The organism is Vibrio sp. CCB-PB317 (assembly GCF_022808245.1).
GTDB lineage: Bacteria > Pseudomonadota > Gammaproteobacteria > Enterobacterales > Vibrionaceae > Vibrio > Vibrio diabolicus.
The window spans coordinates 57,672-115,342 of the sequence record NZ_JALGNU010000004.1; the positions used below are offsets into that span (position 1 = coordinate 57,672).

Below are 57,671 nucleotides of genomic sequence, written 5' to 3' on the forward strand. Positions count from 1 at the left end.
ATGCCAATTCTGCTTTCTCTGCGATGAGTTTGTCTACCACGCTCGGATCGGCAAGCGTTGACGTGTCTCCGAGGTTGCTTGTATCGCCCGTTGCAATCTTACGCAGGATTCGACGCATTATCTTACCAGAGCGAGTCTTCGGTAAGGAGTCTGTCCAGTGCAGTACATCTGGTGTCGCGATTGGACCAATCTCTTTACGCACCCAATCTTTAACTTCTTTGTGCAGCTCAGCTGACGGGAATTCACCATCGTTCAATGTAATGTAAGCGTAGATAGCTTGGCCTTTGATGTCATGTGGAATACCAACAATCGCCGCTTCTGCAATCTTGTGGTGCGCCACTAGCGCTGATTCAATTTCAGCGGTACCCATACGGTGACCCGACACGTTTAGTACGTCATCAACACGGCCAGTGATCCAGTAGTAGCCGTCTTCGTCACGACGCGCACCATCACTGGTGAAGTACATACCCTTAAAGGTTGAGAAATAGGTCTGTTCAAAGCGCTCATGGTCGCCGTAAACCGTGCGCATCTGGCCTGGCCAAGAATCAAGGATAACCAAGTTACCTTCAGCAACGGTATCTTCAAGAATGTTGCCCATATTATCGACAAGAGCAGGCTGGACGCCGAAGAATGGGCGAGTCGCAGAGCCTGGTTTTAGATCGGTTGCCCCTGGTAGTGGCGCAATCAAGATGCCGCCAGTTTCCGTTTGCCACCAAGTATCGACGATAGGTGAGTTCTCGTTACCAATCGTTTTGTAGTACCACTCCCACGCCTCTGGGTTGATTGGTTCGCCCACTGAGCCCATGATGCGCAGGCTTGAACGAGATGTGCCTGCAACCGCTTCATCACCTTTTGCCATTAGCGCACGAATCGCGGTTGGGGCGGTGTATAGAATGTTGACTTGGTGTTTATCAACCACTTCACTCATTCGGCTTGTGCTTGGGTAGTTTGGTACACCTTCGAATAAGATGGTCTTCGCCCCATTTGCAAGTGGACCGTAGATTAGGTAAGTGTGACCGGTAATCCAACCCACGTCCGCGGTACACCAGAAGGTTTCGCCTGGTTGGTAATCGAACACATATTTAAAGGTCATCGCCGCGTAGACGAGGTAACCACCGGTCGTGTGTAGTACACCTTTAGGTTTGCCTGTTGAACCTGAAGTGTAAAGGATGAAGAGCGGATCTTCGGCTTTCATCTCTTCTGGTGGGCAAACGTCAGAAACGTTAGCTGTTGCTTCGTGCCACCAAACATCACGGTGTTCATGCCATTCGACATCACCACCTGTACGTTTAAGCACCAACACTTTATTGATGGTTTTTACGTCTGGGTTAGTTAGTGCTTCGTCCACGTTCTTTTTCAGTGGAACGGCACGCCCGCCGCGCACGCCTTCATCAGCGGTGATCACGACTTTTGCGTCAGAGTCGATGATACGGCCAGAGAGAGCTTCTGGTGAGAAACCGCCAAATACAACGGTATGAACCGCGCCGATGCGGGTACAAGCGAGCATAGCCACTGCGGCTTCTGGCACCATTGGCATGTATAAACACACCACGTCGCCTTTACGTACGCCTTGCTCTTTCAATGCGTTGGAGAACTTACACACTTCTTTGTGCAGTTCGTTGAAAGTGAGTGTTTTGTCGTCGGCTGGATCATCGCCTTCCCAGATGATTGCGACGTCATCCCCGTGTTCTGCGAGATGACGGTCAATACAGTTAGCCGAGACGTTCAGTGTGCCGTCTTCAAACCAACGAATGTCGACATGACCAGTATCGAAAGAGGTGCTTTTTACTTTGGTGAAAGGTTTGATCCAATCAACGATTTTGCCGTGTTCGTTCCAGAAGCCCTCTGGATCGGTTACCGACTGCTGATACATGGCTAAGTAAGTATCATTATCCGCGTGTGTATGTGTTTTAATATTTTCTTTTACCGGATAAACGTGGGCTTCGCTCATGGCTTCTCTCCTTGTGCCTTATTTCTCGGCCTTACACCAATCTAGATAAGATTTTGAATATGTTTTTGTAGGGCTGTTTTTTGGTTCTAAATAACTTGGTCGTGGTAATGACGACGTTGTGCTTATAACTGTCAGTCACTGCGCGTATTTCCACAATTAGACTTTAGGATGAGAGTGAGGGAAGCGCCGTGAAATCGCTGAAACAAAAGTATTTCTGGGAGCTAGGTCAACTGATTTTTATGTATACGGCGCGGTTAGGTTGGGCAAATCGCCTTTCGTTAAGCGAACAAAGACCAAAGCGGCAGAAATCGCATCTTGTAAAGCGTCGTGTTTATCTTGGATAGGAAGTTCGAGGTGTTTACAAATGGCATCCAGACTTAAGTCGAAATAGGCATTCGGCAAATGTCTTTCCAGCTTGTCGTGATAAATCTGACTGACCTCGATGAGCGGGTTAGGAAGTGGGAAGCCAAGTTGCCTCAGACAAGCAAGGTCTAAAATCTTTTTATCGTAACGAATGTGATAACCGACAAGTGGTCGGTTGCCGATGAAGTCGAGCAGCTCGAGCAGCGCCTCTTTTTCGCTAATCCCGTCGACTAAGTCTTGGTGGCGAATTCGATGAATTTTGACTGAGCCAGAATCGAGCGATTGCGGCGCGCGTAAGCGGACTTCAAATGGTTGACTAGTGATGATGCGGTTGTCGATGATCTTCGTGGCCGCAATGGTCACCAACTCGGCGTGATTTGGATCAAGGCTGGTGGTTTCGCAGTCGAGCGAAACGTATTCCGTTTTATCGGGCGTGCAAAAAAGCGACTGATAAGGAGAGCCTTTCAGTTTGTAGTGCCAGTATTTGCGTTGTAACCAGTTCATTGCCTACGCCTCTGTATGATTTATGAAAATCATGGTTAATCACGAATTTGATAGTGGAAGCCTAAAAATTGCTTAAATTTTTTCACTACATGTAAGCTGTGGCGAAGTAAATCACGCTCGGTTCTATCCAGTTGTTTAATATCAATGTTATTCAATGCTTCTTGCTTTTTGAGTTGTTGATTAAGGCGAACCTTAAAGAACAATTTCAGTGCTTCGTTGAGGTTATCTGCCGTTTCAGGCTCTAAGATGCGTTTTTTCCGAAGTGCTTCAATGCGCTCAAACGTGTTCTTCTCCTCAATGGCATATTCCAAAGACAAGGTGCGAATGCCGTGCACAATTGGGAAAATGCCGCCGCGTTTAATATCTAACCCGTCCTTAGCACTTTTTACGTTGCCAAACAGAGTTAGGGGCACAGAAAACTGCAAGGCAGGGCGAGTAAAATCAGACAGTATCAACATGCGATCTTTCATTGTGTCGCGAAGGTGGGTCGCGATTGGAGCCAGCAGTTCGCGATTTCCCGCAACAGCATGGGCGTCACTGAAAATGGCTAAGTCCATGATTTGTTGTGGTTCGGCTTTGGCTATCCAGCGGTCTAAGGTGTTTATCCACTCTTGCTGCGTTTTGACCCATTTCGGGTTGTTGACCATGACTTTACCCGGGCAAAGTGGATAACCGAGCTGTTGTAGAGTGTGCGTGAAGGATTGCATCACTTGTTCGCAATGAGGCCATTCCAAACCATCTTGAATAATTAGAGCATTGTCTTGGTCTGTCTTGAGAATTTGTTCTCCTCGACCTTCTGAGCCGAGTACGATTAAGCAGCAATGATCGTGCAAGGCTGGTGGAACCACTAACTCGAACGCTTTTTCGATAATTTGCTCGTTCACGGCGGAAATCAGCTCCATGATAAAGCGAGTGCGGATGCCGTTTCTCAATAAGCTCTCGACCAATTGACGTTGGCGGTTTGAGGCTAATGCGAGCTCTTCAACACTGCTTGCTCTGGCAATACTGAGCGTTAACACGTGAGAGTGGGTGGAGAACGCGCTGAGAATTTGGGTCATATCCAGCATGCCGACGGCTTGGTTGCCATCACATACCATGAGACGCTTCATTCGATTTCGGGTCATGGTGATCATGGCATTGAACAAAAAGTCACCATCATCAACGTGATAGACAGGAAAGGTGGCGATATCACCGACAGGGGTATTGAGTGCGCAGCCATTTAACATCACGGAGTGCAGCATGTTGGTGCGCGTCACGATGGCGTATGGATGAGCCGAAGGCCATTTTTCTAATCGCGGATCGTCATCATTGAGTTTGACAAGTGCTGCATCGATCCCATTTGCTTTTAGGGTGTGCGTCACCTCGTTAATCGGCGTATTTGGCTCAAGGATCATCGGTGGGTGATAAATGCTGCGGTCCACTTTGGTGAGGATAAACTCTGCCAAGTTTTGTTGTTGGTGAGCGGCTTCGATGAGCTCTTGTCGCTTTGATAAATTGTTATCGAAATAGGCCGCAAACTGACCATTCTCGTTGTAAAGCGCCAGAAAGACGTCTTTCGGTAGCAGATAGGAGAGCGTGTCTTCAAGTGCGATGTATTGATGACGTACGTTGTCTTCAAGTAACGAGCGCACATCAAACATATCGTCGTTGGCATAATGCGCGAACACTTCCTGCTGATCTTGGGAGCGCTCTTCTACCGCGCCTTTGATCAGAATATGCAAGTGAGGGTTCTTCTGTCCGCAAGATAAAATTACATCTCGAGCTCGATAGTAGGCAACGTCCAGAGACGAGCGCAGTCGTGTCTGTTGTGCTTCGGTTAAGCGGTCGAACGGTGGAGATTGCATGTTAAATTTGTCAGGCATGAGAACACCCAATGATGGAAGGAACACTCTCTAAGTCTGACAAATTTCCTACCGGAAGCCAGACGACTTTGGTCTAAATCACGATGATTTCGCTTTAAGATGGCCAATGTCGCAAAGTTAGTATTCCATCGAGGAAACGATAAGTTGCCTATTCTTCCCTTTTTATAATACGCATAGCGATCCATAATTCCCGGTTCGAACGTTGATGTTCCCGTTTTAGGATATTAGTAATGTTGAAACCTTCTCCGTATGGCTGGATTTCCCAGTACTTTCTCGGATTCTTCTTTGCGTATGGCGTATATCTGCCATTTTGGTCACTTTGGTTTAAGGAGCAAGGTGTCTCTTCGACCGACATCGGTTTGCTAGTTGGGTTAGGTCTTGCGACACGTTGTGTCGCCAATATCGTGATCACCCCACGAGTGCACAAAGTTGAACACCTTATGCCTGCTTTACGTTGGTTGAGTTTCGCTGCCCTCCTTTTTGTTGGATTTCACTTTTTTACAGGTGGCAGTTTTTGGTTAATGGCGTTAGCGACGGTGCTATTTAACCTCTGTTGTGGACCGATTGTTCCATTATCGGATGCGATGGCAAACTACTACGCTCGTCTGAAAATGCTCGACTACGGCCGTACGCGCTTATGGGGCTCGATCGCCTTTATCGCGGGTTCGACGGCCGTGGGTTATCTGGTGGCTGAATTTGGCTCTGATATGATCTTGTACACGGCGATGGCCGGGGTATTAGTTTCGTTGCTATTTTCAATGCGTATGACTAACCCGATGCCCGTTACGCTTGGTGGGCAAAGCGCGGAGCGTCCAAAACTGAGTGCTCTTTTGACTGACAAGCCGATACTTAAATTCTTAGTGTTGGTGTCATTAATTCAGGGCAGTCATGCGGCTTACTACGGTTTTAGCGCTATTCACTGGAAAGCCGCAGGTCATTCGGAAGATGTGATTGGCTATCTGTGGAGCTTGGGTGTTGCAGCCGAAGTGGCAGTGTTTGCGCTGAGCAAGCGTTTATTTGTCGGTTGGTCAATGCGCGCGTTATTTGTTGTTGCTGCCGTTGGTGTGATGATGCGTTGGGGCATTACGGCATCGACAACGTCGATTGTTGCTTTGGTGATTGTTCAATTATTGCATGGCGTGACATTCGCAACGGCACACATTGCTGCGATTCAATATATCCAAAACTCGGAAGAGAATAAGATAGTGGCGCTGCAAGCATTGTATAACGCGATTCCTCTAGGCGCATTCATCGCACTGATGACCGTGTTGAGCGGTTGGGGTTATGAGCACTGGGGACCACTTGTGTTCTGGGGCATGGCCGCGATGGGTTTATTGGCATTGTTCATCAAGCTCGAACCACAAGAGCCACATCATGTGGTCGATGTATCAGACAAGTCACTGGAAACACAGAATTAGACTTCTGTGACAAAGGTTAAAAACTAAGCTTTGTCTCCGTTGTGAAAGCAGTGTTAAATGAAACCTCTCCCTAATGGAGAGGTTTTTTTATTCTCTTGCTTTAAAACGGCAAGAAAGGCAAGAAAGGATATCGGATGCAAGGATGGCTGGTGGTTCCCGTTTCTTTGGCGTATTTGGGAGCCTTATTTATCATCGCGTGGTACGGCGACATTCAGAAAAGGTGGTTAGCACGCTGGCGGCCGTGGATTTATAGCCTTTCCATTGCGGTGTACTGTACATCGTGGACCTTCTACGGCACGGTCGGGCAGGCCAGCACTAACCCTTGGTCTTTCTTGCCCATCTATATTGCCCCCATTTTAGTGTTTACCATCGGATGGCGCGTTTTAGCTCGGCTTATTTTGATTGCTAAACGGGAACACATCACGTCGATTGCTGATTTTATCGGAGCTCGTTACGGCAAATCTCAAGGTTTGGCCGTAGTCGTTACACTCATTGCGGTTGCGGGAATTTTGCCGTACATCGCTTTGCAGTTGCGTGGTATCACCATGGGGCTAGAAATCATTGCCCCAGAACTGGCTACCGATTTTGGTTATCAAAACGATAGCGTGTCGTGGTTTGTCGTGGTCGCACTGGCAATTTTTACCATGCTATTTGGTACCCGGCACATTGATAACACGGAACACCATCGTGGGATGATGATGGCGATTGCCTTCGAATCGATTATCAAACTGTTGGCGTTTTTAGTAGTCGGTGTATTCATTGTTTGGTTGGCGATGAACACCGAGAATTTGAGCTTAGTTGACGTTGCCACACAGACGTATCAGTCACCAAACATCCCTACCATATTGATTCATACCGTACTCACGATGCTGGCGATTGTTTGTCTTCCACGACAATTCCATACGATGGTAGTGGAAAATGAACGCGCGCAAGATTTGCATGTTGCTCGTTGGTTGTTTCCCATTTATCTGATCTTGATGGGGATTTTTGTTTTACCTATTGCGTGGGTAGGGCAAGGTTTGTTGAGTGGTGCTTCGCCTGATACTTATGTGATCAGTGTGCCGATGTCGGTAGGGGCGAGTGAAATCGCTTTGCTTGCATTTTTAGGCGGCACTTCGGCGGCCAGTGGCATGGTTATCGTGTCGACGATTGCCTTAGCGATCATGGTATCGAACGACTTGGTTATGCCACTACTGTTGCGTCGCATGCGATTGACGCAGCGTAACCATCATCACTTCTCTGAATTATTACTGCGGATCCGCCGTGGTCTGATTTTAGTCCTACTAATTGGCGCTTGGGGTTTTTATCAAGCGTTAGATACCATTCACTCACTCTCAGCGATCGGCTTTCTCTCATTTGCGGCGATCACGCAATTCGCGCCTGCGCTGGTGGGCGGTATGTACTGGCGTCAAGGGAATAAGAAAGGTGTGTATGTTGGCTTGGCGGTAGGCTTTACCATTTGGCTGATTACGTTAATGAGCCAAACGGACATGCTTGCCGGGAATGCCAGTAACAACTTTTTGATTTGGTTGATCACCCCACCAGAGTTATTGGCTGGCTTTGACATTGCGATTTCAGATTGGGGGATGATCCTCAGCGTGGTCGCCAATGCAGTGTGTTTTGTCGTAGTTTCTATGACTACACGACCAAGCCTAAGTGAGCGCTTACAATCGGCGTCATTCGTTGGTACGCCACTGCCTGAAAGCGAAAACATGAGCCTATACCAGAGTCGTGTTACGGTTGCTGAACTAGAAATGCTAGCGTCTAGGTTTGTTGGGCGAACGCGAGTAAAAGCGGCTTTTCAAGCGTATTGGAGCCAGCAACGAGAAGAGCTAATGCCGAATCAGCAGGCGCCATCTTCTCTGATTCGACATACCGAACGTGTATTAGCCGGGGTATTCGGCGCTTCTTCTGCTAAGTTAGTACTCACTTCTGCGTTGCAGGGAAGAAACATGCAGCTTGAAGAGGTGGCGACTATCGTCGATGAAGCCTCTGAACTGTACGATTTTAGCCGAGGCCTACTTCAGGGGGCGATTGAACATATCGGCCAAGGTATTGCGGTGGTCGATAAGCAATTACGCTTGGTGGCTTGGAACCAACGCTACTTAGAACTCTTTGAATTTCCGCCAGGCTTGATCCAAGTTGGGCGACCGATTGCGGATGTGATTCGGCACAATGCAGAGCAAGGTTTATGTGGACCAGGCGATCCTGATGACCACGTCCGTCGTCGCGTTTATCACCTTGAGCAAGGGACTCGGCACACCTCTTCTCGGGTTCGTCCCGATGGTCGCGTGATTGAGGTACAAGGTAACCCAATGCCAGGTGGTGGCTTTGTGATGAGCTTTACCGACATCACTGTATTCCGTGATGCAGAGCAAGCGCTGAAAGACGCAAACGAGACATTGGAAGAAAGGGTGCGTCTGCGGACTCGGGAATTAGAACAACTCAATAAACAGCTAGTGGCAGCGACGCAACGCTCCGATTTGGAATCGAAGTCCAAATCACGGTTCTTGGCGGCAGTAAGCCATGACTTGATGCAGCCACTCAACGCTGCGCGCCTGTTCGCTTCTTCATTGTCGGAAGTAGCCAAAGACAGCGAAGCTAAAAAGCTGTCAGCACACATTGAGAGTGCTTTAGAGGCAGCCGAAGACCTGATAGGAGATTTGCTGGATATCTCGCGCTTGGAGTCGGGCAAGCTGGAAGTCAATATGCACGGTTTTGCGTTAAACGATGTGTTGTCGAATTTGAATGCGGAGTTCAGCGCATTAGCCAAGCAACAAGGTATAACATTCACCATGATTCCATCCTCACTCATGGTGAAATCGGATCCCAAACTGCTGCGCCGTGTGGTGCAAAACTTCCTGACCAATGCGTTTCGTTATAACCCGAATGGCAAAGTGGCGCTCGGTGTTCGCCGTGTCAAAGGGCGAGTGCGTATTGATGTGTGGGACAACGGTGTAGGTATTGAAGAAGAGAAGCAGCAAGAGATCTTTGAAGAGTTTAATCGCGGAACTCAAGTTCGTTCCGACCAAGGTCTCGGGCTTGGTTTGGCGATTTCCAAGGGAATTGCTCAAGTGCTCGGGCATGAAATTTCGATGCGTTCTTGGGTCGGGAAAGGCAGTGTCTTTTCTATCACGCTTGATAAAGCCGATCATGTGCAGCCGCACCCAGTTCAAGTCACGACAAGTAACCAATCTGAACTTGGTCATCTGAGAATCCTTTGTGTCGATAATGAGCCTGACATTCTAGTAGGTATGGAAAACTTACTGTCTCGATGGGGCTGCGATACGCGAGTTGCGACCGATTTGGTAGAAAGTCTACAAGCTCTCGAGGATGGTTGGATTCCGGACGTGATTTTTTCCGATTACCGACTTGATGATGGTCGTACTGGCTTGGAAGTGCTACAGCAATGTCGCTTGAGGCTAGGCAGCTGCTTTGAAGGTGTCATCATCAGCGCGGATCGCACCGATGATATGCTTGATGGCATCAAGGCAAATGGGTTCAGCTTTATTGCGAAGCCAGTTAAGCCGCTTAAATTGCGTTCGGTGCTCAACCGCGTCGCATAAATTTAGAGTGCTTTAGCGTTGCTATAAAAGAGACCTCCGAATGGAGGTCTCTGTGTTTGTAATCTTATTTTGGTTTGTAGGCTGAGTTTGCCGCTTATTCCGCGACGCCGCCTTGGGTTAGCTTCGCTGGATTAAGCAATCGTTCTAGCGTTGCTCTATCTAAATCGGTTTCTTCTTCTGCGACATCAATAATCGCACGCCCCTGCTTATAGGCTTTTTTCGCGACTTCTGCCGCTTTCAGGTAGCCAATGACCGGGTTGAGGGCCGTGACCAAAATTGGGTTTTTGGCGAGCGCTATATCCAAGTTATCTTGACGAACTTCAAATGTTGCAATGGCCTTATCGGCTAAAGCGGTTGCGCTGTTAGCGAGCAACTCGATGCTCTCCAATACGTTATGAGCAATGACAGGTAGCATGACGTTTAGTTGGAAGTTGCCTGCTTGGCCCGCGACGGTAATCGTGGTGTCATTACCAATGACTTGCGCTGATGCCATAGCTGCGGCTTCTGGGATCACAGGGTTTACTTTGCCAGGCATGATGGAAGAACCCGGTTGCAAGCCTTGTAATTCAATCTCACCTAAACCAGCCAATGGGCCTGAATTCATCCAGCGAAGATCGTTTGCGATCTTCATGATCGCAACTGCTGCTGTTTTGAGCTGTCCCGATAGGGCGACGATCGCATCTTGGCTGCTTAAATTGAAAAAGAAATTATCACTGGCTGTGAACTGAATACGAGTCGATTGTGTCAGGTTGCTAGCGAATAAGTCCGCAAAGCGTGGATCGGCATTGATCCCCGTTCCAACCGCCGTACCACCTTGGGCTAAGGCTTTTACCGCTGGCAGTGCTTGCTCAATCGCTTGCTTAGCATGGTCGATTTGGAACTGCCAACCGCCAAGCTCTTGAGCAAAGGTAATGGGCATCGCGTCCATTAAGTGAGTGCGCCCGGTTTTTACAACATCTTTCAGTGCTTGCTGCTTAGACTCTAGTGCTTGGCTGAGGTGTGACAAGGCCGGAAAGAGCTGTTTTTCAATGGCTAATGCTGCGCTAACTTGAATTGCGGTTGGCACCACATCGTTGCTGCTTTGTCCCATGTTGACGTGATCATTAGGACTGACGGTACCGCCTAGATGCTGTGAGGCCAGTGTTGCAATCACTTCATTCGCATTCATATTTGAGCTGGTGCCTGATCCGGTTTGAAATACATCAATTGGAAATTGCTCAATATGATTGCTCTCGATAATCGCCTGAGCTGCGTCAGCAATCGCATTAGCGATATCACCTTCAAGCAGCCCCAATTGTGCGTTGGTGAGTGCCGCAGCCTGCTTGATGTGTGCCAACGCTTGGATGAAGCCAGATGGCATCTTATGTTGACTGAATGAGAAGTTATCGACGGCACGCTGAGTTTGGGCTTGGTAGAGTGCATCTGCTGGGACTTTCACTTCGCCCATACTGTCAGTTTCTATGCGGAATTCGGTGCTCATGGTAGGGATCCTTTTGGTTAATCGAGTGAGATTTGAATCAGGCGTAATTGTTGTTGTAATGCGAGAAATTTCACGTCGCCTTGTTCAAACTGATAGTAATAGCGTTTGAGACAGAATAATGGCGTATGGATAGAATCGAGACAGACACGACGGAAGATGCGACTGCGAGTGGAGTCTTGAATTGCGTCTAGTAGATGGAAATAAACCTGACGCAAAAACAGCTCACACAACAATAGATTTTCTTCATCGGCATCGTGTTCATAGCAGGAAGACAACACCATTCCCCAATGAATATAGTCATGAATTACGTCTGGCTCAAAGCCGTGTGGTGCAGCGAGAAGGAATCTATCTTGTGCTTTAAAAAATGCGTTGAAGATGTCCCGTTTGTTGTCCATAACCACCTCTCATTTAATGTAATGATAATTATTATCAATCAAGTGGCGAGTTGGCAACCATTTTCAGAGTAAGAGGTTTGCAAAGAAAGCATTACAAAACAAAAAGCCGACGTAAAAGCGTCGGCAGGGAGGGAATTATTTAGTCCTGAGGTGACAATGAGGTATCGACGTTTTGGATATCGGTGTCTTTATCTGTGGCCATTACTCTGTAAATAAAGTTTCGTACTTCACAAACGCGGTTTGTGTTTCGCCGTAATAAAGTGTGCCTCCAGATTGAATGACGACTCTTAACCAACTTTCTGCGGATGCTGGTCTTGGTAAGGTAATGTACCAACTTTTTCCAGCCTGATCGGCGGGCTTCATATCAATCGGCTGAGCATTTTTCTCTTCGTCATTAACGATCGAAACTTTGACCCCTTCGAGTGGATAGGCGGCATTGAGTGACAATTCTAAGCCATTTTTCGTGAGCTGTTCTGAGCGAAACTTCACTTTAAAATCGCCATTTTCCATGTCACACAGTCCACTGGTGTAACGACAGTTAGACTTACTCGCGAGTTTGTAAGTTTCCCCTTCTTGTGCCGCGTGGGGTTTCTCGCTGAGTGCCATATCGGTGCCGAAGTAGGCGATCAAAGAAAGAATCGGCGCAATCAGCAGAGCGAGAATAAAGTGCTTGTTTTTGAACATAAAATACTAATTCCATCAATTATCTGTTCATTTTAACTGGCTAAAATCATTAATAACTTCGTTAATGACTTTGAAGGTAGAGCAACTAGCTTGCTGCAATCTTTGCCTTGTTCTAAACGATTGTTTCTGCGTTCCCCGAACATATAACCAATGCCATTCGTGTGCTTCCTTGCTACAGCTCAGGGAATCTAATTATTAGAATAAGTTAGGTGAATAAAAAAGCCCCAAGTGGGGCTTTTGTGGCTTGCGTTATATTTTAGTGATCCACGGCATCGCCTGCACCAACAGGGACACGAACGTGTTCAACAAGATCTTTAACTTCTTGAGGTGTTTCCGCTGTAACTTTCGATACCGCGAATGCCACGATGAAGTTAAATAGGGCGCCGATAGCACCAAACGCGTTTGGCTCAATACCTAGGAACCAGTTGGTTCCCCAGCTTTCTAGATATTTCCAGTCAGCAACGAATAGGATGCCTTTGTGCTGGAATACGTAGAACAGTGTGATACTGATACCGGCAATCATACCGGCGATTGCGCCTTCTTTATTGATGCCTTTGCTGAAGATACCCATCATCAACGCAGGGAAGATGGATGACGCAGCAAGACCAAAGGCGAGCGCCACCGTACCAGCGGCAAAGCCTGGAGGATTCAATCCGAGATAGCCTGCGGCTGCGATTGCCACCGCCATCGAGATTCGGCTGGCAAGCAGCTCCTTCTTCTCGGATATGTTCGGATTTATAACCCCTTTAATTAAGTCATGGGAAATCGCCGACGAAATAGCAAGCAACAGACCCGCTGCTGTCGATAGTGCTGCAGCGAGACCACCAGCGGCAACGAGTGCAATGACCCAGTTTGGTAGCTTAGCGATTTCTGGGTTTGCTAGTACCATGATGTCACGGTCAACTCGCAATTCATTGGTGTCAGGGTTTGAGGTGTACTCGATCAGGCCATCGCCATTCTTATCATCAAAGCCTAATAGACCTGTTGTTTCCCAGTTTTTGAACCAATCAGGGCGCTCATCATACGCAAGGTGTTGGCCCGGAGCTGGGTTAACGGTATCCATTAGGTTTAGACGAGCCATTGCTGATACTGCTGGCGCTGTTGTGTATAGAATAGCGATGAACACAAGTGCCCAGCCTGCAGAAGTACGCGCATCACGCACCTTAGGTACTGTAAAGAAACGGATGATAACGTGTGGTAGACCTGCAGTACCGATCATCAATGACATGGTGTAAACGAACATGTTTAGTGTGCTACCGCGAACCTGCGTAGTGTATTCACTAAAGCCGAGTTCGGTCACCACTTGGTCGAGCCTATCGAGAAGATAAACATCGGTGCCTTGAATGGTACTCCCGAGGCCAATCTGAGGTAGCGGGTTACCTGTAAGTTGCAGAGAGATAAAGATTGCAGGGATAGTGTAAGCAAGAATGAGTACGCAATATTGAGCAATCTGCGTGTAAGTGATGCCTTTCATACCGCCAAGTACGGCGTACATGAATACGATACACATACCAATCAGTAGGCCTGTTGAATAATCAACTTCTAGGAAGCGACCGAAGGCAACGCCAACGCCTTTCATCTGGCCGATAACATAAGTGACCGATGCGATGATAAGACAGATAACCGCCACGATACGTGCTGTGTTCGAGTAGAAGCGTTCACCAACAAACTCTGGCACCGTAAACTTACCAAACTTACGTAGATAAGGGGCGAGTAGTAGCGCAAGCAGTACGTAACCGCCCGTCCAACCCATTAGGAATACGGAGCCGCCGTAACCCATAAAGGCAATCAGACCCGCCATTGAGATGAACGATGCCGCCGACATCCAGTCAGCAGCGGTTGCCATACCGTTAGCGATTGGGTTTACCCCGCCACCTGCGACATAGAACTCTTTGGTTGACCCCGCACGCGCCCAGATCGCAATACCGATGTAGAGGACGAAGGTTGCACCAACAACCAAGTAGGTAATAGTTTTCAAATCCATCTGAGTTACTCCTTACTCATCTACGCCGAATTCACGGTCGATTTGGCGCATCTTCCATGCGTAATAGAAAATAATACCTAGGAAGGTGTAGATGGAGCCTTGCTGAGCAAACCAGAAACCAAGTTTGTATCCACCTAATTGAAATTGATTAAGTACGTCGACAAATAAAATGCCGCAGCCGAAAGACACTACGAACCAGATGACCATAAGGCCAATCATGAGCTTCACGTTTTTGTCCCAATAGGCTTTGGCTCTTTCTTCGCTTTCAAATGCCATTGCCGTCTCCTTACGATTGGTATTGTTGTTAAAAAAATGTTTCAACATGTACATTAGCAAGGTGTTGGCAAGAACTCTTTTCAACTTTAGTCGGGGTATAAAAAATAAAAAACTCCCGTGATATGGTCGCTTAGAGAAAAGTTAGGGTTATTTATCAATGTTAAAAAGCTGTTAAATTAGCCAAAGGTCTAAGGAGAGAAATGATAAAAAGCACGAATAAGAGACATGATTAATTTTTTCTTCATTGATTTTAGCGATCCTTAACAGAAACATTCTGCGTTCTTCTTTTTATCAATCAGCGACAAAATTGGCGTGAAGAATTCACAAGTAATTTATTTACATAAAGTTTTCGTACCAAATCACCGTTTTAGCGCACAATAAAGTAATATAACTGAGTCATTCTCGTACAACCTCGCGCTTTGGGACGGTTTAAGGAGGAGGCAGATTAAGGCATTAACTTATTAACGAAGTCGCCTTAGCTCATCACAAGCATATCGTTTTTCATTAAGGGAGGGTGAGAATGGACGCAGACACCATTAATAGTTTTTTTCTTATAGGTGCGTTGTTAATCGCACTTAGCGTTCTTTTAAGCCCAGTTTCCTCTAAGTTGGGAATCCCAATTCTTTTGGTATTTTTAGCCGTTGGAATGCTGGCGGGGGAAGACGGTTTAGGCGGTATTTTATTTGATAATTTTTCGATCGCTTACTTGGTCAGTAACCTCGCATTAGCCATCATTTTGCTCGATGGTGGTATGAGAACACGGGTTGCCAGCTTTAGGGTGGCGTTATGGCCTTCGGTGTCCTTGGCAACGTTTGGGGTTGCAATCACCACTATTTTGACCGGGCTGATGGCAACGTGGTTATTCGACTTAGACTTGCTGCAAGGTATATTAGTTGGTGCGATAGTCGGCTCCACTGATGCCGCTGCGGTTTTTTCTCTACTCAAAGGTCGTAGTCTTAACGAACGTGTTGGCTCAACGCTGGAAATTGAATCCGGCACCAATGATCCTATGGCGGTGTTTTTGACGGTTACTCTGATTGCTATTTTAGCGAACCCAGATGCAGATTTGAGTGTGGGCTTTTTGGCGCTCAGTTTTCTTAAGCAGTTTGGTATTGGCGCTTTACTCGGTTTTGCTGGTGGCTGGATTTTGTGGAAGGTCATCAATCGTAATCAATTGCCGGATGGCTTATATTCGATTTTAACCGTCAGTGGTGGCTTGCTGATTTTCGCTTTATCTAATGCATTAGGTGGCAGCGGTATTCTGTCAATTTATCTGGTTGGTTTACTGTTAGGTAATCGTCCAACACGTAGCCGCCATTCCATTCTTCATGTTCTAGATGGCATGACGTGGCTAGCTCAAATCGGTATGTTCCTCGTGCTTGGTTTATTGGTTACGCCTTCCAACTTGCTTTCTATTGCGTTGCCTGGTTTGGCGTTGGCCTTTGGGATGATTTTATTTGCCCGTCCAATCTCGGTTTGGATCGGTTTACTGCCATTCAAGAGTTTCACACCACGTGAAAAGTGGTTTGTTTCTTGGGTGGGCTTGCGCGGTGCTGTCCCAATCATTCTGGCGGTATTTCCAATGATGGCAGGATTGCCAGATGCGCAGTTGTACTTCAATTTGGCGTTTTTCGTGGTAATGGTCTCTTTGATTGTGCAAGGTGGCACATTGACTAAAGCGATGTCTCTGGCGAAGGTAGAGCTGCCTTCTAAACCTGAGCCAATTTCACGCACTGGTGTGGAGATTTACCCGACCAGTGAGTGGGAGCTGTTTATCTATAAACTTAAAGCGGATAAATGGTGTATTGGTGAACCATTGCGTAGTCTTTCGATGCCGGATGGAACGCGCATCGCCGCAGTATTTCGCAATAAGGCGTTATTGCATCCGTCAGGCAGCACGCGCCTCGAAGAAGACGATACCTTGTGTGTGTTGGCGCAAGAAAAGGATTTGGATGCTCTGAGCTTGCTATTCAGTGAAGCGCCTGAGAAAGCGTCATTGGCACGATTCTTTGGTGATTTCTTCCTAGATATTGAAGTGAACCTTGCCGATATCGCGATGATGTATGGCTTGAACTTGGGCGATGAGTCACTCGATAAAAGCTTAAGAAACCTTGTAGAAGAACAACTGGGAACTACACCAGTGTTAGGGGACCAATTCGAGTGGCAAGGCTTGCAGTGGATCATTGCCGATGTCGTTGACCAACAAGTCACCAAAGTAGGTATCCGTTTGCCAAGCGAGCAAAGCCTGCTCGCTGACGAGGAGTGAGCCTAGTCGTTCATCTCCGTTAGCATGATGACGGCTTGTGTGCGGTTTTTTACGCCGAGCTTGCGGAAAATCGCCGTCATATGCGCTTTGATGGTGGCTTCTGAAACATTCAATTCGTAGGCGATTTGTTTGTTCAGTAAGCCATCTGACAACATCCCCAACACCTTATATTGCTGGGGCGTTAGCGCGGCAATCTTCTCCGCTAAGTCATTACATGCCGCGTTATTGGTGATCAGCCCTTCTGGAAAATACGGGTCGCCATTGAGCACTTGATTGAGCGCATTCACTAATTCGCGCATGTCGCTCGATTTAGGAATAAAACCAAACGCACCATGGCTTTTCACTTGTGTCACGATCGCTGGCTCTTCACTAGCCGAGACGACGACGATTGGTAAGTCTGGGTGCTCTGCTCGCAAGTGAATCAAGCCAGACATACCATTTGCTCCTGGCATTTTAAGATCCAATAGCACCAAATCTGGCTCTTCTTCTCGCTCTAACAAAGCCAGCAGTGCGTCGAGTGAGTCCGCTTCAAGCAAATTTGCCCCACTGATTGCCATGTGGATAGATTGAAACAAGGCATTACGGAAGAGTGGGTGATCATCTGCAATGATGATGGTGTAGGTCGAATCCATGACGTTAAACACTTTTGACTATTTCGTTAAATTTATTATTGTCCAGCTTTGAGAGAGTGGACAATATTTATTCGCTAAAAGTCTGAACCAAATCGACTTTTATTAGGAAAATTGCATATAAGCGCAATTTTCTCATTCAAATCTGGGTAATAAAAAACGCCAGTGGTCATCACTGGCGTTTGAATATCTGATGATCAGAATTGTTGGATGTGCTCTAAGAAAGGCTCGGCTTGCATAAAACCGGTTAAACGCGCGTTTGAAACGTGTTCGCCATTCGCATCCCAGAACTCGATGGTTGGCAAGCCAAGTACGTTCATGTGTTTGAGTAACTCAATATCTTGCACTTGGTTCTTGGTTACATCAGCTTGCAGAAGAACAAAGTCTTTTAGCTTGGCTTCGACGCTTGGATCATGGAAGGTGTACTTCTCAAACTCTTTACACGCCACACACCAATCGGCGTAGAAGTCGAGCATCACAGGTTTGCCAGCTGCTTTGGCTAGCGCTAGTTGTTCTTCCAACTCTGCAACATTGGCAATGCGTGTAAAGCTTACGGAAGTTTGTTGAGCTTGCGTTGCGTTATTACCAAACCAGTAATTTAATACTGGCTGTGCTGACGCGAGCAAACCCAATACGGCGATGATGCCAACGGCGCTTTGTTTCCAGCCACCAAACTCCAAGCTGTTTTTCACATGATACAGCCAACCAAAGGCAGCGATGCCCAGTGTTGACCACAGAATTGTTGACCACATTTCTGGCATGATGCGTTCCAACAAGAAGATAGGCGCAGCAAGCAGAATAAAGCCGAACAGCGTTTTCACGCGGTCCATCCAACCGCCGGCTTTTGGTAGCAACTTGTTGCCAAATACCGCCACAAGGATCAACGGAATCCCCATGCCCATCGCCAGCGCGTAAAGGGCGACCCCACCAGTGAGTAAGTCGCCACTTTGTGCGACGTAAAGCAGCGCACCAGAGAGTGGGGCGGTAGTACACGGAGAACAAACCAAGCCAGATATTGCCCCCATTGCAAACACGCCAGCACTGCTACCACCTTGCTGCTTGTTACTTAAGTTATTCAGCCACGTTTGCACGCTGCTTGGTAACTGCAATGAGTACAGACCAAACATCGACATAGCTAATGCGATGAACAGTACACTTAAACCAATCAGCACATAAGGGTGTTGCATCGCCGCTTGGAACTGCATGCCCGCAGACGCCACCACAAGGCCGAGCAGCGTGTAAGTTAGCGCCATGCCTTGTACGTAAACAAAGGACAAACCAAGCGCACGACGTTGGCTCAGTTTGCCACTGCCAAGCACGATGCTGGTGAGAATGGGATACATCGGCAGCACACAAGGGGTAAATGCTAGACCCACACCAAGTGCCAAAAACAACAACGGCGTCCACCACTTGTCGGCTAGATTCGCGGCTAAGCTATCTTGCTCACTGACTGGTACTGAAGTGGAGGTTGGTTTTGTTGCTGGCTGTGCTTGTTCTGTCGTCGGTGCCTTGGCAGTCGGTGCTACGGTGTCGGAATTGGATGAAGAAAACGCGCTGATTGGAATCTCACGTGTTTCTGGTGGGTAGCAGAAGCCCGCTTTCGCACAGCCTTGATATTGCACAATGACACGTGCGCCCTCTTGCCAATTACTCAGTGGGATATTGACAAATAGTGGTGTGGTATAGATATGCACATCACCAAAGAATTCATCTTGATGTGGCGTGCCGTTTTCCATTTGCAGTTCGCCCAGTGAGATGTTCTCACCAGACACAGATAAACGCTCTTGATACAGGTAATAACCATCGCGTACCTGCCAATCGAGCATCAATTTGTCGTCTTGCTGGTAGAAATTAAACGGAAATGCCTGATCGACCGGAACAAAGCTGTCGCTGCTGCTACCAAAACTGTTGTTCTGGCTATTGGTAAACTGGTCTTTGCCGAACAAGGCCAAAGACGGAGTGGAAAAGGTAATAAGCCCTAAGAGTAAAACGGAAAGTAATGCGCGCATAAAAGAGTCAATTCATCTTAGATAATTGCCGTTAGTGTAACTCAATCAGACCCGGAGGCGAGTCAATAAGTTTCATGAAAATGAAGATTTATTGAGCATAATTCAAGACGACAGGCAATAAAAAAGGGAGCCGAAGCTCCCCGAGTAAGACTCTGTTTCTACTAGATCAGTAGACCACCGAATGCGAAGCCAAGTGCTACCGCAGAAGCAATGGTTACCACACCAGGTACAAAGAATGGGTGGTTGAATACGTACTTACCGATACGCGTTGAACCCGTGTCGTCCATCTCAACCGCTGCTAGAAGCGTTGGGTAAGTTGGCAGTACGAATAGCGCACTTACTGCTGCGAAAGATGCAACGGCGGTTAGTGGTGCCACACCGATAGCAAGTGCTGCTGGCATCAGCGCAACCGTGGTTGCACCTTGCGAGTAAAGCAGCATAGACGCGAAGAATAGAACAAGCGCTAGCATCCATGGGTAGTCTGCTAGTAGTGCTCCAGCGACTTCTTTGATGCCGTCAACGTGCGCGTTAACGAACGTAGAACCTAACCATGCCACACCAAGAACACACACACACGCTGTCATACCAGAGCGGAATGTTGCTGCGGCTGGAATTTTGCCAGCGTCGATTTTACAGCTCATTACGATAGCTGCCGCGGCTGCTAGCATTACCGTCATGATAGCTTCGTTACGACCTAGAGCAGGGTTCTCGATAAGGCCAACAGAGCCAGAAATTGCTGCTGCGTAACACACTACGAATGCGATTGCGCCTAGGAAGATGAAGGTTGCTTTTTTCGCTGTTGGTAGGATTTCGCGTTTTGCTTCTGTATTTAGCTTGATTAAGCCTTTTTCTAGACGCTCTTGGTATTCAGCATCGTCTTTTAGCTCACAGCCCATGAAGTTCGCCACGAACGCACCGATCATGCACGCGATGAACGTCGTTGGGATACAGATTGCTAGTAGTGTTAGGTAGTCAACGCCAAATGGGTGCAGCATTGCCGCAAACGCTACAACAGCCGCTGAGATTGGCGAGGCAGTGATCGCGATTTGCGATGCGACAACCGCAATAGACAGAGGACGAGAAGGGCGCACACCTTGACCTTTCGCGACTTCTGCAATTACTGGCAAAGTAGAGAATGCCGTGTGGCCAGTACCCGCCATTAATGTCATTAGGTAAGTTACGATAGGCGCATAAAAGGTGATGCGCTCAGGATGCTTGCGCAAAAAGTTTTCAGCAACTTGCACCATCCAGTCTAAACCACCAGCCACTTGCATTGCTGCGATGGCCGTGATGACCGACATGATGATTAAAATTACGTCAACGGGAATGTAAGCTTGGCTTGTTGGTACGCCCAAGATCAAAGACAACGCAATGACCCCAGCACCACCGGCAAAACCAATGCCGATACCGCCGATTCTAGCCCCCAAATAGATGAAGAGCAGAACCACGAAGAGTTCGACCATGACCATATTGATACCTCTTTAGTTTTTTATTGATTCTGATTTTTTGAACACTCAGGAACAGGAGTAAATGCTCAGAGAATTAGAACCCAGTGGCCTAATGGCAATAAAAGCATATAAAAAATGTGGTTAACCGTATGAGAGCCTAAAAAAGGGGCCTGAGTGGCCCCCTTCGAATTAGTTATTACTCGTAGCGTTTCGCTTTGTAAGTTGGATGCATGAAGTTTTCTACTGACAAGATTTCATCAAGCTCTTCTGCGGTTAGCAGACCGCGCTCTAGCACAACTTCGCGAACACTCTTACCGGTTTCCGCACAAATCTTACCTACGATGTCACCTTCGTGGTGGCCGATGTATGGGTTTAGGTAAGTGACGATACCGATTGAGTTGTAAACGTAGTTTTCACAAGTCTCTTTATTGACTGTGATGCCGTCGATACATTTATCACGTAGATTCACACACGCATTGTGTAGTAGAGAGATAGACTCAAACATGCTTTGTGCGATAACTGGTTCCATTACGTTTAGCTGTAGCTGACCGCCTTCTGCTGCGAAAGAAACCGTGTTGTCGTTACCTAGAACTTTAAAGCAAACTTGGTTTACTACTTCTGGGATAACTGGGTTTACTTTTGCTGGCATGATTGAAGAACCTGCTTGCATTTCAGGTAGGTTCAACTCATTTAGACCTGCGCGAGGGCCAGAAGAAAGTAGACGAAGGTCGTTACAGATCTTCGATAGTTTCACCGCTAGACGTTTTAGTGCACTGTGCGTCATTACGTATGCGCCACAGTCAGAAGTCGCTTCGATAAGGTCTTCTGCCGCAACAACGTCAAGACCTGTTACTTCCGCTAGGTGTTTTACTGCAAGAGCTTGGTAGCCAGTCGGTGTATTTAGACCTGTACCGATTGCGGTTGCGCCTAGGTTGATTTCTAGGAGTAGTTTAGAGGTGTAATCTAGAGCACGAATCTCTTCGTTTAGTGTTACTGCCCAAGCGTGGAACTCTTGACCTACAGTCATTGGTACCGCGTCTTGTAGCTGAGTACGACCCATTTTCAGTACATCTTTAAACTCAATTGCTTTAAGTTCGAATGCGCCTTTTAGGTACTCAATTGCTTCCATTAGTTTGTGTACGCTGTTGTAAACCGCGATACGGAAACCCGTTGGGTACGCACAGTTGGTTGATTGGCTCTTGTTTACGTGGTCATTTGGGTTAACAAATTCGTATTGACCTTTCTCTTTACCCATTAGCTCAAGCGCAACGTTTGCGATCACTTCGTTCGTGTTCATGTTCACGGAAGTGCCCGCACCACCTTGGAATACGTCTGATGGGAACTGATCCATGCACTTGCCAGTTTCTAGGATCAAATCACACGCTTCGATGATGTAGTTTGCAACGTCTTTTGGAATCGCACCAAGTTCTTTGTTTGCCAACGCCGCTGCTTTTTTGGTCATTACCATGCCGCGTACAAATTCTGGTACGTCAGAGATGGTCATATTAGAGATGTTGAAGTTCTCGATTGCACGTAGCGTATGAATACCGTAGTACGCATCTGCAGGGACATGACGTTGACCTAATAGATCTTCTTCAATACGAGTGGCTGGGTTTGCTGTTTTTGGAGCATCAGATAGGGTAGCCATAGCAGGATCCTTAGATGATAATTCTGATAATAAAGTTATTTATTAGCCATTTCTGCAATCTAGAATCCATTCATCAGAATTTTTGGCTGGAAAATCCGTCCTGACTTATGTGGCACATGATACTGCACCTAGCGCATAAAAATAGTAACTAGATCACCTTTTTCGTTTTTCATGAGTCAATAATTTGCAAAGTATGAACGGGTTATTAATAACCCTTTATGGGTACTCGATTTTCCTCGACAAACATGGGTTTTTAGAGTTCGAAATTAGCACTTTAAAAGCACGAAAAAATCGGTATGCAATTGAATGAAACACTCCACTACCACTTTTTCTGCGTAGGAAGAGACCAGTATGAACACGCTTTTTTACAACGATTCGTTTGAGCTTAGTCCGCTTTTACCATTACACTGAATTAAACAAAGGAGGGCGTGTGTTTCCTATCTTATTATTGGCGTTTATTTTTGTCCCGATCATTGAAATCGGCTTATTTATTCAGGTGGGCGGCTTTTTAGGTTTATGGCCGACTATCGCATTAGTATTAATCACGGCATTTGTCGGTGCATCGTTGGTGCGCAGCCAAGGCATCCAAACTCTGATGTCGGTGCAGGGGCGTCTGGAACAAGGTGAAATTCCAGCCCAGCAAATTTTTGAAGGTGTAATGCTAGCGGTGGCTGGCGTGCTGCTGTTAACACCGGGCTTTATGACCGATGCTCTTGGTATGCTGGTGTTGCTTCCTGCGCCACGCGCCGCGATTGCCAAATACTTGATGAGTAAAATGGTGGTGAAAACCATGCATGGTGGTGGCTTCCAAGGTGGTTTCTCTAGCCAAGGGCCATTTGAGCAAGACCCGTTCCGCCGTGACCCATTTAATTCCCAGTCAGACGATGGCAATACCTTTGAAGGGGAATACGAGCGTAAAGACGATGATGATCGCAACAAGCTCAACTGATTGAGTCAGAGAGTAAAGAAAACAAAAGGGCGCACTAAGCGCCCTTTTTTGTGTTTGGAATTCGTGGTGCTTACAACGCGCCTTCAAACCCCATTTGACGCCATGCTTCAAAAGCAATGATCGCAACGGCGTTCGAAAGGTTTAGGCTGCGCGCATCTGGCATCATTGGAATGCGGATACGCTGCTCCATTGGCAAGCTATCGATGATTTCAGCAGGCAAGCCACGAGTTTCTGGACCAAACATCAATACGTCACCTGCTTGGTATTGTGCATCAACGTGGTGACCTGTGGTTTTGGTGGTGCAGGCAAACAATCGGTAGTTACCTTGTTTCTCTTTCTCTAAATATTCTAAGAATGCTTGATAGTTCTTATGACGCGTTACGCGAGCTAAATCATGGTAATCCAAACCAGCGCGGCGGACTTTCTTCTCTTCAAGATCGAAACCTAGAGGTTCAATTAAGTGAAGGTTTGCACCGCAGTTGGCACAAAGTCGAATGATGTTGCCGGTGTTCGGCGCGATTTCTGGTTCGTATAAAGCGATATCAAACATGGTATTGAAATAGAGTTGGTCAAATAGAGGGGCAGTATATACCCAAGTCAGCAAGATATGCGAGATTCAGCAAGATTGACCTGGGTATGAAAGCAGGCATTAGCGCGGACGTTAATACCGTAAGTATCGATGCTCTTTATAATAGAGCGTGAGCGTAATTTTCTTCAACCGCTCGCCAGTTGACGACGTTCCACCATGCGTCAATGTATTCTGGGCGACGGTTTTGGTAGCTGATGTAATACGCGTGCTCCCACACGTCTAATGCGAGGATTGGTTCGCCGCGTACATCCACTACGTCCATCAGAGGGTTGTCTTGATTGCTGGTGGACGTAATGTGAATCTCACCATCTTTTACGATCAACCATGCAAAGCCAGAACCAAAGGTATTAATCGCGGCTTGGGCAAACGCTTCTTTAAATTGCGCAAAGCTACCAAATTTATCGTTAATTGCCTGAGCAAGTGCGCCTTGAGGCTCACCGCCACCGTTTGGAGACATGCAATTCCAATAAATGATGTGGTTGTAGTAGCCGCCGCCATTATTACGCACTGCAGGGCTGAGCTTAGAGATATTGTCAAAGATCTCGTCTAATGACTGAGTTTCGAGCTCGCTCCCTTCAACGGCACTTACGAACTTATCGAAATAAGTCTTGTGATGTTTGCTGTAATGCACTTCCATGGTTTTCGCGTCGATGTACGGCTCTAGTGAATCGTACGGGTAAGGCAGAGCGGGAAATGTATGTGACATAGTAAATCCTCCTTAATTGGAAAATTCACTTTAATGCTAACGATAATTATTATCAACTTTGATCTTTGTAAGGGTATTCGAAGGCGTTCCCACCCAATTTCTAAAGTGAAGATGAAGCCGTGAATCTCTCACTCTAGAAATAGGGTGTGGCTTACTGTTAGCTCATCGGCTTGAAGTTAACGATTGATAGGTAAGGTGATACTCATGCGCAATCCGCCTAACGGACTTCGACTGGCGACGATCGTTCCACTGTGCTGGCGGATGGCACTTTCGGTAATGGTTAGGCCGAGACCCGTGCCGCCGGAGTGGCGATCGCGGGCCGTTGAAACGCGATAGAACGGACGAAAAATCGCGGCTAATTCTTCTTCAGGAACGCCCTCGCCATTGTCATCAACCGTGATATGCAGCGTATCATCATCGGCCTTGATGTCGATTTGCACCTCATCTTTCCCGTAATAAATGGCGTTACGAACGATGTTTTCCACCGCACTCATCAGCAGTTTAGGATTGCCGGAGATACTTCGTTTTGGCAGTTCAGAATAGTGTAGGTGCTTACCCATTTGCTCAGCTTCAAACTGCGCATCTTTAATGATCTCTTCCCACAAACTTTCCAGTGGCTGCGTTTCGCGAGTCATATGGCTGTTCGCCTGCATGCGAGACAGTTCAAGCAATTCGCTGATCATCTGTTCCAAGCGCTGCGCTTCGGTATCGATACGAGTCAGTTCTGGGCTTTCGCCTTGTTTACGCGTTGCTAATGCGCTTGCCATGCGTAGACGAGTTAAAGGTGAGCGCAGCTCGTGAGAGATATCGGATAACAGGCGTTGTTGTCCTGAAATCATTTGATTAACCGCCTCGACCATCTGGTTGAAGCTGCTGCCAGCCTGACGAAACTCTGCCGTGCCTTTTTCTAAATTTGGGTCTGTGACAAATTCGCCTTTCGCCACACGTTGAGCGGCGGCTTCAAGACGACGCGCTGGCTGACTTAGTGCCCAGGCAAGCCATAACAGCAATGGTGTACTAACCAGCATGACCGCGAGCAACAGCTGGAATGGGTGATCAAACAGACGCAAGAGTAGTGGTGGTGGCTCATTCCACTTGAAGCCCACATACATCAAGATATCGGAGCCAGCCAAAGTTATCGGGATTGGACCTGCAATCATGTATCGACCATACAGTTTCTGCTTTGGCTGGTTGTAATCTTCGATACTGGTGACAAAGTTTTGCATGGCACGTAATTGGAAATTACTGCGTTTTTCTGTCGTAAGAACATTACCGCTGTAGTCAGAAAAAAATACGCGCGGACGAGGGTAATGCTTACCGTGACGGTTACCCTCGATACGAAATAGTATTCGACCTAAATCAGTTTGCTGACTGTATTTTTGTTGGATTGCGTCACGCGTTTCTACCATACGTTTATAGTGCTCTTCTGGAATGTCGCGAGCTTTGCGAGGGTCCAAATGTGGCAGTGATAGCACGGCTATCAACACCAATAACATAGTGAACCAAAAAATGGCAAAGATGCGTCCATACAAGCTATTGATGTTTGGCAGTTTGATGCGTGATAGGCGCATTAATCCTCCTCAAGCAGCATATAGCCACGACCACGCAGGGTTTTGATTCGCGGCTTGCCATTGCTCTGATCTGGTAATTTTTTACGTAAGTTCGAAACATGCATATCGATCGCGCGATCAAAAGCAGCGAGTCGTTTACCAAGCACATCTAGGCTCAATGTTTCTTTAGTTAGCACTTGTCCTGGGTTTTGCACAAAGTGGGTCAACAGAGCAAACTCGGTTGCTGTGAGATCGAGCAACTGTTGATCGCAGTATGCTTCTTGTTTACCTGGGTAAAGACGGAGCTCTTGATACTCAATGCAATCGCTGTTTTTGGTGTTTTTCTGTGTGCTGCTGGTACGGCGTAAGATCGCACGAATACGTGCTAACAGTTCACGGTCGCTAAAAGGTTTCGGTAAATAATCATCCGCGCCTAGCTCTAAACCGATCACGCGGTCAATTTCTTCCCCTTTAGCGGTCAGCATCAAGACAGGAGTTTCCCAGTTTTCACGCAAGCGTTTAAGGGTTTCCATGCCATTTAGCTTCGGCATCATGACATCCAACAAAATCAAATCAATCTTATCATTGACCGCAGCTAAGCCTGCTTCGCCATCGTTTGCTTCGCTGACGTCAAATCCTTCGAAACTGAGTACTTCTTTTAATAAGCTGGTTAGCTCGATATCGTCATCAATTAAAAGAATGTTTGCCATGGGGGCACCTATAGTAAGTTACCGATAGCTTAATATTACATTGGAATGATGTGCTGCGAAGAGGGTAAAAATCACTCTTTACGATTCTTTACGCTCCCTATACGTCGCTTTACCTAGTGGGTCGTATTCTATACTCAAGCGCTGTGAGAACAGCTCAGAAGAATCACTCACCTGTGTAAGGAATCAAATTATGAAATCTGCAAAAAAACTTGTGTTAGCTGCTGTTGTTCTACCTCTTACTCTCGGCGCAGCAAGCGCATTCGCTTACGGTGGTAAAAACCATCATCAAGGTCCGCGTGATGAATGTGGCATGGGAATGGACCGCGGCATTATGCGTGATTTGAATTTGACGGATGCTCAAAAAGATCAGCTTAAGTCTTTCCGTGAAGCAAACCGCGCACAGATGAAAGGCAAATATTCTGAAAATCGCGAAGCTCGTATGGCTGAGCGACAAGCACACCACGCAAAAATGCAGTCACTCTTACTAGCGGATAGTTTTGATGAAGCGCAAGCGACCGCATTAGCAAAAGAAATGGTTGAACGCCAAACTGAGCACCGTGTGCAAATGCTAGAAAGAAAGCACCAAATGCTGAGCGTATTAACGCCAGAACAAAAAGCAGAGTTTGTGAAGTTGCAAAATGAACGCATGCAAGAGTGTGGCGACAGAATGCATAAGCGCATGGAAAAATACCGCAATAATTAAGTCATGAATTGATGTTATATAAAGAGGCAGCCATTGGTTGCCTCTTTTTTGATCTGGTTATTTCATGGGCATTCAATATACTCAACGTATGGTTTGAGTTAACTCTTTGATTATGAAACAGCAATATGCACGTTTAGTGACGACCGCAGCTTGGACTGCAACTATTGTGGCGACTCTTCTCTTGATTGTAAAAGTCATCACGTGGTGGGTAACCGGCTCAGTTAGCCTATTGGCATCACTGATCGACTCAATGTTGGATATCGCCGCGTCGGTGGTAAATCTCGTTGTTGTCCGTTATGCCTTACAACCAGCAGACCGCGAACATACGTTTGGGCATGGTAAAGCTGAGTCTCTAGCGGCCTTGGCTCAGGCGATGTTTATTTCGGGGTCGGCGGTGTTTTTGATCCTGAACGGGATTGACCGATTTTTCCGTCCACACGCACTACATGCGCCGGAGCTCGGTGTTTATGTATCGCTGTTTGCGATTGTGGTCACACTTGGCTTGGTGATGTTCCAAAAACATGTGGTACGCGTGACAGGGAGCCAAGCAATCGCGGCAGATTCTCTGCATTATCAGACTGATTTGTATATGAACGCTGCGATCATGGTGGCTCTGGGACTCAGCTACTTTGGCGTGACACAAGCGGATGCGGTGTTTGCGATTGGCATTGGTGTCTTCATTCTTTACAGCGCCTTCAAAATGGTCAGCGAAGCGATTCAGACGTTATTAGACCGAAAGCTGCCGGATTCCGAATTGGAGCAAATCCGCAATGAATGTTTGAATGTGAAAGGGGTTCTTGGGGTTCATCAACTGCGCACCCGTATGTCAGGACCGACACGCTTTATTCAGTTGCACTTGGAGCTAGACGATAACTTACGTTTAATCGAAGCGCACTATATTGCCGATAAAGTTGAAGAAAACCTTTTAGCTTTGTTTCCTGATGCGGATGTTTTGATCCATCAAGATCCATTGTCTGTCGTTTTTGGGCCAGAGAAAGAGCAAAAAGCGCAAGATTGGTAGGGCTCGAAAAATCCATAAGTGCCTGACGACAAACAGGCACTTATTGACTATCTTTCCATCAATACTTATTAAGATTCGTGATCCTGATGTGAATCAACAAAGTTTCATAGAGAAACTGTAATACTCTTACATAAGTAGAAAAGTTACATAAAAAAGTGCGTTTTCATTGGTAATCCTGTAGAGGAAATGTAACATAACGCACAGTTCTGGATTATGCAGGTTGCTTGGTAACAAGGGGCCTAAAAGAAAATTAAATAATTGATTGCCAAAGATCGAGGGTGAGCATGATTAAGAAGATCGGTGTTTTAACAAGTGGCGGTGACGCACCTGGTATGAACGCGGCGATACGCGGCGTAGTACGTACAGCACTATCCGAGGGATTGGAAGTATTCGGTGTGTACGACGGCTACCTAGGCCTATACGAAGGCCGCATCGAGAAGCTAGATCGTTCTAGCGTTTCAGATGTGATCAACAAAGGTGGTACGTTCCTAGGTTCTGCACGTTTCCCTGAATTCAAAGAAGTGGAAGTGCGTGAAAAAGCGATTGAGAACCTGAAAAAACATGGTATTGATGCGCTAGTCGTGATCGGTGGTGACGGTTCGTACATGGGTGCGAAGAAACTGACTGAGATGGGTTACCCATGTATCGGTCTTCCAGGCACAATCGACAACGATATCGCTGGTACTGACTACACAGTGGGCTACCTAAGTGCACTAAACACAGTTATCGATGCGATCGACCGTCTACGTGATACTTCTTCATCTCACCAACGTATTTCAATTGTAGAAATCATGGGTCGTCACTGTGGTGACCTAACTCTGATGTCTGCAATCGCGGGTGGTTGTGAGTACATCATCACTCCAGAAACTGGCCTAGACAAAGACAAGCTGATCAGCAACATCCAAGACGGCATCGCAAAAGGTAAGAAACACGCAATCATCGCGTTGACTGAGCTAATGATGGATGCCAATGAACTGGCTCGTGACATCGAAGCGGCGACAGGTCGTGAAACTCGTGCAACAGTACTTGGTCACATCCAACGTGGTGGTCGTCCAACGGCATTTGACCGCGTTCTAGCATCTCGCATGGGTAACTACGCTGTTCACCTACTGCTTGAAGGTCATGGCGGTCGCTGTGTAGGTATCGTGAAAGAGCAACTTGTTCACCACGACATCATCGACGCGATCGAAAACATGAAGCGTCCAGTACGCAACGATCTATACAAAGTTGCTGAAGAACTGTTCTAAGCAAGTTTGAAATAGATAAAGAAAAACCGCGGCTTTCCGCGGTTTTTTTGTATTTGAGTATCAGCAAAAGGAAGCTGACGCATCGGACAAAATCTTACGAAGCGCTGCTCTGTTCAATGAGCGTCAATTTACGTTCGCGCAGTGCAAACATATAGCCAAGTAGGCCACCTAACGTATTCCCCACAGCGATACCTATAAACAAGCCTTCAATACTGTAAATTTGGCTTCCGATCCATGCCGATGGCAGGGTAAACACAAACAAACGCATAAAGCTCCATTGGAATGCTCGTAATGGTTTGTGCATCGCATTCAACCCACTGATTAACATCATCACAATGCCTTGAAAACCATAACTGAACGGCACCACAAGCAGGTAATGCCACAGCAGATTTTTAACTGCTTCTTCCTGCGAGAACAATGCCGCTAGAGGAATACTCAATGGCACCATCATCAAGAAGATAAACCCTTGGAACACCACCGCAAAACGCATGCTGATAAATAAGCCGGAAAAGGCGCGTTGAGGGTTTTTCGCCCCTAAGTTTTGTGCCATGAATGGCGTGAGTGCTGAGGTCAGAGACATCAAGACTAGGATCAAAATAGACTCAATACGCTGCGCCGCACCGTAAGCCGCAACTGCTGCTGTACCGTGGTTGGATAACAGCATCATCAGAATGGCACCGGACAATGGATTCATCGCGTTCGACAGTGCGGCAGGAGTGCCGATTTTTAACGTTTGCTGCCAATCTTGTTTCAGCAAGGACCATTGGGGTTGAGCGAGCAACTTTTCGCGTTTAACTAGCACATAGAATGAGCCACATAGTGCACCTAACCAGCTAAAAGCACTGGCTATTGCCGCACCTTGGATGCCAAGCTCGGGGAATGGGCCAAGTCCGAAGATCAGTAGTGGATCGAGCATGCCGTTAATCAAGCCCGCCAACATCATGATTTTGGCGGGTGTTTTTGTATCCCCAGATGCTCGTATCGCGCTATTGCCCGCCATTGGGATCACCAACAATGGAATGGTGAGATACCACACCTGCATGTACTCTTCGATGAGTGGAATTAGGTCGTAGGCTGCGCCAAGAAAGCGGAACAGTGGGGCAATAGTGGCAAAGCCAATCGAAGAGGCGATAGCCACGAGTAACACCGCTAATAACAAACCGTGAGTGGTAAACCGAGCGGCTTGTGGGGCGTGACCTTGTCCAAGTAAGCGACCAATATTGGTCGATAGACCCATCCCTATCCCCATCGTGATGCAGTTAACCGCAAAGGTTACAGGGAAGGTATAGCTGATCGCCGCTAGCGCTTGAGTACCAAGCAACGATATAAAAAACGTGTCCACCAAGTTAAACATCAAAATCGCGATCATGCCCATGGTCATGGGGACGGTCATTTTCCGCAGCGTTTCAGGAATGGGTGCGGTCAACAAACCATGCTTATCGGTCGCTTGGGGTTCCAGCTTGTTATTTTCCTGCATGTATGACAACTATGTGGTGAGCAAACTGCAAGGATACAAGAAAGCGAGATGCTGGGCGAGTGAGCATTTCGAACGCAAACCGTTGCTTAGTTGTTCGTTATTTTAACTAAGTCACAAAAATTTTGTGCCACCCCCTTGGGATCGCTGCTTCGACCCCTTATATAGGGATCACGTGTCTGGGGCTACAGTCCCTAAGGACAATTATCAAATAAACATGGAAATTTTCAGGAGAGACGACCGATGAACATTCGTCCATTACATGACCGAGTTATCGTTGAACGTAAAGAAGTTGAATCTAAGTCTGCTGGTGGCATCGTTCTGACTGGTTCTGCTGCAGAAAAATCAACTCGCGGTGTTGTTCTAGCTGTGGGTAAAGGCCGCATCCTAGAAAACGGCACAGTACTGCCGCTGGACGTTAAAGTTGGTGATACTGTTATCTTCGCTGAAGGTTACGGTACAAAAACTGAAAAAATCGACGGTAAAGAAGTGCTTGTCATGTCTGAAAACGACATCATGGCGATCGTTGAATAATAGCAATCATTGAGTAATTTTTTGCTCAGATTCAATTACGAAATTACACACAAAGAATTTTAGAAAGGAAATCAAAGATGGCTGCTAAAGACGTTAAATTTGGTAATGACGCACGAGTTAAAATGCTAGAAGGTGTAAACGTTCTGGCTGACGCAGTAAAAGTAACACTGGGTCCTAAAGGACGTAATGTCGTTCTAGACAAATCTTTTGGTGCACCGACTATCACGAAAGATGGTGTATCAGTAGCGCGTGAAATTGAACTGGAAGATAAATTCCAGAACATGGGCGCACAAATGGTTAAAGAAGTTGCGTCTAAAGCAAACGACGCGGCAGGTGACGGTACAACAACAGCAACAGTACTAGCACAATCTATCGTAAACGAAGGTCTAAAAGCAGTCGCAGCGGGTATGAACCCAATGGACCTTAAGCGTGGTATCGACAAAGCAGTAGCAGCAGCAGTAGAGCAACTAAAAGAGCTTTCTGTTGAATGTAACGACACGAAAGCGATCGCACAGGTTGGTACTATCTCTGCAAACTCAGACGCAAGCGTAGGTAACATCATTGCTGAAGCAATGGAGCGTGTGGGCCGTGATGGCGTTATCACTGTTGAAGAAGGTCAGGCGCTACAAGATGAGCTAGACGTAGTAGAAGGTATGCAGTTCGACCGCGGTTACCTATCTCCTTACTTCATCAACAACCAAGAGTCAGGCAGTGTTGATCTAGAAAACCCATTCATCCTTCTAGTTGATAAGAAGATCTCAAACATTCGTGAACTTCTTCCAACGCTAGAAGCTGTAGCGAAAGCGTCTCGTCCACTGCTTATCATCGCAGAAGATGTAGAAGGCGAAGCGCTAGCAACATTGGTTGTCAACAACATGCGTGGCATCGTGAAAGTTGCAGCAGTGAAAGCACCTGGCTTCGGTGACCGTCGTAAAGCAATGCTACAAGACATCGCTATCCTAACTGGCGGTACTGTGATTTCTGAAGAAATCGGTCTAGAGCTTGAAAAAGTAGCACTAGAAGATCTAGGTCAAGCGAAGCGTGTTTCTATCACGAAAGAAAACACGACTATCATCGATGGTATCGGTGAAGAAGAGATGATCTCTGGCCGCGTAGCTCAAATTCGTCAACAAATCGAAGACGCAACTTCAGACTACGACAAAGAGAAACTACAAGAGCGCGTAGCGAAACTGGCTGGCGGTGTTGCAGTAATCAAAGTTGGTGCAGCAACTGAAGTTGAAATGAAAGAGAAGAAAGACCGTGTAGAAGATGCGCTAGCCGCAACTCGTGCAGCGGTTGAAGAAGGTGTTGTTGCTGGTGGTGGTGTTGCACTTATCCGCGCGGCATCTAAGATTGCTCACCTAACGGGTGACAACGAAGAGCAAAACGTTGGTATCCGCGTTGCACTACGTGCAATGGAAGCGCCAATCCGTCAAATCACGAAGAACGCAGGTGAGGAAGACTCAGTGGTTGCGAACAACGTGAAAGCGGGTGAAGGCTCTTACGGTTACAACGCGGCAACAGGCGAATACGGCGACATGCTAGAGATGGGTATTCTAGACCCAACGAAAGTAACTCGTTCTGCGCTACAGTTCGCAGCATCGGTTGCGGGTCTGATGATCACGACTGAAGCAATGGTTACTGACCTACCGCAAAAAGACGCACCAGCGATGCCTGACATGGGCGGCATGGGTGGCATGGGCGGTATGGGTGGCATGATGTAAGCCAGCTTATCTCTTTGCTCTAAGGGAATCCTTATAGCGGAAAGATAACCGACCAAACCTTTAAAAGTCGAGGCATTTGCCTCGACTTTTTTATGCGCGTTATCCGAGAAATATAGCATTCTGATGTGGCTTCGATTGTGAGAGGCGAGTTCAAGAAATGTCAGTGGAAAAACATGAAAATAGAAGCGATAAAATTTTTTCTTTTGAGTCAGATGGTTAAATCTGACCTACCGCTAACACTTTTTGAACGTGGATAGCGCAAAATCTGAACATTACACTATGTTGTAAATTGTTGCTTCCCATCATGGAGATGAAAATGAAAAAGCTTATGACGTCATTGGCGGTTGCAGCCGCTATCGCATCACCAGTTGCTCTTGCTGACAGTACACCTGTGATGTTCTCTACTATCGACAACACAAACGCACCTTCTAATTCGTCAGTTGGTGGTGTTCGTTTAGCTGTGTTGCATGGACAGGTGAATGAGGTTAAAGGTGTCGACTTTTCACTGCTTGGTATGTCAGAAACGGATCGTACGACAGGTGTGAACTTCGGTTTGTTTTTTGGTGCAGCAAAGGTAAACCAAGAAATGAAAGGTGCGTCTTTAGGCTTAGTTAACTGGAACCAAGGTCAGACGACGGGTGTTAACTTGGGTGCTGTCAACATTACGAACAATGTAAAAGGCTTGAACTGGAGCGCGGTGAACTATTCTGAAGGCTACACCATGGCGGATGTGGGCTTAGCGAGTATCTCTAAAAAGTCTAACTTCCAGTTTGGCTTCTTCAACATGACCGATCAAATTGATGGCGTACAAATTGGTCTTTTGAACTGTGCGGATAACGGTTTCTTCAAGTGTTTCCCACTCATCAACTTCGCTAAATAATCCCTGAGCAAGTCAGAATCTTTAGATACCGAAAGCCCTCGATATTCGTCGAGGGCTTTTTAATTACTGATGGGGTGAAGCGAGTTTATCGGCGCGTTAACTATTTAATTAAGCGGGATGAGGTTTTGCGTTGTTGAATTCTTTGGTGAACCCCTCGGCGCAATGCTTTGATGTGGTTTTCTGCTTTATCCACGCCCAGTAACACCGTTAAAGCCAGTAGGGTAATGACCACCGACTGCGTTAAATAACCCAAGCCGATCATCAACCCTAATCCTGCCAGTACCCAAATAACCGCTGCGGATGTAACGCCGTGGATTTTTCCATCGAGTGTCATCATCACGCCTGCGCCCAAGAAGCCGACGCCAGTAATAATCTGACCAAGTACGCGTGCTTGATCGAGCGTATTTGGCGATAACGATACTGCCATCGACATAAACAGGTAAGTGCCTGAAATAATAAGAATTGCCGTGCGAATGCCAACAGGTTTACCACGAGTTTGGCGTTCGATACCGATCATTAGCCCATTAATGGCACAGCATAGTAGGGCAGGCCAGCTGAATGGGCCAAGATCGAAAATTTGTTCGAGTGCTGTATGCATCTTGACCTCCAAAAGAGCGGAGTATGCATAGACTTACCGTGCAAAGCGAACAAAAAGGAACGGTCGTGACGACAAATTTAATTGAGCGTCAGGACCTATTCTAAATGCAAATCTAATGGCGTTTTACTTGGCCTGCCACCAATTTCTCGTGTCAGTTTTGGTACCAGATAACCCGATACACGTGTGATGAGTCCGCGCATAATGGCTTTTGCTTCTTCGTCCGAAATAAAGTAGTGCGCCGCGCCTTGCACCTTATCAAGAACGTGGAGGTAATAAGGCAAGATACCCGCGTCAAATAAGGCTTCACTTAACGCCACTTGAGCTTCTACCGAATCATTCACGCCTTTCAGCAGAACGCCTTGGTTTAGAAGCGTAACGCCTGCTCTTTTGAGCTTGAACATCTGTTCAGCAAATTCGTCATTGATTTCGTTGGCATGGTTGATGTGAGTCACGAGGATGATTTGTAACCTTGATGCTTGCAGCAGTTGGCATAGTTCATCAGTGACGCGAGCTGGAATCACCACAGGTAAACGGCTATGAATACGCAGACGTTTGATGTGAGGTATTTGAGCAATATGCTCTAAAAGCCAATGAATTTCATCGTCTTTTGCCATTAATGGATCACCACCTGAGAAGATGACTTCGTTCAACTCTGGTTGCTGCGCCATGTACTCTAAGCACTTTGTCCATGCCTGCTTGCCGCTTTTATTTTCTTGATATGGGAAATGACGACGAAAACAGTAACGGCAATTTACCGCGCAGCCACCTTTGACAATCATTAGGGCGCGGTTGCGATACTTGTGTAGCAGACCAGGGATTTCATTATCCTGCTCTTCTAACGGATCGTTGGAATAGCCCGGATGTACTTCAAATTCGTCACTTAATGGTAAAACCTGACGTAAAAGAGGGTCTTTAGGGTTGCCTTTCTCCATCCTATCGACAAAACTTTGCGGTACACGCTGTGCAAACAGCTTGCGCGCGGCAAACCCGTCTTGCCACGGTGAAGGATCTATTTCCAGTATTTCGAGCAATTTTGCAGGATCAGAGATCCCATTCGCCAACTGTTTGAGCCAGTTTTGCTCAACAGATTCGACTTTTCGGGTTATTATGTGCGGCATTGAATTTAGCTCTAAGAATGTAAGAGGAAAAAATGGCTACAGTTAGCACCAATGAATTTAAAGGCGGTCTTAAGTTAATGCTTGATAACGAGCCTTGTGTAATTCTGGAAAACGAATACGTTAAACCAGGTAAAGGCCAAGCGTTCAACCGCGTTAAAATTCGTAAACTTCTTTCTGGTAAAGTGCTAGAGAAAACATTCAAGTCTGGTGACACTTGTGAAGTGGCAGACGTAATGGATATCGACCTAGATTATCTATATTCAGACGGCGAATTCTACCACTTTATGAACAGTGAAACGTTTGAACAGATCGCAGCAGACGCAAAAGCGGTAGGTGACAACGCTAAGTGGTTGGTAGAAAACAACACTTGTATGATCACACTTTGGAACGGTAACCCAATTACTGTTACTCCACCAAACTTCGTTGAGCTAGAAGTGGTAGACACAGATCCAGGCCTGAAAGGTGATACTCAAGGTACTGGCGGTAAACCAGCTACGCTATCAACTGGCGCTGTTGTTCGTGTTCCTCTGTTCATCTCAATTGGTGAAGTGATTCGCGTTGATACTCGTACGGCTGAATACGTAGGCCGTGTCAAGTAAGCACTTTAGATTGATTGTTTGAAAGGTCGCTTCGGCGGCCTTTTTTATTGCCTGTAATTCTCTCTTGAATGTCCCTGCATAGAAAATCGATATCCTCCGCAAATTTTCGATGATTTTGTATTATTCGTAAAAATCTTATTTATTTCATGAATCTGTCGATTATTCCTTAATGTAACATTTTGATACATTAGTTCTTGTTGTTGAGTTGCATAGCAATCTGATTTTTATCGATTTAACTCAGTAACAATCCAAAAAGGAGAACAAAATGGAAAGCAGAGGCTTAGGAAGGGGTTTAAAGGTGGAAGAAAGACGTCAGTTACTACACAAAGGATTGAAAGCTGCGGTGTTTGGCGTACCGCTGTTGGCAATAGGCTTAACGATTAATAGCTCTGTGCTGATGACCGATGCAGGTTACAGCTACGTGCATCAGAACAATATCACTGGTGAGTTGGATGTGTTTACTGAACCTGGCATTCATTTTCGCATGCCATTTCTGTCCAAAATCACCAAGTATGACCAAGTGATCACTGTGTCATTCGGTAACAGCAAGGGCGAAGATTTTTATCAACGTCTTGATGCGATTCAGGTTCGGTTTGCCGACACCTACATTGGACAGATCCCCGTAACATTCCGCTTTAAGCTCAGTAATGACCCTGAAGCGGTTAAGAAGATGCACAAAGAGTTCCGTAACAACAGTAACTTGATTGATGCGCTGCTTGTAAAGAACGCACGTAACGTGACGGTGATTACTGCTACCCAATACACGGGTGAAGAGTTTTTCCAAGGTGGTTTGAACCAGTTCAAATCGAAACTTGGCGATCAGTTGCGAGAGGGGATTTATCTAACAGAGCGACGTCAGGTTGAAGTGGAAGAGTTGGATCTTGCGCCTGTTGGGGCGAATCAGGCCAATGCGAACCAACTACAGCGCACCAATCAACTGGTTTGGAAAACGGTGCCAGTTGTAGATAAAACCGGGCAACCAATTCGTCAAGACAACCCGTTACAACAATACGGCATTCAAGTGACGCAGGTGACCATTGGTGATCCACAGCCAGAAAAGCAATTGGATCAGCTATTGGCGGATAAAAAGCGTTTAGTGGCGGATCGTATTCGCGCGATTCAGGAGCAAGAAACGTCAAAAGCACAAGCAGAGACCGAGCAGTTACGCAAAGAGATTCAGCGAACACGTGAAGTGCAAGACGCTCAGCGTGGTAAAGAACTCGCTATTATTGCTCAGCAAAAAGAAGTGGAAGTTGCACGTCAGATTGCAGAGCGTGAAATCGTTGAAGTGGAAAAAACCAAACGACTTGCTGAAGTCGAGAAGGAGAAAGAGCTAGCTATCGCAGAGGCTAACTTAGCCATTCAAAAGGCGAACGCACTTTCTGCTGAGTTTGAAGCTAAAGCGATATTGGCGAAAGGTCGTGCAGAATCTGAAGTCCTAAAAGCGAAGTACTCGGCGTTAGGGGCAAACCGTGAAGTTTACTTGGCAGAGTTGAATCGAGACGTAGCGAACTCGTTGTACAACAACTTGCAAAACTTCCAAGTTCAGATGCCACAAAACTACATTGGTGGTAGCGAAGAAACGGGCTTGAAAACAAACCTAGATGTGATTACTGGCTTTGGCGCCCTGGGTCTTATGGACCAAACGAAGAAGGTCATACAGCAATAAGATCATGGGTGGTCAAAAGCTTAACAAGCAAAAAGATCATAGGTAACCAAAAGCAATAAAAAAGCTGGCATAGAGCCAGCTTTTTCTTTTTGGTCAGTATCTTAAATCATGAAGATAAAGATAACGGCTAGTGCAGTAATGAGGCCTGCAAATGCATAGCATGCAATTTTACCTATCACACCAGTGTGGAATTTAAGGTCGTGCATGCCGTGGTGTACACGGTGCATCGCATGCCACATTGGTAGAGCTAGGGTGCCAATGATGAATAGCGCACCGATGATACTGGTTGCGAATGCAGAGACACGCTCGTAGCTCATCGCTTCCGCGTCAATCACGCCTAGTGGTACCAAGATACCTAGCACAAGAACGGTGATTGGCGTGATCATCGCGAACCAAGTACCACCTGCGCCAAACAGACCCCACCAGATTGGCTCATCAGAACGTTTTGGTGATGTGTTTACACTATAATTCGGTTTCATTGCTCAGCTCCTTACACCACGATGAGAACGATCAGTGAGATGAACGCAACCGCGGCCCACTGAGTCAATACGATGATTTTCTTGTCCACCAGTTTGCCTTTCAAACGAATTGGCATTACTTGCGGCATCATGCTGAAGAAAGTTTGAGCGTGGAATAGGCTACCTAGTAGTGCAACGATGTTGATTGCGACTACGATTGGGTTTGCCATAAAATCCAACCAACCTTGCCATGCTTCAGGGCCTTTCACCAAGCAACCTAAACCGAAAGTTAGGAACAGAGTGAATAGGATCAAAGGCAGCACAGTCGCTTCACGTAGCATGTAGAAGCGGTAGAAAGGATGGTTCTTCCACCAAGTGCGTTTTACTTCACGAACGTAAGGTTTACGATTGCTCATCCTTATGCCTCCACTTTCTTTGGTGAACCATCAGGTTTCAACATAGCAATCACGAAGTCCATAGAAGACTCCACTTTGCCTTGGTTTACTGCCGCTGCTGGGTCAACGTTCTTCGGACAAACTTCAGAACAGTAACCAACAAACGTACAACCCCAAGCACCGTTTTCACCGTTGATAAGCTTCATGCGCTCATCTTTACCGTTGTCACGGCTGTCTAGGTTGTAGCGGTGCGCTAGCGTTAGTGCCGCAGGACCGATGAACTCAGGGTTTAGACCAAACTGAGGGCACGCCGCGTAGCATAGACCGCAGTTGATACAACCAGCGAACTGCTTGTATTTCGCCATTTGCTCTGGCGTTTGCAAGTTCGTACCGTCTTCTGGTTTGCGGTCGTTACCAATGATGTACGGTTTGATTGCTTCAAGACGTTCGATGAACGGTGTCATATCAACAATCAAGTCTTTCTCGATTGGGAAGTTCGCTAGAGGCTCGATAGTCACACCGTCTGGGTAATCACGTAGGAAGCTCTTACAAGCAAGCTTCGGTACGTTGTTCACCATGATGCCGCAAGAACCACAGATCGCCATACGGCAAGACCAACGGTAAGATAGATCTTTGTCTAGGTGATCTTTAATGTAGCCCAGTGCGTCAAGCACAGACATGGTTTCATCGAATGGCACTTCGAATGTTTGCTTGTATGGTTCTGCATCTTTTTCTGGGTCATAACGCAGAATGTCTACTTTTTGAATGCGATTTGCTGACATTATGCTTGCTCCTCTGCGTTCTTCTCTTCAGCCGCTGCTTTTTCTGCTGCTTCACCGTATAGACGAGCTTTTGGTTGTGACTTAGTGATAGTCACATTGCTGTAATCGATACTTGGCGCTGAATCTGGTTTGTAGAAAGCAAGTGAGTGTTTTAGGAAGTTCACGTCATCACGTTTTGTACAACCGTCGTCCAGACGTTGGTGCGCGCCGCGAGACTCTTTACGTAGAATCGCAGAGTGAACCATCGCTTCTGCGACTTCTAGGCCGTAACCCACTTCAATTGCGTACAGAAGATCAGTGTTAAACACTTTGCCTTTGTCTTTAATGCTGATGCGTTTGTAGCGTTCTTTTAGTTCGGTGATCTTGTTAATGGTTTCTTGCATCAAATCTTCTTGACGGTAGATACCACAACCCGCTTCCATGGTATGACCCATTTCAGTACGGATGTTTGCCCAGTTCTCATCACCTTCTTGGTTCATCAGTTTGGCGATGCGCTCTTCAACTGCTTTCACTTGAGCATCGATTGCAGACTCGTTCCAACCTTTGAATTCTTCAGCGCGTTTCACTGCGTTTTCACCCGCTACGCGACCAAATACCACAAACTCAGCCAATGAGTTAGAACCTAGACGGTTTGCACCGTGAAGACCAACAGACGCACATTCACCAACCGCGAATAGACCTTTAATGCGAGTTTCACAGCCGCCGTTTGTCTCGATACCACCCATGGTGTAGTGAACCGTTGGACGAATTGGAATTGGCTCTTTTGCAGGGTCTACGTTCACGTAAGCTTTTGCTAGCTCACAGATGAATGGTAGACGCTCTTGTAGGTACTCCTCACCAAGGTGGCGAAGGTCTAGGTGCACCACGTCACCCAGTGGGTGTTTGATGGTGTTGCCTTTCTGTTGTTCGTGCCAGAAAGCTTGAGAAACTTTGTCACGAGGACCCAGTTCCATGTATTTGTTCTTCGGTTGGCCAACTGGAGTTTCAGGGCCCATGCCGTAATCTTGTAAGTAACGGTAGCCGTTCTTGTTAACGATGATACCGCCTTCACCACGACAACCTTCCGTCATCAGGATACCTGTGCCAGGAAGACCGGTTGGGTGGTATTGAACGAATTCCATATCACGTAGAGGAACGCCGTGACGGTAAGCCATTGCCATGCCATCGCCCGTTACGATACCGCCGTTGGTGTTACAGTGGTAAACACGGCCCGCGCCACCTGTTGCTAGAACAACAGATTTTGCTTTGATAGTAACAAGCTCGCCTTCAGACATGTGAATAGCAATCAGACCTTGAACTTCGCCTTCATCAACAAGCAGATCCACCACAAAGTACTCATCAAAGCGTTTGATGTTGCTGTACTTCATGGATGTCTGGAATAGCGTATGAAGCATGTGGAAGCCAGTTTTATCTGCAGCGAACCAAGTACGTTCAACCTTCATACCACCAAAGCGGCGTACGTTGACTTCACCGTTCTCTTTACGACTCCATGGGCAACCCCATTGCTCCATTTGGATCATTTCGCGAGTCGCGTTCTCTACAAAGTATTCAACAACGTCCTGTTCACATAGCCAGTCACCACCGCCAACAGTGTCGTTGAAGTGGTTGTCTAAGCTATCTTCATCCTTGATAACTGCTGCTGAGCCACCCTCTGCAGCGACCGTGTGGGAGCGCATTGGATAAACTTTAGAAATCAGAGCGACTTCTAAGTCTGGGTTTGCTTCAGCCGCTGCAATAGCAGTACGAAGACCAGCGCCGCCTGCGCCGATGACTGCGATATCTGTGGTGATAATTTGCACAGTTATCCTCCAGTGTGTGATTGCGGAAATCCGCTTGTTATTGTCATTACGAGGTGCTCTTTAAAAAGAACTCCCCAAAAGTAGTAGGGTTAGTGTAGATGAGCCACATGGCAGAAAAATTGATGTAATTGGGTTTTTGCTTCGGTAATGCACTTAAGGGCATAGAATTTATAGGTTATGTGACTGCTATCACGGCATCGAGGTTTTGGCCCTCAAGCATTAACATTAGGGATGTTAAACCTGTGTTGCGTGACATTAACCGCATGGATAATAGGATTTTAACTGAGTGTTTTTTGTGCTGCGGCACGAGTAATGCTTGCCTCAAATTTGAACAATGTGACGGGAGAATAGAGAAGGGAAATTCCCCTCTCGTTGAACAGTGAAAAGCATGTAGAATGGGTTTTTACGCGCTAAATTAGAGTTTTGAGAGACTTGTTATGCAAACCAACTGGCAACCTACTGCTTCCATTGACCAACTTCGTCAACGTGCGACGTTAATCGCGTCGATTCGCCAATTCTTCGCTGATCGACAGGTGATGGAAGTCGACACGCCAGCCATGAGTCACGCAACCGTGACCGACATTCATTTGCATACTTTCCAAACCGAGTTTGTTGGCCCGGGTTACGCCGATGGTAGCAAGCTGTTCTTTATGACCAGCCCTGAATTCCACATGAAGCGCCTGCTGGCGGCTGGCAGCGGTTGTATTTATCAAATCAACAAAGCATTTCGTAACGAAGAAAATGGTCGTTACCACAATCCAGAATTCACGATGTTGGAGTGGTATCGCGTTGGCTTTGACCATCATAAATTGATGGATGAAATTGATGATCTGTTGCAACTGGTATTGAAGTGTGGCGCAGCGCAGCGCATGACGTATCAACAAGCCTTCATTGATGTGTTGGGTGTGTGCCCACTAGAAGGCTCGATGACGGAGCTGAAAGCGGCGGCAAGCAAGCTGGGTTTGAGTGACATTGCAGAGCCTGAAGAAGATCGCGATACGTTACTGCAATTGCTATTTAGCGTGGGAGTCGAACACAAAATTGGTCAGGATGTGCCTGCTTTTGTGTACGACTTCCCGGCATCGCAGGCGGCGCTTGCGAAAATCAATCCTCAAGACCATCGTGTTGCGGATCGCTTTGAGGTGTATTTTAAGGGAATTGAGCTGGCAAATGGGTTCCATGAACTCGATAACCCGAAAGAGCAACTGGCGCGTTTTGAGCAAGATAACGCGAAGCGTCTCGACATGGGTTTAAAACCGCAGCCAATCGACTATCATTTGATCTCCGCATTGGAGGCAGGGTTGCCAGATTGTGCGGGTGTTGCGTTAGGCATCGATCGTTTGATCATGCTAGCGCTCGGCTGTGACCACATTGATCAAGTGACGGCTTTTCCATTCCCAATCGCATAAGGATATTCAATGAACTTGGCTGCTGCACGTTTGGTCATTCTCAGCTACGCAATACTGATCGCTTACTTATCGTTGAGCTCGGGAGAGTTGCAAGACTGGGGCAACATTGCGTATCTTGATAAAATGCAGCACGCCATGGCGTACAGCGGATTTGCGTTTTTAGGTTGCTTTTGCGTGTGGCGTTGGCGTCAACGTTGGGCGGTGGCGATTGGTATCTTATTATTTAGTGCTGCCATCGAATGGCTACAAGGGTATGTCGGAAGACAAACTTCTTGGTTAGACCTTGTCGCCAACTCAACGGGTATTCTAACTGGTCTGTTATGTTACCGTATTTGGAGCCTCTATCGACCTAGGTTGGTGAAGTCGCTATACTCGATTCGTTAATGAAGAGGGAAAACGATAACAATGAAAACGCGCGACAAAATAGTCTACGCGGCACTGGAGTTGTTCAACCAACATGGTGAGCGCAACATCACCACCAATCACATTGCCGATCACATCGAAATTAGCCCTGGTAATCTGTATTACCACTTCCGCAATAAGCAAGAAATCGTTCGTGAGATCTTTGCGCTTTATTCAGCAGAACTTTTAGAAAGATTTACCCCTATTCAAGGCTCACAAGAAAGCCTGACTATGCTGAAGAGCTACCTAGATTCCATCTTTACGCTAATGTGGAAATACCGCTTTTTCTACGCGAATCTACCTGAGATCTTGTCACGAGATGAGCAGTTACATGAGCAGTACATCGATGTGCAAGAAAAGCTGCAAGCGAACCTCATTGCGATCATGCAAGAGTTTGTATCGCTGAAGCTGCTTAATGTAGATCAACAGCAGTTGAAGTCACTGGTGTGTACGTTGCATTTGATTGCGTGTAGCTGGTTGGCGTATCAATCTGCAATGGCTTCGAAAACCAGCATCACTGAGCAAATGGTGAAGCAAGGGATGTTGCAGATGCTTAATGTCGTTAAGCCATTAGCAACTGAGCAGGGCTTAGAGCAGCTACTGTTACTGGAAGATGCGGTCAGCAATCTACACAGTTAAACGTCAAACTGCTTAATATTTCGAGAGTCACTCTCATTTTCGAGTCGTGGCTCGAGTTGACTTGTCAAATATGCCACGCACAATAGTCCTCATACCGTTCAGCCCTCTCTGGGATATGACTCTCGATAAAGGAACTATCGCTCCATGAATTACGACATTTTTAATGGCGATGCTGATGGCATCATTGCGCTTCTACAATTACGCTTGGCTGATCCTATCGAGGCTCAGTTAATTACTGGTGTAAAGCGCGATATCAAGCTGGTGGAAAAAGTAGACGTGCAAGCGGGTGATGAGCTAACGGTGTTAGACATTTCGATGGAAAAGAACATGGTAGGCCTAGAGCAAGCATTGGCTCAAGGCGCGCACGTGTTTTACGCCGATCACCATAAGGCGGGTGATATTCCTCAGCATGGCAACTTGGATGCGCACATCGATCTCGATGCCAATATGTGTACGGCGTTGATTGTCGATCAATTGCTAAATGGACGTTTTCACACATGGGCGATTACGGCGGCTTATGGCGATAACATGATCGCGAAAGCAGATGAATTGGCTGACAAGGTCGGATTGTCACACGATCAGAAAGCGCAGCTTAAAGAGCTTGGCACTTTGATTAATTACAACGGTTACGGTTCGAAAGTGGATGACTTACATTTCCATCCTGCGGATTTATACCAAGCTTTGCTGAAGTACGCGTCGCCATTTGATGTAATTGAAGATAAAACTTCGCCTTACTACCAACTGCAATCTGCTTACCGACAAGATATGGATGCCGCTCTGGCAGTGCCTGCCACGCATGAGAGCGGTAAGCTGAAGCTGTTCGAACTACCAAACACGGCCGCATCACGTCGAATCAGTGGTGTTTATGGCAATTGGCTGGCAAATCAAAACCCAGATTCTGCTCATGCAGTACTCACCGAAAATGCAGATGGCACTTACACGGTCTCTCTACGTGCCCCGTTGAACAACAAACAAGGCGCCGTTGCCGTGTGTGGACAGTTTTCAACTGGTGGCGGCCGAGAAGCGGCGGCAGGCATCAACGCATTAAGCAAAGATGATGTAAGTGCTTTTATTGATGCGGTAGAAACGTACTACGCATAGCATTTGCCAAAATATGAATACAAAAAAGGAGCCGAGTGGCTCCTTTTTTATTATAAGTCGATGAGTCAGATAATCAGCGCTTCAACCAAGATTTCGGGTTTTGCGCTTCACTGTTGCGGCGAATTTCGAAGTAGAGTGATGCGCGATCTTGCCCGCCAGTATCACCCGCAAGAGCGATCACTTCGCCAGCGGTCACGCGATCGCCTTCTTTTTTCGTCAACGCTTGGTTGTAGCCGTAGAGCGTCATGTCACCTTTGCCGTGGTCAAGCAATACCACTAAGCCATAACCGCGTAAATACTCCGCAAATACGACAGTGCCCGGGTAAACGGCTTTCACTTGTTGACCGTAATTGGCCGCAAGCACCATGCCTTTCCAGTTTACTTGCCCGGTTTGGCGAGTACCGAAGTTGTGTAATACACGACCTTTGAGTGGCCATGGCAGTTTACCGCGCTGTTTGCCCAGTCCGTCCATTGGCACGGCATTACGCTTAGCCGCTTTGGCTATCTCAGCTTTTAGCCGTGTTTCGTTGCGCTGCAGTTCAGCAAGGTAGCGTTTATCGTTCTTGATACTGCTCTGAATTTTATTCAGGGTTTGCTTACGTTTGGATTGTGTACTTGCCAGCGCCGTACGTTTCTCAGATTGCTGTTTGAGTAACGTCTCGATTTGCTCTTTTTCTAGCTCAAGCTGGTTTTTGTTGTGTGCCAATTCTTGAGTGGTTTTGGTGATTGCATCAATCACTTCAGCACGCGCTTTGGCTAAGTGCTGGAAGTATTGACTCATGCGGTCTTCTTCCACACCTTGATTCAACAAGTGACCATTGGCTTTTGCTCGTTCGGTCACGTAATATGTTTGCAGCAACTGTTTGAGCTCTTCCTCTTGCTCTTGGCGCTGCGCTTCTTGCAAGGCAATTTTCTCTTCTAGCTTGTCTATGTTTTTGTCTGCTTGTGCTAGCTCAGATTTGGTTTGTCTTATTTCGCGTTCAAGTTTAGAAATGCCAAGTTCTTGCTCTTTGAGCGATTTTTGTAGCTCATTGAGTTGCTTTTCTTGGGAAGAGAGAGATTTGCGTTGACGGCTTATCTCACTTGATACGCCTTTGAGCTCTTGTTGACTAGCGGCAGAAGAGGTGAGGGGATATGTGGCAGATAAAGCACAAGTTAATAAAATAGCCGAGCGTAGAACAGGGTGATTTTGTTTTCGCACTTGAGATTTACCTACCACGTTGTTGTCAAAAGGTTTGTTGACGATTAAATACCATCTCCATGGATAAAGCTTTGTGATTTACCATTAAAGCCTTGATCCATATCGAGAGAAGGTTTGTCCGTTTTTGGACGACCGACGATTTTTGCAGGAACCCCCGCCACAGTTGTGTGTGGTGGTACTGCTTGCAATACCACAGAGCAAGAGCCGATTTTCGCGCCTTCGCCCACTTCGATATTGCCAAGAATTTTTGCACCTGCACCAATCATCACACCTTCACGGATTTTCGGGTGACGATCGCCGCACTCTTTACCCGTACCGCCTAAGGTAACGTCTTGTAGAATTGAGACGTCATTATCGATAACTGCAGTTTCACCGATGACGATCCCCGTTGCGTGGTCGAGCATGATGCCGCTACCAATGCGTGCTGCCGGGTGAATGTCTACCTGACACGCAACCGAAATTTGGTTTTGCAGGTAGGTTGCCAGTGCATGGCGCCCTTGTTTCCATAGCCAGTTTGCCACGCGGTAGCCTTGCAGAGCGTGGTAGCCCTTTAAGTACAGCAGCGGCATAGAGTACATCGAAACTGCAGGGTCGCGATTAACCGTGGCACAAATGTCACAAGCGGCACAATCGGTAATGGTTGGGTCGGCAGAGAACGCTTCTTCTACCACTTCACGTACTGCCATTGCTGGCATCGATGCCGTGTTTAACTTGTTTGCCAAAATGTAGCTGAGCGCGGCACAGAAACTTTCATGCTTGATGATGGTGGCATGGTAAAAGCTGGCCAGCATTGGCTCTTGCTCTGACATTTCGCGGGCTTCTGAGACAATTCTGTTCCAGACTTTTTGTTTTTCGCAGTGTTTCATTCTCAATATCCTGAGTGGTTCTTCCGTGACCCGACAACTTCTATTCTTCTCAGATGAGGTGCGAAGGGGCGTAGAGTGCTACTTTCCTTCGGCTTTTTTGTCACGAGCAAGTAAATCTTGCGCTGCCAGGCGTGCATCCTTCCCTTGATACAATACTTGATAAATTTGATCAACAATTGGCATCTCAACACCCATGCGTTGAGAGAGCATCCATACTTCTTTCGTGTTGCGGTAGCCTTCTACGACTTGGCCAATTTCTTCTTGTGCCGTGTCGACGTCTTTACCTTGACCTAGCGCTAAACCAAAGCGGCGGTTGCGTGATTGATTGTCGGTACACGTTAGGACAAGGTCGCCCAAACCAGCCATACCCATGAAGGTTTCTGGTTTTGCACCAAGCGCAGCACCAAGACGACTCATTTCGGCCAAACCACGAGTAATCAATGCAGTACGCGCGTTGGCTCCAAAGCCGATGCCGTCAGACATACCCGCACCAATTGCGATAACGTTTTTCACCGCACCGCCCAATTGCATGCCGATAAAGTCACTATTGGCGTACACGCGGAAGGTTTTGCTGCAGTGGATTTTTTCTTGTAGGTCAGCGACAAATTCAGCATCTGGAGACGCAACTGAAATTGCAGTAGGCATGCCCATCGCGAGCTCTTTGGCGAACGTTGGGCCAGACAATACAGCCAGTGAGTAGTTTTCACCGATAATGTCATAAGCGACGTCTTTCAGCAGACGCCCCGTTTCTGGCTCAAGACCTTTGGTTGCCCAGCAGATACGAGAGTCTTCACGTAAGAAAGGCTTACAGCTGTTCAGCACGATGCCAAAAACATGGCTTGGAACCACAACCAATAAATCTCGGCTTGCTTGTACGGCTTTTTCTAAATCCGATTCAATGATCAAGCTTTCAGGGAAATCAACGTCAGGTAAGAAAGCGTGGTTCGCGCGATCCGCTTCTAAACGTGCCATGTGCTCAGGCTCGTGTCCCCAAAGGACTACGTTCGCGCCGTTACGAGCGAGTGAGATCGCCAGAGAGGTACCGTATGAACCTGCGCCAATCACCGTCATTGCGATGTCTTTACCGTAAGCATTGTTTGTATTTGCTTGTGTCATGCTACCGCCTAATTGTCTTTCTACTAGTAGAATCTAGTTCCTAATCGTCAAATTTTACGCCTTCTGGCGATTAGGAACTAGGAACTTTTGTCAGAAATAAAAAATGCACATTGCATCGGATGGTAGACGCTCTGTGCATTTTATTAGAGTCGATGACGTCAGCACTCAGGCTATTCGTCACTTACAAAACGTGAATTACGCTTCAGCTTCGCCTTGTTGAGCTTGCTGTTGTAGGTAGTTCATGAATAGCGCGTCGAAGTTAACTGGCGCTAGGTTCAGTTGAGGGAACGTACCTTTAACCACTAGGCTTGAGATAGTTTCACGAGCGTATGGGAATAGGATGTTCGGGCAGAATGCGCCTAGGCAATGTGCAAGTTGGCCTGCTTCCATTTGCTCAGCAGTGAAGATACCACCTTGTTGAACTTCACATAGGAACGCTGTTTCTTCTTCGTTCTTCACAGTTACAGTTAGACGTAGAACCACTTCGTAAACGCCTTCACCAAGCTCACGGCTTTGAGTGTCTAGGTCTAGTTTAACGTCTGGGTTCCATTCTTTTTGGAAGATTACTGGAGAGTTTGGCGCTTCGAAAGAAACGTCTTTTAGGAAGATGCGTTGAATTGCGAAGTTTTGTTGTGCTTCTTGAGGTGCTGCTTCAGCCATTTTTTAATCCTTAAATAAATATTTGTAGAGCCTAGAAACGTCTAAACTCAGAAAACTGGTATGTCCCGAGACTAACTGAGCCAATCTACCTTGACTAGATGAAGCGTGTATTACGTGCAAAGCGTCACAACTTAATGCTTCAACTGCTTTCAATTTGCTCAGTTTATTATCCACGAAGCTTGGCAAAAACACGCTTGGTGCGTACCTTGTATTTTGCCTCTGCCACGTTATCGAAGCTGCCGGGTATTACTTTTTACCACGTACTAAAGGCAGGTTCGCTTCGTTCCATGCAATCAAGCCGTTCTTCAGTAGGCTTACTTTTTCAAAGCCTGCTTTTACTAATAGGTTCGCGCTTTCTTGAGCGTTTTGCCCTGTCTTGCATACCACAATGATTGGGTCTGATTTGTGGTTTTCAAGGCTACCAAAGTTACCCGCTTTGATATCTGACGGTAAAATGTGAAGTGAGTCGGTGATATGACCTTTTTTGAACTCGTCCTTTGTGCGGATATCCACTACAACGCCGTTTTCACGGTTCATAAGATGAGTCAGTTGGTTTACGTTGATTTCTTTGTATGCGGCCGTCGCTGACTTCACGATGTTCATGATAAAGGCGACAAGAAGACCTACCCAAACCAAAGATAGAATCATGTTCTGTTGGAAAAATTCAATGTACTCTTGCATGTCTTGAGCTCTTACGCTGTTGGCGGAAAAATAAAGCAGGAGTATAGCGGGGTTAAGCCTCTTAGGCGAGAGGGTTAAAATTTTCTAACGAATAATTGAGATCTCTATAAACCCTTTATGTTATTGCCATCCGTGCCTTGGACTATGGTAGCTTGATTGTTTTTGCCTATTGGATTTATCGACTTAAGTGACTTTTTTTTTACCGAAAAAAGCGAACAATAGGTACTAACCAATCTTGTTCGATCATGCGTTAAATAAGCGCTGTTTCAGGTGCAAAAACAAGAATCAGAAGCGTAAGAAAACCGAACCTAGACTGGGGTGTACAAAGCGTATTAGGAATGACTATGCTTGTGGAACACGTTTGTTGGCACTGACTCGTTGTTCGCTTAACTTGTAAGATAGCAACAATAAATCGCAAACATTATTTGATCTTAACCTACAGTTTTGGTTAAAAAGTGTAGTAAAATTACGCTAGTTTTGTTTCAAGGTTAGATAGGGCAGCGAGGCCCTACGCCAAAAGTTACTTAAATTTGATGAGGTCATCACTATGTCAGCTAAGAAGCCACTGGCTCTAGTTATCCTTGACGGTTACGGTTACCGTGAAGACACAGCAAGTAACGCAATTGCGAATGCGAAAACACCAGTAATGGATGCTCTGATTGCGAATAACCCACACACTCTAATCTCTGCTTCGGGCATGGATGTTGGCCTTCCTGATGGTCAAATGGGTAACTCAGAAGTTGGTCACACTAACATTGGAGCAGGTCGCGTTGTATACCAAGATCTAACTCGTATCACTAAATCGATCGCTGACGGTGAGTTCGCTGAAACGCCAGCGCTTGTTGAAGCAGTTGATGCTGCTGTTAAAGCAGAGAAAGCGGTACACATCATGGGTCTGATGTCTCCAGGTGGCGTACACTCTCATGAAGACCATATCTACGCAGCGGTTGAAATGGCAGCGGCTCGTGGCGCTGAGAAAATCTACCTACACTGTTTCCTAGACGGTCGTGACACGCCACCACGTAGTGCAGAAAACTCGCTACAACGTTTCCAAGATCTATTCGCGAAACTAGGTAAAGGTCGTGTTGCTTCTCTAGTAGGTCGCTACTACGCTATGGACCGTGACAACAACTGGGATCGCGTTCAAGTTGCTTACGATCTTCTGACTCAAGCGAAAGCTGAGTTCACAGCAGAAACCGCCGTTGCTGGTCTAGAAGCCGCTTACGCTCGTGAAGAGAACGATGAGTTCGTGAAAGCGACAGCCATCAAAGCGGCAGGCGAAGAAGACGCAATCATGCAAGACGGCGATGCGGTTATCTTCATGAACTACCGTGCTGACCGAGCTCGTCAAATCACTCGCGCATTCGTGCCTGACTTTGATGGTTTTGAGCGTGCGGTATTCCCGGCAGTTAACTTCGTTATGTTGACTCAATACGCGGCAGATATCCCTCTAGCAATCGCATTCCCACCAGCGTCTCTAGAAAACACGTACGGTGAGTGGCTGTCTAAGCAAGGTCAAACTCAGCTACGTATCTCTGAAACAGAGAAATATGCGCACGTAACGTTTTTCTTCAACGGCGGTGTTGAAAACGAATTTGAAGGCGAAGAGCGCCAGCTTGTTGCTTCTCCAAAAGTAGCCACTTACGACCTTCAGCCAGAAATGAGCTCCCCTGAGCTTACAGAGAAACTGGTTGCGGCGATCAAGTCTGGTAAGTTCGACACTATCATCTGTAACTACCCGAACGCAGATATGGTTGGTCACACTGGCGTTTACGAAGCAGCTGAGAAAGCAATCGAAGCGCTAGATGAAAGTGTTGGCAAAGTAGTTGAAGCAATCAAAGAAGTTGGCGGTCAGCTATTGATCACTGCGGACCACGGTAACGCAGAAATGATGGTTGACCCAGAAACGGGTGGTACTCACACAGCGCACACTAACCTACCGGTTCCTCTTATTTACGTAGGTGATAAAGCGGTTGAGTTCAAAGAAGGCGGCAAACTTTCTGACCTTGCACCAACCATGCTTTCTCTAGCGGGTCTAGAAATCCCAGCAGAAATGACGGGTGAAGTGCTAGTTAAATAATTAACTGACAACTCAGAATGACAAAAGCCCGAGTTTAAACTCGGGCTTTTTTGTATCTGGCAACAAGGGCTGGTCTGTAAGGTTATTGAACCAAAATGCCAGCACCAATCACAGCTAGGGCTGCGCCCAACCATGCAAATCGGTTTGGTCGGCGTTTAGTGTAAATCCAGAGCAGCGGTAGCAACATAATTGGCGTGGTTGAAGATAGCAGTGCAACCATACCTACATTTCCTTCTTGCAGTGCGTATAAGATCAGCGTCATGCCGACGGCCATCGCCAAGAAACCGTTAAGCGCAGTAATACCAAATACTCTCCAAGTAATGTGTTGCGTCGAGCGAGCGACTTTGACCCCTAGAACTAACAACATGCTGTGGGCGAAAAATGCACTGATCATTCGAATAGCAGAAGCCGCAACAGGGTCAATGCTGGTTTGCATTACTGGCTTGGCGATGATACCACCCAATGCTTGGCACATTGCAGCGGTTAAGCCAAGTCCAATACCCACCCAGATGTTACCTTTAATGTCTTCCAAGACGTTATTCACTTGGCCTCTTCGACCAAAGAATATCGCCATCACCACGCCGCTAAATACCAAGGATGCGCCCAATAGTTCTATTGTGGTCATGACTTCGCTAAATAAGAAGTAGCCCAAAATAGCAGAGAATACCGCATGGCAGGAAAACAGTAGCCCGGCTTGTCTTGGCCCCATACGATTCAAGCACGCGAACAGAGCGGTATCGCCAATAAAAATACCAATCAGTCCTGAGGCCATCATTGGCGTTACATGTTCCCAAGAAACCGTTAACCAGCCGCCAGTTATCCAGGCCATTGTTGATAAGATCACGGCCGTACAGCCCATGCGCCAGCGGCTGTAAGAAAATGCGCCTAGGTGTTGTGCAGGAATGACAGAAATAAGGCTAGAAACTGCCCACAAAAAAGCGGCACATAAAGCAAGCCATTCGTAACCCATGATGTGTCGACGTCCTTGTAGATTTGAGGAGTCTTAATATGCACGAAATTTAATGGATGTAAAGCTGCTCTGTGAGGGTAATAGCTGGCGAACAGCTCCATGACAACAAGCTCTGTCACGGAGCTTTTCGATTAAAACAGCACCAGAACTGCGCCATACACGATAAATAGACCAATCAAACCAAGAATCAGCCCAACTTTCGCCATGTCTTTGCTCTCGATTAGGCCTGTTGAATAAGCCAAAGAGTTTGGTGGCGTGGAAACCGGTAAGATCATGCCAAGTGATGCGGAGAATGCTACGACAACCAGTAAACCTTGTAGGCCACCAACCGCAATAAGGCTTGGCATGGATGTACCAATAGCGGCAGCAATAGGCATTAATAAGTTTGCCGTTGCGGTATTAGACATAAAGTTCGCCATTAACCAACATACGACCGATAGGGCAAAGACAACGGCAAATGGTGATAGTAAGCTGTAATCAATGGCGTGTGCTAATGCTTCGGCTAAGCCTGTTTTGTCTAAGGCAATACCAATTGCGATACCACCGGCAACCAGCCATAAAACATCCCAGTTAATCAGCTTGAGTTCTTCTTTTCCCATAATGCCCGTTAACGTGAACACCGCCAGCGGGATAATCGCAACAACATACGTGTTCATGCCGTGCACTTTTGTCGTCATCCAAAGCACAATGGTTAGTGCAAAAGTGATGTAGACGACGATCGCGCGCCAGCTCTTTTTGAACGTACCATCCAGCTTTAGTTTCATTTCTGGTTCGCTGGACGGAAACAGCTTCTGCAACAAAAACCAAGCAACAGTGAGTTGTATCAGCACAAATGGTAGGCCCATTGTCATCCAGGATAAGAAGTCTATGGCGTTTTCTCCGGTGAGGTATTGGAGCGCTATTGCGTTAGGTGGCGTGCCTATCGGAGTTGCAATGCCGCCAGTATTCGCGGCAATTGGAATGCACAGCACCAGCGCTTTAATCCCTAGATCCCCTTTAGGTGCAGAAGCGACGATTGGACCGAGCAGCGCCAACATCATGACCGTCGTGGCAGTGTTGGACATGAACATTGAAAAAACGGCGGTAATGAGCATCAAACCCAGCATGATGAACTTAGGTTGTGTGCCGAATGGTTTTAGTAGCACTCGGGCGAGATTGTTGTCGAGTTCGTATTTGGAAGCTGCGATGGCGAGGGCAAACCCACCCATAAAAAGAATAATGATCGGTGAAGAGAAGGCCGAGAAAATATCTGTGTAAGCAATTAACTCTCCTAAATCATGCCCCGCTGGTGGATTGCGAAATAGATGCAAACCTTTATCCGATATCATGATCAGTTCAAGAGCGATAATAAGAATGGACGTAGCAAAAACGGGTACCGGCTCAAGAACCCAAAGTAGGGCAGCAAGAAGAAAAATAGCCAACAGACGATGCTGAATTAAAGTAAGATCATCAATAGGAATAGCATCAATCGGCATCATCAAAACACCGAGCGGAATTAAAAAGCATACCAGCAATTTCGCCAGCGTGTTTACACTCATCTTTGGCATTGGCTGCCCCTCTAAATATTCATCCTAAGCGCAGGATAATTGATTGTGGAATGAAGGTCTTAGAGGCAGGTATGAGTTTGAGAAATAGAGGCTAAATTTTGAACGGAATTTTGCTTTTTATCAATAAAAAGAGCCCTTGAGAAAGGGCTCTTTTAACGGGGTTTTGTTTATTTTTTTAAGGCGTAAGGTGTGCCCATTACGGTTGGCTTACCGTTTTCCATGCTTGCGTCAAACTCAATCGCGTCTTTGGCAAACAGGTTAATAACAGTAGAGCCCAGTTTGAAGCGGCCCATCTCTTCGCCTTTTTTCAAGATCACGGCCTTGTCACCCTCAGCTGGGTAATCCCATTTGTAGACAGTATTGCCACGAGGCGGAGTGATCGTGCCAGCCCATACTTGCTCAATGCTACCTACGATGGTTGCGCCAACAAGCACTTGTGCCATAGGACCAAACTCAGTGTCAAAGATACACACCACACGCTCGTTACGTGCGAATAGATTTGGAACGTTTTCTGCCGTAAGTGGGTTTACCGAGAACAGGTCACCAGGCACGTAAATCATTTGGCGCAGTGTGCCGTCACACGGCATGTGTACACGATGGTAATCGCGCGGAGACAGGTACAGCGTGGCAAAAGATCCATCTTTAAATTCGTTTGCTAAATTCGCGTCACCGCCCAGCAGTTCTTGCGCTGAGAAGTGATGACCTTTTGCTTGGATAAGTTGACCATCTTCAATAGGGCCAAATTGGCTAACACAAGCGTCGGCTGGGTGAGTGATGACGTTTTCGCCTTCAGAAATTGGGCGTGCGCCCTCTTTTAGCTCACGAACGAAAAACTCGTTGAACGTTTTAAAATGCTTAGGATCTGAGTGCTTCGCCTCATCCATGTTCACATTGTATTGTTTGATAAACCAACGAATAACTGCTGTTGTTAGACCGCCAGCTTTTGCTGAAGCCAGTTTACCCATTAGGCGAGTGAGGCCGTGTTGTGGGATCCAGTACTGCAGTCCAACTTTAAACTTGTCCATCTTTAATTCCGATACTTCTGTTAGATTCGCGCTTTAGGGCGCGTGATGTTACTGAAATTTAATTTGCTTGTCAGTATTAGGTGAAGACTTTTTACACAGTTACAGTCTTAACTTAATTACAGATCGGCTTTCTTATTGCGTGAATACTGACGGTTTGCTTTGTTTTCAACCATGCTTTCCAAAATGCGATGGTAGTTTTCAAAGCGAGTTTCGTTGATTTCCCCTTTCTCAACAGCTTCACGTAGAAGGCAGCCAGGGTCGTCATTGTGCTTACAATCTCTGAACTTACAACCGCCTAAGTATGGTCGGAATTCAACGAATGCTTTCGTTACTTCTTCTGCTTCCAAATGCCAAAGCCCAAATTCACGCACTCCAGGCGAGTCGATCAAGTCGCCACCCGTCGGAATATGATACAAGCGCGCTGCTGTCGTGGTGTGTTGGCCTAAACCAGAGTTCTCGGAAACTTCGCCTTCTTCCACTTCGCTCTCTAGCTCTGGCATTAACGCGTTGACTAAGCTGGATTTCCCTACGCCTGATTGACCAACAAAGATATTAATTCGGTCACGCAGCAGAGTTTCTAGTTCAGCAATGCCTTCTCCCGACTTCTTGCTGACCAGAAGCACTTTATAGCCAATGCGTTCATATTCTTTGAGCCATTCTTCATACATTGCACGATCATCGGCTTCTAGAAGATCGACTTTGTTTAAGACCAGCAATGGTGCGATATTCAGTGTTTCTGATGCTACGAGGTAACGGTCAATAATATTCAGTGATAGCTCGGGCAGTACCGAGGAGACAATGACCATTTGATCAATATTGGCAGCTACGGGCTTTAGGCCATCGTAGTAATCTGGACGAGTGAGCACTGAAGAACGAGGTTCTACCGCTTCAACAACGCCAGAAATGCCAGCCATAGACTCCAAGCCTTCGCGCCATAAAACTCGATCGCCAGATACTAAAGATTCGATACCACGGCGAAGGTTACAGCGTTGAATCTCGCCTGTTTCAAGGTCTTCAATATCCGCGTGCTGGCCAAAACGAGTGATCACGAGACCTTGTTTGCTTGCGCCTAGCATGTTTTCATCCCACTGGATGGACTCTTCTTGCTTTTTTAAACGCTTTTGTTGGTTGCTGCGTACGCGTCGCACTTGACCTTTGGTTAACTTTTTCTTCTTTGCCACAATTCTGTACTTTATGTGAATTTACTCAAATGGTTGAGCCGTGATCTTGGCTCTGAGTGAGTATCGTGTTTCCCGTATTTTGAGGTATAGTACCTCTTTTATCGATAAACAAATAGGCGGCGTAACCATGTCCTTTAGCGATCAAAACCTAATTTGGGTTGATTTAGAGATGACAGGGCTTGATCCTGAAACGCACAAAATCATTGAAATTGCTTCTATTGTCACGGATAGCGAGCTAAATATTTTGGCTGAAGGTCCAGTATTAGCGATTCATCAGCCGGAAGAAGAGCTAGCGAAAATGGACGATTGGTGCACCAATACGCATACGGCAAGCGGCTTGGTGGAACGCGTTCGCAACAGTAAAATCTCAGAACAAGATGCGGTCGCACAAACCATTGAATTCTTAGAAAAATGGGTGCCGAAAGGGGCGTCGCCAATATGTGGTAACAGCATTGGGCAGGATCGCCGCTTCTTGTACAAACACATGCCGGAATTAGAAGAGTTCTTTCATTACCGATATGTTGACGTCAGCACTCTTAAAGAATTGGCGCGTCGTTGGCAACCTGAAGTATTAAATGGGTTCACAAAACAGGGAACACATTTGGCCTTGGACGACATTCGCGAGTCGATTGCAGAACTTAAGTACTATCGTGGTACTATTTTCAAGATTTAACTGTTAAGGTTGCGATCCAAATTGTTGTAATTTATATCGCTTTTGATTGCTTTTTCATCGTTCAGTAAAAAAATAAAGTTTTTTTGAAGGAAGGACTTGCATCACAAAAAAATGCTCTTATAATTCGCAGCC

The 57,671-nt window shown here is 46.7% G+C and carries 50 protein-coding genes (1 of these 50 only partly in view); 18 read left to right on the forward strand and 32 right to left on the reverse strand.

The window, feature by feature from the left end; genetic code table 11:
• The 3 genes from acs to MTR11_RS22515 all read right to left on the reverse strand — a co-directional run.
• On the reverse strand, positions 1 to 1,951 hold the 5' portion of the coding sequence (gene acs, locus MTR11_RS22505; RefSeq protein WP_006742998.1) for an acetate--CoA ligase. It extends 2 nt beyond the left edge of the window; 1,951 of the gene's 1,953 nt are visible here — the first part of the coding sequence; it begins with the start codon at positions 1,949 to 1,951; its stop codon straddles the left edge of the window (only 1 of its three bases is visible, at position 1).
• Positions 1,952 to 2,188: 237 nt separating this feature from the next.
• Positions 2,189 to 2,818 (reverse strand): 3'-5' exonuclease, encoded by a 630-nt coding sequence (locus MTR11_RS22510; protein ID WP_046874662.1) that lies wholly within the window; start codon positions 2,816 to 2,818, stop codon positions 2,189 to 2,191.
• Positions 2,819 to 2,853: 35 nt separating this feature from the next.
• Entirely contained in the window at positions 2,854 to 4,680 is a 1,827-nt protein-coding gene (locus MTR11_RS22515; RefSeq protein WP_046874661.1) for a DUF294 nucleotidyltransferase-like domain-containing protein, read from the reverse strand.
• 230 nt (positions 4,681 to 4,910) lie between these two features.
• Here MTR11_RS22515 and MTR11_RS22520 point away from each other — a divergent pair, with 230 nt between their 5' ends.
• Positions 4,911 to 6,098, forward strand: coding sequence for a 3-phenylpropionate MFS transporter (locus MTR11_RS22520; RefSeq protein ID WP_005397849.1), 1,188 nt, complete (start codon positions 4,911 to 4,913; stop codon positions 6,096 to 6,098).
• 134 nt (positions 6,099 to 6,232) lie between these two features.
• A complete protein-coding gene (locus tag MTR11_RS22525) occupies positions 6,233 to 9,664 on the forward strand; it encodes a PAS-domain containing protein (protein WP_243328444.1) in 3,432 nt (1,143 codons plus the stop codon).
• A gap of 94 nt (positions 9,665 to 9,758) precedes the next feature.
• On the opposite strand, the gene MTR11_RS22530 is transcribed toward MTR11_RS22525, so the two are convergent.
• From MTR11_RS22530 to MTR11_RS22550, 5 genes are all read right to left on the reverse strand, one after another.
• On the reverse strand, positions 9,759 to 11,144 hold the full coding sequence (locus MTR11_RS22530) for a class II fumarate hydratase (RefSeq protein WP_243328445.1): 1,386 nt from the start codon (positions 11,142 to 11,144) through the stop codon (positions 9,759 to 9,761).
• Positions 11,145 to 11,161: 17 nt separating this feature from the next.
• Entirely contained in the window at positions 11,162 to 11,539 is a 378-nt protein-coding gene (locus tag MTR11_RS22535) for a hypothetical protein (protein ID WP_005382370.1), read from the reverse strand.
• A gap of 201 nt (positions 11,540 to 11,740) precedes the next feature.
• Positions 11,741 to 12,223 (reverse strand): hypothetical protein, encoded by a 483-nt coding sequence (locus tag MTR11_RS22540; protein ID WP_012841321.1) that lies wholly within the window; start codon positions 12,221 to 12,223, stop codon positions 11,741 to 11,743.
• A gap of 256 nt (positions 12,224 to 12,479) precedes the next feature.
• Positions 12,480 to 14,207 (reverse strand): sodium:solute symporter family protein, encoded by a 1,728-nt coding sequence (locus tag MTR11_RS22545; RefSeq protein ID WP_005397550.1) that lies wholly within the window; start codon positions 14,205 to 14,207, stop codon positions 12,480 to 12,482.
• A 12-nt stretch (positions 14,208 to 14,219) separates the two neighbouring features.
• Positions 14,220 to 14,483: a DUF4212 domain-containing protein gene (locus MTR11_RS22550; protein ID WP_005397548.1), complete on the reverse strand. Its 264-nt coding sequence runs from the start codon at positions 14,481 to 14,483 to the stop codon at positions 14,220 to 14,222.
• Between the two features lie 520 nt (positions 14,484 to 15,003).
• Between MTR11_RS22550 and MTR11_RS22555 the strand changes: the two genes are divergently transcribed.
• Positions 15,004 to 16,749, forward strand: a complete 1,746-nt coding sequence (locus MTR11_RS22555; RefSeq protein WP_005397543.1) for a potassium/proton antiporter — start codon at positions 15,004 to 15,006, stop codon at positions 16,747 to 16,749.
• A gap of 2 nt (positions 16,750 to 16,751) precedes the next feature.
• Here the strand turns inward: MTR11_RS22555 and MTR11_RS22560 are convergent, their stop codons facing one another.
• The 4 genes from MTR11_RS22560 to aspA form a co-directional block, all read right to left on the reverse strand.
• Positions 16,752 to 17,381 carry a response regulator gene (locus MTR11_RS22560; RefSeq protein WP_005397542.1) on the reverse strand — a complete coding sequence of 210 codons (630 nt, stop codon included), beginning with the start codon at positions 17,379 to 17,381 and terminating at the stop codon, positions 16,752 to 16,754.
• Positions 17,382 to 17,575: 194 nt separating this feature from the next.
• Positions 17,576 to 19,387 (reverse strand): protein-disulfide reductase DsbD, encoded by a 1,812-nt coding sequence (locus MTR11_RS22565; protein WP_243328446.1) that lies wholly within the window; start codon positions 19,385 to 19,387, stop codon positions 17,576 to 17,578.
• Between the two features lie 161 nt (positions 19,388 to 19,548).
• Positions 19,549 to 20,856, reverse strand: coding sequence for an anaerobic C4-dicarboxylate transporter (locus MTR11_RS22570; RefSeq protein WP_005382378.1), 1,308 nt, complete (start codon positions 20,854 to 20,856; stop codon positions 19,549 to 19,551).
• 175 nt (positions 20,857 to 21,031) lie between these two features.
• Positions 21,032 to 22,483, reverse strand: a complete 1,452-nt coding sequence (aspA, locus tag MTR11_RS22575; RefSeq protein WP_005397540.1) for an aspartate ammonia-lyase — start codon at positions 22,481 to 22,483, stop codon at positions 21,032 to 21,034.
• A gap of 430 nt (positions 22,484 to 22,913) precedes the next feature.
• Here aspA and MTR11_RS22580 point away from each other — a divergent pair, with 430 nt between their 5' ends.
• Positions 22,914 to 23,432: an FxsA family protein gene (locus MTR11_RS22580; protein ID WP_243328447.1), complete on the forward strand. Its 519-nt coding sequence runs from the start codon at positions 22,914 to 22,916 to the stop codon at positions 23,430 to 23,432.
• Positions 23,433 to 23,502: 70 nt separating this feature from the next.
• On the opposite strand, the gene trmL is transcribed toward MTR11_RS22580, so the two are convergent.
• The 4 genes from trmL to MTR11_RS22600 all read right to left on the reverse strand — a co-directional run bounded on the left by trmL (position 23,503) and on the right by MTR11_RS22600 (position 26,987).
• Entirely contained in the window at positions 23,503 to 23,982 is a 480-nt protein-coding gene (gene trmL, locus MTR11_RS22585) for a tRNA (uridine(34)/cytosine(34)/5-carboxymethylaminomethyluridine(34)-2'-O)-methyltransferase TrmL (protein WP_005382381.1), read from the reverse strand.
• A gap of 136 nt (positions 23,983 to 24,118) precedes the next feature.
• Positions 24,119 to 24,727, reverse strand: coding sequence for a superoxide dismutase (locus tag MTR11_RS22590; protein WP_005397537.1), 609 nt, complete (start codon positions 24,725 to 24,727; stop codon positions 24,119 to 24,121).
• A gap of 176 nt (positions 24,728 to 24,903) precedes the next feature.
• Positions 24,904 to 26,298, reverse strand: coding sequence for an envelope stress sensor histidine kinase CpxA (gene cpxA / locus MTR11_RS22595; RefSeq protein ID WP_243328448.1), 1,395 nt, complete (start codon positions 26,296 to 26,298; stop codon positions 24,904 to 24,906).
• The gene (locus tag MTR11_RS22600; protein ID WP_005397534.1) at positions 26,298 to 26,987 is read right to left on the reverse strand and encodes a response regulator; all 690 of its coding nucleotides are present in this window, start codon (positions 26,985 to 26,987) and stop codon (positions 26,298 to 26,300) included. The genes cpxA and MTR11_RS22600 overlap by 1 nt, the downstream gene beginning before the upstream one ends.
• A gap of 190 nt (positions 26,988 to 27,177) precedes the next feature.
• Between MTR11_RS22600 and MTR11_RS22605 the strand changes: the two genes are divergently transcribed.
• The 3 genes from MTR11_RS22605 (at position 27,178) to pfkA (ending at position 29,958) form a co-directional block, all read left to right on the forward strand.
• Positions 27,178 to 27,690 (forward strand): CpxP family protein, encoded by a 513-nt coding sequence (locus MTR11_RS22605; RefSeq protein ID WP_005397532.1) that lies wholly within the window; start codon positions 27,178 to 27,180, stop codon positions 27,688 to 27,690.
• A 112-nt stretch (positions 27,691 to 27,802) separates the two neighbouring features.
• The gene (gene fieF, locus MTR11_RS22610) at positions 27,803 to 28,711 is read left to right on the forward strand and encodes a CDF family cation-efflux transporter FieF (RefSeq protein ID WP_005397530.1); all 909 of its coding nucleotides are present in this window, start codon (positions 27,803 to 27,805) and stop codon (positions 28,709 to 28,711) included.
• Positions 28,712 to 28,995: 284 nt separating this feature from the next.
• On the forward strand, positions 28,996 to 29,958 hold the full coding sequence (gene pfkA, locus MTR11_RS22615; protein ID WP_048626679.1) for a 6-phosphofructokinase: 963 nt from the start codon (positions 28,996 to 28,998) through the stop codon (positions 29,956 to 29,958).
• A gap of 94 nt (positions 29,959 to 30,052) precedes the next feature.
• On the opposite strand, the gene MTR11_RS22620 is transcribed toward pfkA, so the two are convergent.
• Positions 30,053 to 31,435 (reverse strand): MATE family efflux transporter, encoded by a 1,383-nt coding sequence (locus tag MTR11_RS22620; RefSeq protein ID WP_134648271.1) that lies wholly within the window; start codon positions 31,433 to 31,435, stop codon positions 30,053 to 30,055.
• 240 nt (positions 31,436 to 31,675) lie between these two features.
• Between MTR11_RS22620 and MTR11_RS22625 the strand changes: the two genes are divergently transcribed.
• From MTR11_RS22625 to MTR11_RS22635, 3 genes are all read left to right on the forward strand, one after another.
• On the forward strand, positions 31,676 to 31,966 hold the full coding sequence (locus MTR11_RS22625; RefSeq protein ID WP_005381516.1) for a co-chaperone GroES: 291 nt from the start codon (positions 31,676 to 31,678) through the stop codon (positions 31,964 to 31,966).
• Between the two features lie 77 nt (positions 31,967 to 32,043).
• Positions 32,044 to 33,690 (forward strand): chaperonin GroEL, encoded by a 1,647-nt coding sequence (gene groL / locus MTR11_RS22630; RefSeq protein ID WP_005381509.1) that lies wholly within the window; start codon positions 32,044 to 32,046, stop codon positions 33,688 to 33,690.
• A 316-nt stretch (positions 33,691 to 34,006) separates the two neighbouring features.
• Positions 34,007 to 34,570 carry a VC2662 family protein gene (locus tag MTR11_RS22635; protein ID WP_005395435.1) on the forward strand — a complete coding sequence of 188 codons (564 nt, stop codon included), beginning with the start codon at positions 34,007 to 34,009 and terminating at the stop codon, positions 34,568 to 34,570.
• A gap of 100 nt (positions 34,571 to 34,670) precedes the next feature.
• Here MTR11_RS22635 and MTR11_RS22640 read toward each other — a convergent pair whose 3' ends face one another.
• Positions 34,671 to 35,168 carry an MgtC/SapB family protein gene (locus MTR11_RS22640; protein WP_005395427.1) on the reverse strand — a complete coding sequence of 166 codons (498 nt, stop codon included), beginning with the start codon at positions 35,166 to 35,168 and terminating at the stop codon, positions 34,671 to 34,673.
• A 95-nt stretch (positions 35,169 to 35,263) separates the two neighbouring features.
• Entirely contained in the window at positions 35,264 to 36,286 is a 1,023-nt protein-coding gene (epmB, locus tag MTR11_RS22645; protein WP_054868162.1) for an EF-P beta-lysylation protein EpmB, read from the reverse strand.
• A gap of 32 nt (positions 36,287 to 36,318) precedes the next feature.
• On the opposite strand from epmB, the gene efp reads away from it, so the two are divergent.
• On the forward strand, positions 36,319 to 36,885 hold the full coding sequence (gene efp, locus MTR11_RS22650) for an elongation factor P (RefSeq protein ID WP_005395425.1): 567 nt from the start codon (positions 36,319 to 36,321) through the stop codon (positions 36,883 to 36,885).
• A gap of 265 nt (positions 36,886 to 37,150) precedes the next feature.
• Positions 37,151 to 38,554 (forward strand): SPFH domain-containing protein, encoded by a 1,404-nt coding sequence (locus MTR11_RS22655; RefSeq protein ID WP_005395423.1) that lies wholly within the window; start codon positions 37,151 to 37,153, stop codon positions 38,552 to 38,554.
• A gap of 101 nt (positions 38,555 to 38,655) precedes the next feature.
• On the opposite strand, the gene frdD is transcribed toward MTR11_RS22655, so the two are convergent.
• Genes frdD through frdA form a run of 4 tightly spaced genes read right to left on the reverse strand, consistent with a single transcriptional unit; the run spans position 38,656 to position 41,988 of the window.
• A complete protein-coding gene (gene frdD / locus MTR11_RS22660; protein WP_005381493.1) occupies positions 38,656 to 39,033 on the reverse strand; it encodes a fumarate reductase subunit FrdD in 378 nt (125 codons plus the stop codon).
• An 11-nt stretch (positions 39,034 to 39,044) separates the two neighbouring features.
• A complete protein-coding gene (gene frdC / locus MTR11_RS22665; RefSeq protein WP_005395419.1) occupies positions 39,045 to 39,428 on the reverse strand; it encodes a fumarate reductase subunit FrdC in 384 nt (127 codons plus the stop codon).
• 2 nt (positions 39,429 to 39,430) lie between these two features.
• Positions 39,431 to 40,189 carry a succinate dehydrogenase/fumarate reductase iron-sulfur subunit gene (locus MTR11_RS22670; protein WP_005381489.1) on the reverse strand — a complete coding sequence of 253 codons (759 nt, stop codon included), beginning with the start codon at positions 40,187 to 40,189 and terminating at the stop codon, positions 39,431 to 39,433.
• Positions 40,189 to 41,988: a fumarate reductase (quinol) flavoprotein subunit gene (gene frdA / locus MTR11_RS22675; protein ID WP_243328449.1), complete on the reverse strand. Its 1,800-nt coding sequence runs from the start codon at positions 41,986 to 41,988 to the stop codon at positions 40,189 to 40,191. The genes MTR11_RS22670 and frdA overlap by 1 nt, the downstream gene beginning before the upstream one ends.
• Positions 41,989 to 42,425: 437 nt before the next feature.
• Between frdA and epmA the strand changes: the two genes are divergently transcribed.
• The 4 genes from epmA (at position 42,426) to MTR11_RS22695 (ending at position 45,539) form a co-directional block, all read left to right on the forward strand.
• A complete protein-coding gene (gene epmA, locus MTR11_RS22680; protein WP_243328450.1) occupies positions 42,426 to 43,397 on the forward strand; it encodes an elongation factor P--(R)-beta-lysine ligase in 972 nt (323 codons plus the stop codon).
• Between the two features lie 9 nt (positions 43,398 to 43,406).
• Positions 43,407 to 43,781: a VanZ family protein gene (locus MTR11_RS22685; RefSeq protein WP_005395414.1), complete on the forward strand. Its 375-nt coding sequence runs from the start codon at positions 43,407 to 43,409 to the stop codon at positions 43,779 to 43,781.
• Positions 43,782 to 43,802: 21 nt separating this feature from the next.
• A complete protein-coding gene (locus tag MTR11_RS22690; RefSeq protein WP_005395413.1) occupies positions 43,803 to 44,438 on the forward strand; it encodes a TetR/AcrR family transcriptional regulator in 636 nt (211 codons plus the stop codon).
• Positions 44,439 to 44,582: 144 nt separating this feature from the next.
• Complete coding sequence (locus MTR11_RS22695; RefSeq protein ID WP_243328451.1) at positions 44,583 to 45,539, forward strand: DHH family phosphoesterase; 957 nt, start codon at positions 44,583 to 44,585, stop codon at positions 45,537 to 45,539.
• Positions 45,540 to 45,612: 73 nt separating this feature from the next.
• Here MTR11_RS22695 and MTR11_RS22700 read toward each other — a convergent pair whose 3' ends face one another.
• The 5 genes from MTR11_RS22700 to MTR11_RS22720 all read right to left on the reverse strand — a co-directional run bounded on the left by MTR11_RS22700 (position 45,613) and on the right by MTR11_RS22720 (position 50,063).
• On the reverse strand, positions 45,613 to 46,758 hold the full coding sequence (locus MTR11_RS22700; RefSeq protein WP_047010262.1) for a murein hydrolase activator EnvC family protein: 1,146 nt from the start codon (positions 46,756 to 46,758) through the stop codon (positions 45,613 to 45,615).
• Positions 46,759 to 46,784: 26 nt separating this feature from the next.
• Positions 46,785 to 47,606 (reverse strand): serine O-acetyltransferase, encoded by an 822-nt coding sequence (gene cysE / locus MTR11_RS22705; protein ID WP_005395410.1) that lies wholly within the window; start codon positions 47,604 to 47,606, stop codon positions 46,785 to 46,787.
• Between the two features lie 78 nt (positions 47,607 to 47,684).
• Positions 47,685 to 48,722 (reverse strand): NAD(P)H-dependent glycerol-3-phosphate dehydrogenase, encoded by a 1,038-nt coding sequence (gpsA, locus tag MTR11_RS22710; RefSeq protein ID WP_005395404.1) that lies wholly within the window; start codon positions 48,720 to 48,722, stop codon positions 47,685 to 47,687.
• Between the two features lie 195 nt (positions 48,723 to 48,917).
• A complete protein-coding gene (gene secB, locus MTR11_RS22715; protein WP_005395400.1) occupies positions 48,918 to 49,382 on the reverse strand; it encodes a protein-export chaperone SecB in 465 nt (154 codons plus the stop codon).
• Between the two features lie 246 nt (positions 49,383 to 49,628).
• The gene (locus MTR11_RS22720; protein WP_005395399.1) at positions 49,629 to 50,063 is read right to left on the reverse strand and encodes a rhodanese-like domain-containing protein; all 435 of its coding nucleotides are present in this window, start codon (positions 50,061 to 50,063) and stop codon (positions 49,629 to 49,631) included.
• A gap of 547 nt (positions 50,064 to 50,610) precedes the next feature.
• Between MTR11_RS22720 and gpmM the strand changes: the two genes are divergently transcribed.
• Positions 50,611 to 52,143, forward strand: coding sequence for a 2,3-bisphosphoglycerate-independent phosphoglycerate mutase (gene gpmM / locus MTR11_RS22725; RefSeq protein ID WP_085344378.1), 1,533 nt, complete (start codon positions 50,611 to 50,613; stop codon positions 52,141 to 52,143).
• 82 nt (positions 52,144 to 52,225) lie between these two features.
• Here the strand turns inward: gpmM and MTR11_RS22730 are convergent, their stop codons facing one another.
• The 4 genes from MTR11_RS22730 to rsgA all read right to left on the reverse strand — a co-directional run bounded on the left by MTR11_RS22730 (position 52,226) and on the right by rsgA (position 56,866).
• Complete coding sequence (locus MTR11_RS22730; protein WP_005381469.1) at positions 52,226 to 53,113, reverse strand: DMT family transporter; 888 nt, start codon at positions 53,111 to 53,113, stop codon at positions 52,226 to 52,228.
• A gap of 131 nt (positions 53,114 to 53,244) precedes the next feature.
• A complete protein-coding gene (locus tag MTR11_RS22735; RefSeq protein ID WP_012841332.1) occupies positions 53,245 to 54,660 on the reverse strand; it encodes an SLC13 family permease in 1,416 nt (471 codons plus the stop codon).
• A gap of 167 nt (positions 54,661 to 54,827) precedes the next feature.
• Positions 54,828 to 55,685: an archaetidylserine decarboxylase gene (gene asd / locus MTR11_RS22740; RefSeq protein ID WP_005395389.1), complete on the reverse strand. Its 858-nt coding sequence runs from the start codon at positions 55,683 to 55,685 to the stop codon at positions 54,828 to 54,830.
• A 116-nt stretch (positions 55,686 to 55,801) separates the two neighbouring features.
• Positions 55,802 to 56,866 carry a small ribosomal subunit biogenesis GTPase RsgA gene (gene rsgA, locus MTR11_RS22745; RefSeq protein WP_005395388.1) on the reverse strand — a complete coding sequence of 355 codons (1,065 nt, stop codon included), beginning with the start codon at positions 56,864 to 56,866 and terminating at the stop codon, positions 55,802 to 55,804.
• Between the two features lie 127 nt (positions 56,867 to 56,993).
• Between rsgA and orn the strand changes: the two genes are divergently transcribed.
• On the forward strand, positions 56,994 to 57,539 hold the full coding sequence (orn, locus tag MTR11_RS22750; protein WP_005395387.1) for an oligoribonuclease: 546 nt from the start codon (positions 56,994 to 56,996) through the stop codon (positions 57,537 to 57,539).
• The last annotated feature ends 132 nt before the right edge of the window (positions 57,540 to 57,671 follow it).

Excerpts from the sequence above, each read along its gene's own strand:
- MTR11_RS22515 (WP_046874661.1), bottom strand. The coding sequence starts at position 4,680 with ATGCCTGACAAATTTAACATGCAATCTCCACCGTTCGACCGCTTAACC.
- MTR11_RS22655 (WP_005395423.1), top strand. The coding sequence starts at position 37,151 with ATGGAAAGCAGAGGCTTAGGAAGGGGTTTAAAGGTGGAAGAAAGACGT.
- MTR11_RS22635 (WP_005395435.1), top strand. The coding sequence starts at position 34,007 with ATGAAAAAGCTTATGACGTCATTGGCGGTTGCAGCCGCTATCGCATCA.
- MTR11_RS22640 (WP_005395427.1), bottom strand. The coding sequence starts at position 35,168 with ATGCATACAGCACTCGAACAAATTTTCGATCTTGGCCCATTCAGCTGG.
- MTR11_RS22555 (WP_005397543.1), top strand. The coding sequence starts at position 15,004 with ATGGACGCAGACACCATTAATAGTTTTTTTCTTATAGGTGCGTTGTTA.
- MTR11_RS22720 (WP_005395399.1), bottom strand. The coding sequence starts at position 50,063 with ATGCAAGAGTACATTGAATTTTTCCAACAGAACATGATTCTATCTTTG.
- MTR11_RS22525 (WP_243328444.1), top strand. The coding sequence starts at position 6,233 with ATGCAAGGATGGCTGGTGGTTCCCGTTTCTTTGGCGTATTTGGGAGCC.
- MTR11_RS22550 (WP_005397548.1), bottom strand. The coding sequence starts at position 14,483 with ATGGCATTTGAAAGCGAAGAAAGAGCCAAAGCCTATTGGGACAAAAAC.
- efp (WP_005395425.1), top strand. The coding sequence starts at position 36,319 with ATGGCTACAGTTAGCACCAATGAATTTAAAGGCGGTCTTAAGTTAATG.
- pfkA (WP_048626679.1), top strand. The coding sequence starts at position 28,996 with ATGATTAAGAAGATCGGTGTTTTAACAAGTGGCGGTGACGCACCTGGT.
- MTR11_RS22570 (WP_005382378.1), bottom strand. The coding sequence starts at position 20,856 with ATGGTCATGGTCGAACTCTTCGTGGTTCTGCTCTTCATCTATTTGGGG.
- frdD (WP_005381493.1), bottom strand. The coding sequence starts at position 39,033 with ATGAAACCGAATTATAGTGTAAACACATCACCAAAACGTTCTGATGAG.
- gpsA (WP_005395404.1), bottom strand. The coding sequence starts at position 48,722 with ATGACACAAGCAAATACAAACAATGCTTACGGTAAAGACATCGCAATG.
- trmL (WP_005382381.1), bottom strand. The coding sequence starts at position 23,982 with ATGTTTGATATCGCTTTATACGAACCAGAAATCGCGCCGAACACCGGC.
- MTR11_RS22600 (WP_005397534.1), bottom strand. The coding sequence starts at position 26,987 with ATGGCAAACATTCTTTTAATTGATGACGATATCGAGCTAACCAGCTTA.
- MTR11_RS22535 (WP_005382370.1), bottom strand. The coding sequence starts at position 11,539 with ATGGACAACAAACGGGACATCTTCAACGCATTTTTTAAAGCACAAGAT.
- secB (WP_005395400.1), bottom strand. The coding sequence starts at position 49,382 with ATGGCTGAAGCAGCACCTCAAGAAGCACAACAAAACTTCGCAATTCAA.
- MTR11_RS22685 (WP_005395414.1), top strand. The coding sequence starts at position 43,407 with ATGAACTTGGCTGCTGCACGTTTGGTCATTCTCAGCTACGCAATACTG.
- orn (WP_005395387.1), top strand. The coding sequence starts at position 56,994 with ATGTCCTTTAGCGATCAAAACCTAATTTGGGTTGATTTAGAGATGACA.
- asd (WP_005395389.1), bottom strand. The coding sequence starts at position 55,685 with ATGGACAAGTTTAAAGTTGGACTGCAGTACTGGATCCCACAACACGGC.
- MTR11_RS22625 (WP_005381516.1), top strand. The coding sequence starts at position 31,676 with ATGAACATTCGTCCATTACATGACCGAGTTATCGTTGAACGTAAAGAA.
- groL (WP_005381509.1), top strand. The coding sequence starts at position 32,044 with ATGGCTGCTAAAGACGTTAAATTTGGTAATGACGCACGAGTTAAAATG.
- epmA (WP_243328450.1), top strand. The coding sequence starts at position 42,426 with ATGCAAACCAACTGGCAACCTACTGCTTCCATTGACCAACTTCGTCAA.
- MTR11_RS22730 (WP_005381469.1), bottom strand. The coding sequence starts at position 53,113 with ATGGGTTACGAATGGCTTGCTTTATGTGCCGCTTTTTTGTGGGCAGTT.
- MTR11_RS22690 (WP_005395413.1), top strand. The coding sequence starts at position 43,803 with ATGAAAACGCGCGACAAAATAGTCTACGCGGCACTGGAGTTGTTCAAC.
- MTR11_RS22735 (WP_012841332.1), bottom strand. The coding sequence starts at position 54,660 with ATGCCAAAGATGAGTGTAAACACGCTGGCGAAATTGCTGGTATGCTTT.
- fieF (WP_005397530.1), top strand. The coding sequence starts at position 27,803 with ATGAAACAGCAATATGCACGTTTAGTGACGACCGCAGCTTGGACTGCA.
- cysE (WP_005395410.1), bottom strand. The coding sequence starts at position 47,606 with ATGAAACACTGCGAAAAACAAAAAGTCTGGAACAGAATTGTCTCAGAA.
- MTR11_RS22620 (WP_134648271.1), bottom strand. The coding sequence starts at position 31,435 with ATGCAGGAAAATAACAAGCTGGAACCCCAAGCGACCGATAAGCATGGT.
- MTR11_RS22670 (WP_005381489.1), bottom strand. The coding sequence starts at position 40,189 with ATGTCAGCAAATCGCATTCAAAAAGTAGACATTCTGCGTTATGACCCA.
- MTR11_RS22520 (WP_005397849.1), top strand. The coding sequence starts at position 4,911 with ATGTTGAAACCTTCTCCGTATGGCTGGATTTCCCAGTACTTTCTCGGA.
- MTR11_RS22605 (WP_005397532.1), top strand. The coding sequence starts at position 27,178 with ATGAAATCTGCAAAAAAACTTGTGTTAGCTGCTGTTGTTCTACCTCTT.
- MTR11_RS22590 (WP_005397537.1), bottom strand. The coding sequence starts at position 24,727 with ATGTCACATACATTTCCCGCTCTGCCTTACCCGTACGATTCACTAGAG.
- MTR11_RS22695 (WP_243328451.1), top strand. The coding sequence starts at position 44,583 with ATGAATTACGACATTTTTAATGGCGATGCTGATGGCATCATTGCGCTT.
- MTR11_RS22560 (WP_005397542.1), bottom strand. The coding sequence starts at position 17,381 with ATGGATTCGACCTACACCATCATCATTGCAGATGATCACCCACTCTTC.
- cpxA (WP_243328448.1), bottom strand. The coding sequence starts at position 26,298 with ATGCGCCTATCACGCATCAAACTGCCAAACATCAATAGCTTGTATGGA.
- gpmM (WP_085344378.1), top strand. The coding sequence starts at position 50,611 with ATGTCAGCTAAGAAGCCACTGGCTCTAGTTATCCTTGACGGTTACGGT.
- MTR11_RS22530 (WP_243328445.1), bottom strand. The coding sequence starts at position 11,144 with ATGAGCACCGAATTCCGCATAGAAACTGACAGTATGGGCGAAGTGAAA.
- frdC (WP_005395419.1), bottom strand. The coding sequence starts at position 39,428 with ATGAGCAATCGTAAACCTTACGTTCGTGAAGTAAAACGCACTTGGTGG.
- MTR11_RS22510 (WP_046874662.1), bottom strand. The coding sequence starts at position 2,818 with ATGAACTGGTTACAACGCAAATACTGGCACTACAAACTGAAAGGCTCT.
- aspA (WP_005397540.1), bottom strand. The coding sequence starts at position 22,483 with ATGGCTACCCTATCTGATGCTCCAAAAACAGCAAACCCAGCCACTCGT.
- MTR11_RS22565 (WP_243328446.1), bottom strand. The coding sequence starts at position 19,387 with ATGCGCGCATTACTTTCCGTTTTACTCTTAGGGCTTATTACCTTTTCC.
- MTR11_RS22540 (WP_012841321.1), bottom strand. The coding sequence starts at position 12,223 with ATGTTCAAAAACAAGCACTTTATTCTCGCTCTGCTGATTGCGCCGATT.
- MTR11_RS22545 (WP_005397550.1), bottom strand. The coding sequence starts at position 14,207 with ATGGATTTGAAAACTATTACCTACTTGGTTGTTGGTGCAACCTTCGTC.
- epmB (WP_054868162.1), bottom strand. The coding sequence starts at position 36,286 with ATGCCGCACATAATAACCCGAAAAGTCGAATCTGTTGAGCAAAACTGG.